Source organism: Pseudoalteromonas sp. K222D (assembly GCF_017653575.1).
In the GTDB taxonomy this organism is placed as follows: Bacteria; Pseudomonadota; Gammaproteobacteria; order Enterobacterales; family Alteromonadaceae; genus Pseudoalteromonas; species Pseudoalteromonas nigrifaciens.
On sequence record NZ_JAGGDL010000015.1, the window covers coordinates 1 to 57,671 of the forward strand.

Annotated in this window: 51 protein-coding genes (1 of these 51 running past the window's edge); 27 read left to right on the forward strand and 24 right to left on the reverse strand. The window is 40.0% G+C overall.

Annotated elements, in window-relative coordinates; all coding sequences use genetic code 11:
- Positions 1–147: 147 nt before the first annotated feature.
- Positions 148–1,641 (reverse strand): guanosine-5'-triphosphate,3'-diphosphate diphosphatase, encoded by a 1,494-nt coding sequence (gene gppA / locus J5X91_RS09175; RefSeq protein WP_011326842.1) that lies wholly within the window; start codon positions 1,639–1,641, stop codon positions 148–150.
- A 45-nt stretch (positions 1,642–1,686) separates the two neighbouring features.
- Positions 1,687–2,964 (reverse strand): ATP-dependent RNA helicase RhlB, encoded by a 1,278-nt coding sequence (gene rhlB, locus J5X91_RS09180; RefSeq protein WP_041454311.1) that lies wholly within the window; start codon positions 2,962–2,964, stop codon positions 1,687–1,689.
- A 91-nt stretch (positions 2,965–3,055) separates the two neighbouring features.
- On the opposite strand from rhlB, the gene trxA reads away from it, so the two are divergent.
- Positions 3,056–3,382, forward strand: coding sequence for a thioredoxin TrxA (trxA, locus tag J5X91_RS09185; protein ID WP_011326840.1), 327 nt, complete (start codon positions 3,056–3,058; stop codon positions 3,380–3,382).
- A 184-nt stretch (positions 3,383–3,566) separates the two neighbouring features.
- Entirely contained in the window at positions 3,567–4,826 is a 1,260-nt protein-coding gene (gene rho / locus J5X91_RS09190; protein ID WP_011326839.1) for a transcription termination factor Rho, read from the forward strand.
- A 99-nt stretch (positions 4,827–4,925) separates the two neighbouring features.
- On the opposite strand, the gene J5X91_RS09195 is transcribed toward rho, so the two are convergent.
- The gene (locus J5X91_RS09195; RefSeq protein ID WP_208834486.1) at positions 4,926–7,754 is read right to left on the reverse strand and encodes a tetratricopeptide repeat protein; all 2,829 of its coding nucleotides are present in this window, start codon (positions 7,752–7,754) and stop codon (positions 4,926–4,928) included.
- A 73-nt stretch (positions 7,755–7,827) separates the two neighbouring features.
- On the opposite strand from J5X91_RS09195, the gene J5X91_RS09200 reads away from it, so the two are divergent.
- On the forward strand, positions 7,828–8,412 hold the full coding sequence (locus J5X91_RS09200; protein WP_208834487.1) for a DNA-J related domain-containing protein: 585 nt from the start codon (positions 7,828–7,830) through the stop codon (positions 8,410–8,412).
- Between the two features lie 30 nt (positions 8,413–8,442).
- On the opposite strand, the gene dbpA is transcribed toward J5X91_RS09200, so the two are convergent.
- Positions 8,443–9,831 carry an ATP-dependent RNA helicase DbpA gene (dbpA, locus tag J5X91_RS09205; protein ID WP_011326836.1) on the reverse strand — a complete coding sequence of 463 codons (1,389 nt, stop codon included), beginning with the start codon at positions 9,829–9,831 and terminating at the stop codon, positions 8,443–8,445.
- Positions 9,832–10,015: 184 nt separating this feature from the next.
- Here dbpA and J5X91_RS09210 point away from each other — a divergent pair, with 184 nt between their 5' ends.
- Positions 10,016–12,091: a TonB-dependent receptor gene (locus J5X91_RS09210; protein ID WP_011326835.1), complete on the forward strand. Its 2,076-nt coding sequence runs from the start codon at positions 10,016–10,018 to the stop codon at positions 12,089–12,091.
- An 88-nt stretch (positions 12,092–12,179) separates the two neighbouring features.
- Here the strand turns inward: J5X91_RS09210 and J5X91_RS09215 are convergent, their stop codons facing one another.
- The gene (locus J5X91_RS09215; RefSeq protein WP_086997087.1) at positions 12,180–13,085 is read right to left on the reverse strand and encodes a DUF808 domain-containing protein; all 906 of its coding nucleotides are present in this window, start codon (positions 13,083–13,085) and stop codon (positions 12,180–12,182) included.
- A gap of 140 nt (positions 13,086–13,225) precedes the next feature.
- Here J5X91_RS09215 and J5X91_RS09220 point away from each other — a divergent pair, with 140 nt between their 5' ends.
- The 4 genes from J5X91_RS09220 to J5X91_RS09235 all read left to right on the forward strand — a co-directional run bounded on the left by J5X91_RS09220 (position 13,226) and on the right by J5X91_RS09235 (position 16,534).
- On the forward strand, positions 13,226–13,507 hold the full coding sequence (locus J5X91_RS09220) for an MliC family protein (protein ID WP_179807249.1): 282 nt from the start codon (positions 13,226–13,228) through the stop codon (positions 13,505–13,507).
- A gap of 160 nt (positions 13,508–13,667) precedes the next feature.
- Positions 13,668–15,134 carry a 4-hydroxy-3-polyprenylbenzoate decarboxylase gene (gene ubiD, locus J5X91_RS09225; protein ID WP_011326832.1) on the forward strand — a complete coding sequence of 489 codons (1,467 nt, stop codon included), beginning with the start codon at positions 13,668–13,670 and terminating at the stop codon, positions 15,132–15,134.
- A 100-nt stretch (positions 15,135–15,234) separates the two neighbouring features.
- The gene (gene fre / locus J5X91_RS09230) at positions 15,235–15,948 is read left to right on the forward strand and encodes an NAD(P)H-flavin reductase (protein ID WP_179807250.1); all 714 of its coding nucleotides are present in this window, start codon (positions 15,235–15,237) and stop codon (positions 15,946–15,948) included.
- Between the two features lie 175 nt (positions 15,949–16,123).
- Positions 16,124–16,534, forward strand: coding sequence for a CBS domain-containing protein (locus J5X91_RS09235; RefSeq protein ID WP_011326830.1), 411 nt, complete (start codon positions 16,124–16,126; stop codon positions 16,532–16,534).
- 96 nt (positions 16,535–16,630) lie between these two features.
- On the opposite strand, the gene add is transcribed toward J5X91_RS09235, so the two are convergent.
- From add to cyaY, 8 genes are all read right to left on the reverse strand, one after another.
- A complete protein-coding gene (add, locus tag J5X91_RS09240; protein WP_011326829.1) occupies positions 16,631–17,632 on the reverse strand; it encodes an adenosine deaminase in 1,002 nt (333 codons plus the stop codon).
- A 127-nt stretch (positions 17,633–17,759) separates the two neighbouring features.
- Entirely contained in the window at positions 17,760–20,450 is a 2,691-nt protein-coding gene (locus J5X91_RS09245) for a CHASE domain-containing protein (protein WP_208834488.1), read from the reverse strand.
- 49 nt (positions 20,451–20,499) lie between these two features.
- The gene (locus tag J5X91_RS09250; protein WP_208834489.1) at positions 20,500–21,606 is read right to left on the reverse strand and encodes a heme biosynthesis HemY N-terminal domain-containing protein; all 1,107 of its coding nucleotides are present in this window, start codon (positions 21,604–21,606) and stop codon (positions 20,500–20,502) included.
- Entirely contained in the window at positions 21,603–23,453 is a 1,851-nt protein-coding gene (locus J5X91_RS09255) for a uroporphyrinogen-III C-methyltransferase (protein ID WP_179807252.1), read from the reverse strand. Before J5X91_RS09255 ends, J5X91_RS09250 begins: the two co-directional genes overlap by 4 nt.
- The gene (hemC, locus tag J5X91_RS09260) at positions 23,453–24,391 is read right to left on the reverse strand and encodes a hydroxymethylbilane synthase (RefSeq protein WP_011326825.1); all 939 of its coding nucleotides are present in this window, start codon (positions 24,389–24,391) and stop codon (positions 23,453–23,455) included. The genes J5X91_RS09255 and hemC overlap by 1 nt, the downstream gene beginning before the upstream one ends.
- 36 nt (positions 24,392–24,427) lie before the next feature.
- Positions 24,428–25,333, reverse strand: a complete 906-nt coding sequence (locus J5X91_RS09265; RefSeq protein ID WP_011326824.1) for a DUF2914 domain-containing protein — start codon at positions 25,331–25,333, stop codon at positions 24,428–24,430.
- A gap of 22 nt (positions 25,334–25,355) precedes the next feature.
- Complete coding sequence (locus tag J5X91_RS09270) at positions 25,356–26,012, reverse strand: alpha/beta fold hydrolase (RefSeq protein WP_041454309.1); 657 nt, start codon at positions 26,010–26,012, stop codon at positions 25,356–25,358.
- Positions 26,009–26,332: an iron donor protein CyaY gene (gene cyaY, locus J5X91_RS09275; protein ID WP_011326822.1), complete on the reverse strand. Its 324-nt coding sequence runs from the start codon at positions 26,330–26,332 to the stop codon at positions 26,009–26,011. The genes J5X91_RS09270 and cyaY overlap by 4 nt, the downstream gene beginning before the upstream one ends.
- 147 nt (positions 26,333–26,479) lie before the next feature.
- On the opposite strand from cyaY, the gene J5X91_RS09280 reads away from it, so the two are divergent.
- The 7 genes from J5X91_RS09280 (at position 26,480) to J5X91_RS09310 (ending at position 31,526) form a co-directional block, all read left to right on the forward strand.
- Entirely contained in the window at positions 26,480–26,674 is a 195-nt protein-coding gene (locus J5X91_RS09280) for a lipoprotein (protein WP_208834490.1), read from the forward strand.
- Positions 26,675–27,928, forward strand: a complete 1,254-nt coding sequence (gene lysA / locus J5X91_RS09285) for a diaminopimelate decarboxylase (protein ID WP_011326820.1) — start codon at positions 26,675–26,677, stop codon at positions 27,926–27,928.
- Positions 27,929–27,991: 63 nt separating this feature from the next.
- The gene (gene dapF / locus J5X91_RS09290; RefSeq protein WP_011326819.1) at positions 27,992–28,822 is read left to right on the forward strand and encodes a diaminopimelate epimerase; all 831 of its coding nucleotides are present in this window, start codon (positions 27,992–27,994) and stop codon (positions 28,820–28,822) included.
- On the forward strand, positions 28,819–29,430 hold the full coding sequence (locus J5X91_RS09295; protein WP_179807254.1) for a DUF484 family protein: 612 nt from the start codon (positions 28,819–28,821) through the stop codon (positions 29,428–29,430). The genes dapF and J5X91_RS09295 overlap by 4 nt, the downstream gene beginning before the upstream one ends.
- Complete coding sequence (locus J5X91_RS09300; protein WP_086997027.1) at positions 29,427–30,374, forward strand: tyrosine recombinase XerC; 948 nt, start codon at positions 29,427–29,429, stop codon at positions 30,372–30,374. Before J5X91_RS09295 ends, J5X91_RS09300 begins: the two co-directional genes overlap by 4 nt.
- Before the next feature lie 11 nt (positions 30,375–30,385).
- A complete protein-coding gene (locus J5X91_RS09305) occupies positions 30,386–31,090 on the forward strand; it encodes an HAD-IA family hydrolase (RefSeq protein WP_208834491.1) in 705 nt (234 codons plus the stop codon).
- A 79-nt stretch (positions 31,091–31,169) separates the two neighbouring features.
- Positions 31,170–31,526 (forward strand): HopJ type III effector protein, encoded by a 357-nt coding sequence (locus J5X91_RS09310; RefSeq protein ID WP_208834492.1) that lies wholly within the window; start codon positions 31,170–31,172, stop codon positions 31,524–31,526.
- Here J5X91_RS09310 and J5X91_RS09315 read toward each other — a convergent pair.
- Positions 31,523–31,951 carry a GNAT family N-acetyltransferase gene (locus J5X91_RS09315; RefSeq protein ID WP_089367548.1) on the reverse strand — a complete coding sequence of 143 codons (429 nt, stop codon included), beginning with the start codon at positions 31,949–31,951 and terminating at the stop codon, positions 31,523–31,525. The genes J5X91_RS09310 and J5X91_RS09315 overlap by 4 nt on opposite strands.
- A gap of 179 nt (positions 31,952–32,130) precedes the next feature.
- Here J5X91_RS09315 and J5X91_RS09320 point away from each other — a divergent pair, with 179 nt between their 5' ends.
- Entirely contained in the window at positions 32,131–32,820 is a 690-nt protein-coding gene (locus tag J5X91_RS09320; protein ID WP_208834493.1) for a pseudouridine synthase, read from the forward strand.
- Positions 32,821–32,856: 36 nt separating this feature from the next.
- On the opposite strand, the gene J5X91_RS09325 is transcribed toward J5X91_RS09320, so the two are convergent.
- Positions 32,857–33,240, reverse strand: coding sequence for an MAPEG family protein (locus tag J5X91_RS09325; RefSeq protein ID WP_208834494.1), 384 nt, complete (start codon positions 33,238–33,240; stop codon positions 32,857–32,859).
- A 222-nt stretch (positions 33,241–33,462) separates the two neighbouring features.
- On the opposite strand from J5X91_RS09325, the gene J5X91_RS09330 reads away from it, so the two are divergent.
- The gene (locus tag J5X91_RS09330) at positions 33,463–34,341 is read left to right on the forward strand and encodes a DMT family transporter (RefSeq protein ID WP_208834495.1); all 879 of its coding nucleotides are present in this window, start codon (positions 33,463–33,465) and stop codon (positions 34,339–34,341) included.
- 68 nt (positions 34,342–34,409) lie between these two features.
- On the opposite strand, the gene J5X91_RS09335 is transcribed toward J5X91_RS09330, so the two are convergent.
- From J5X91_RS09335 to J5X91_RS09350, 4 genes are all read right to left on the reverse strand, one after another.
- Positions 34,410–34,727 (reverse strand): multidrug efflux SMR transporter, encoded by a 318-nt coding sequence (locus J5X91_RS09335; RefSeq protein WP_041454308.1) that lies wholly within the window; start codon positions 34,725–34,727, stop codon positions 34,410–34,412.
- A 126-nt stretch (positions 34,728–34,853) separates the two neighbouring features.
- Positions 34,854–36,425, reverse strand: a complete 1,572-nt coding sequence (locus J5X91_RS09340; protein ID WP_208834496.1) for a bifunctional GNAT family N-acetyltransferase/carbon-nitrogen hydrolase family protein — start codon at positions 36,423–36,425, stop codon at positions 34,854–34,856.
- 88 nt (positions 36,426–36,513) lie between these two features.
- Positions 36,514–37,365 (reverse strand): MBL fold metallo-hydrolase, encoded by an 852-nt coding sequence (locus J5X91_RS09345; protein WP_208834497.1) that lies wholly within the window; start codon positions 37,363–37,365, stop codon positions 36,514–36,516.
- 149 nt (positions 37,366–37,514) lie between these two features.
- Positions 37,515–39,848 carry a penicillin acylase family protein gene (locus tag J5X91_RS09350; RefSeq protein WP_208834498.1) on the reverse strand — a complete coding sequence of 778 codons (2,334 nt, stop codon included), beginning with the start codon at positions 39,846–39,848 and terminating at the stop codon, positions 37,515–37,517.
- Between the two features lie 156 nt (positions 39,849–40,004).
- Here J5X91_RS09350 and ycaO point away from each other — a divergent pair, with 156 nt between their 5' ends.
- The 7 genes from ycaO to folX all read left to right on the forward strand — a co-directional run bounded on the left by ycaO (position 40,005) and on the right by folX (position 48,610).
- Positions 40,005–41,765 (forward strand): 30S ribosomal protein S12 methylthiotransferase accessory factor YcaO, encoded by a 1,761-nt coding sequence (gene ycaO / locus J5X91_RS09355; protein ID WP_086997093.1) that lies wholly within the window; start codon positions 40,005–40,007, stop codon positions 41,763–41,765.
- Positions 41,766–41,882: 117 nt separating this feature from the next.
- Positions 41,883–45,245 carry an ATP-binding protein gene (locus J5X91_RS09360; protein WP_208834499.1) on the forward strand — a complete coding sequence of 1,121 codons (3,363 nt, stop codon included), beginning with the start codon at positions 41,883–41,885 and terminating at the stop codon, positions 45,243–45,245.
- Positions 45,246–45,286: 41 nt separating this feature from the next.
- Positions 45,287–45,916 carry a YceH family protein gene (locus J5X91_RS09365; protein WP_089367542.1) on the forward strand — a complete coding sequence of 210 codons (630 nt, stop codon included), beginning with the start codon at positions 45,287–45,289 and terminating at the stop codon, positions 45,914–45,916.
- Between the two features lie 73 nt (positions 45,917–45,989).
- The gene (gene nadE, locus J5X91_RS09370) at positions 45,990–46,826 is read left to right on the forward strand and encodes an ammonia-dependent NAD(+) synthetase (RefSeq protein WP_011326802.1); all 837 of its coding nucleotides are present in this window, start codon (positions 45,990–45,992) and stop codon (positions 46,824–46,826) included.
- A 123-nt stretch (positions 46,827–46,949) separates the two neighbouring features.
- Positions 46,950–47,669: a dihydromonapterin reductase gene (folM, locus tag J5X91_RS09375; RefSeq protein ID WP_011326801.1), complete on the forward strand. Its 720-nt coding sequence runs from the start codon at positions 46,950–46,952 to the stop codon at positions 47,667–47,669.
- A 26-nt stretch (positions 47,670–47,695) separates the two neighbouring features.
- Positions 47,696–48,250 carry a GTP cyclohydrolase I FolE gene (gene folE / locus J5X91_RS09380; protein WP_058372272.1) on the forward strand — a complete coding sequence of 185 codons (555 nt, stop codon included), beginning with the start codon at positions 47,696–47,698 and terminating at the stop codon, positions 48,248–48,250.
- A gap of 3 nt (positions 48,251–48,253) precedes the next feature.
- Positions 48,254–48,610, forward strand: a complete 357-nt coding sequence (folX, locus tag J5X91_RS09385) for a dihydroneopterin triphosphate 2'-epimerase (RefSeq protein ID WP_011326799.1) — start codon at positions 48,254–48,256, stop codon at positions 48,608–48,610.
- A 38-nt stretch (positions 48,611–48,648) separates the two neighbouring features.
- On the opposite strand, the gene J5X91_RS09390 is transcribed toward folX, so the two are convergent.
- The 4 genes from J5X91_RS09390 to J5X91_RS09405 all read right to left on the reverse strand — a co-directional run bounded on the left by J5X91_RS09390 (position 48,649) and on the right by J5X91_RS09405 (position 55,405).
- Entirely contained in the window at positions 48,649–49,083 is a 435-nt protein-coding gene (locus J5X91_RS09390) for a YqaA family protein (protein ID WP_089367541.1), read from the reverse strand.
- Between the two features lie 83 nt (positions 49,084–49,166).
- The gene (locus J5X91_RS09395) at positions 49,167–49,532 is read right to left on the reverse strand and encodes a DUF4870 domain-containing protein (protein ID WP_011326797.1); all 366 of its coding nucleotides are present in this window, start codon (positions 49,530–49,532) and stop codon (positions 49,167–49,169) included.
- A 155-nt stretch (positions 49,533–49,687) separates the two neighbouring features.
- The gene (locus J5X91_RS09400; RefSeq protein WP_208834500.1) at positions 49,688–51,862 is read right to left on the reverse strand and encodes a S9 family peptidase; all 2,175 of its coding nucleotides are present in this window, start codon (positions 51,860–51,862) and stop codon (positions 49,688–49,690) included.
- A gap of 78 nt (positions 51,863–51,940) precedes the next feature.
- Positions 51,941–55,405, reverse strand: a complete 3,465-nt coding sequence (locus J5X91_RS09405; RefSeq protein WP_208834501.1) for a S8 family serine peptidase — start codon at positions 55,403–55,405, stop codon at positions 51,941–51,943.
- A 224-nt stretch (positions 55,406–55,629) separates the two neighbouring features.
- Between J5X91_RS09405 and J5X91_RS09410 the strand changes: the two genes are divergently transcribed.
- Entirely contained in the window at positions 55,630–56,100 is a 471-nt protein-coding gene (locus J5X91_RS09410) for a DUF2721 domain-containing protein (protein ID WP_011326794.1), read from the forward strand.
- Between the two features lie 94 nt (positions 56,101–56,194).
- On the forward strand, positions 56,195–56,647 hold the full coding sequence (locus J5X91_RS09415; RefSeq protein WP_011326793.1) for a cytochrome c: 453 nt from the start codon (positions 56,195–56,197) through the stop codon (positions 56,645–56,647).
- A gap of 64 nt (positions 56,648–56,711) precedes the next feature.
- On the opposite strand, the gene J5X91_RS09420 is transcribed toward J5X91_RS09415, so the two are convergent.
- On the reverse strand, positions 56,712–57,371 hold the full coding sequence (locus J5X91_RS09420) for a cytochrome b/b6 domain-containing protein (protein ID WP_086997074.1): 660 nt from the start codon (positions 57,369–57,371) through the stop codon (positions 56,712–56,714).
- 130 nt (positions 57,372–57,501) lie between these two features.
- On the opposite strand from J5X91_RS09420, the gene J5X91_RS09425 reads away from it, so the two are divergent.
- Positions 57,502–57,671 carry the start of an AzlC family ABC transporter permease gene (locus J5X91_RS09425; RefSeq protein WP_089367537.1) on the forward strand. 535 nt of this gene lie beyond the right edge of the window, so the window shows 170 of its 705 coding nt (coding positions 1–170); it begins with the start codon at positions 57,502–57,504; its stop codon lies beyond the right edge, outside the window.

Below are 57,671 nucleotides of genomic sequence, written 5' to 3' on the forward strand. Positions count from 1 at the left end.
TGCCGTCTCAGTGGGGTCGCATTATAGGGCGCAGCCAGTTTTACGCAAGCGTTTTTTAAAGAAAACTTAAAATAAAACGCTGTTCGCTTGATATTTAAACCAAGTGGTTATTTTAAACACTAAAAAGGCCCTTATGGGCCTGTTTAGTTAATTTACTATGAGCTTCCAGCCAAGTTTCGCTTGCTGCTTAGATTCTTGTTGCAGCTCGCTTGCCATTAATGGATGGTTTTTCAACCAGTCATTTTCAAACTGCAGATTTAAGACATCGTCTTTAACAGTTATCGCAAACTCAGGGAGTACATCATCTTGGCGACGCATACATAAAATGACAGCTATACGTATTAGTCTTACTAAATACTGCGCAAGTACACTATTTGCACCAAGAGAATCAAAATAGCCTTTTTGAAGATCAGAGCGATGCCCTTTAGCTACCGCAACAATGACTTTATGCTCTGACTGCGAAAAACCTGGCATTTCAGTATTTTTTAAAATATAAGCACTGTGTTTGTGATACTGCTTATACTCTATCAATAAACCAATTTCATGAAGCTGTGCAACTGCCGTTAATAAAGGCAACCCATTAAGTGCTTTTATTGGCCAGCTTTCATTTACTTCTGATGCTAAGTTTAATACGAGACTGGCGACGCGGCTAGCTTGCTTTTGATCAACATGGTAACGATCGATAAAGCCATCGATTGTACGTTTACGAATATCGCTATTATGCAGCTCTGGTAGCATGCTGTATAAAACACCCTCACGCAGTGCTCCACCTGCTAATCCCATTTTTTCGATCTCGAGCGATTCAAATAATGCAATTAAAATGGCAAGCCCTGATACAAATACTAAACGGCGATCTTCACTTAGCCCTGGTAGGTCTAATGCGGCAATCGTTTTATAAGCGATTGATTGCTTTTTGATAGTGTAGAGTTTTTCAAGGGTTAATAGCTCATCTAGGTTTTGCGCTATCATGATTTCTTGAATTGCTTGTACTGTACCCGAAGCACCTGAGGCTATTTGCCAGCCTTTAACTTTATACTCTGATGCAATTTCATCAATGACAGTACGTGCGGCTTTTATTGCGGTGTTAAAGTTTGCATTGCTTAATTTGCAATCTTTAAAATAGCGCTCTAGGTAGGTAACACACCCGATGTTCAGGCTTTTGTAAAGTAATGCATCAAAGTTCTTACCAATAATCACTTCAGTGCTAGCACCACCAATATCGATAACAAGCTGACTACCGGTACAAGATGAGGTATGAGCAACGCCTTTATATATAGTGCGCGCTTCTAGTTCGCCGCTAATGACATTAACTTTATGACCGAGGATTTTTTCTGCTTGCGCTTTAAATACATCAGCATTACTAGCTAAACGTAATGTGGCGGTGGCAACTATAGTGATGTTTTGTTTAGGGATGTCTTGTAAGCGCTCAGCAAATAACGCTAGGCACTCCCATCCTCTATGCATTGCTTCTGAGCTTAATACATTGTCTATATCAAGCCCTGCAGCTAACCTTACTTTGCGTTTAACACGACCTATGGTTTGCAGGCCGCCAGCTATTGATTTAGCAATAAGCATATGAAAGCTATTTGAACCTAAATCAATAACTGCATATACATTTTTTTGCGGTTTAAGTTGCCCCACCGTTCAAAAACCTCTAATTACTATTACAGTTAAACTAACGGTCGTTTATGACCGTCCTTTTTGATAACTATTATTTGGGCGACGTCCGCTGTTGTTACTGCGATTACGTGGGCCTGTAGAAAAGTTACGCTTTCTATGAATAGTAGGTTTAGTTAAATCATCCAGCAATGCTGTTTTATCGTAATGTGATAAAGGAATACTGTGATCTATATACTCTTCAATTTCATGCAAGTTATAAGCATATTGTTCACATGCAAAACTAATAGCGTGACCAGACGCGCCAGCGCGGGCTGTACGGCCAATACGGTGTACGTAATCTTCGCAATCATCTGGTAAATCAAAATTAAATACATGGCTTACTTCAGGAATATGTAGACCACGTGCTGCAACATCTGTTGCCACTAAAAAGTCTAAGTCGCCTTTACTAAACTCAGCTAAAATTGATTGACGTTTTTTCTGATTTACGTCACCGGTAAGCATGCCAACCCGATGTCCATCGGCTTTTAACCAGGCATATACGGTTTCACAACTATGCTTAGTGTTAGCAAAGATAATGGCTTTTTCAGGCCACTCTTCTTCAATTAACGTCAGCAGCAGCTTAATTTTATCTTCTTGTGAAGGATGAAATAGCTCTTCTTGAATGCGTTTACCGGTTTTTACGTCTGGTTCAATTTGTACGTGCTCAGGATTGGTCATATGTTCAAACGCAAGTTCTTGTACACGATACGATAGCGTTGCAGAGAATAATAAATTTAAACGCTTTGATGTATCTGGCATACGGTGGAACATATAACGAATATCTTTGATAAAGCCCAAATCAAACATACGATCTGCTTCGTCAAGCACGACTACCTCAATTTCATTAAGGGTGTAACAGCCTTGCTTATACAGATCAATTAAACGACCTGTAGTACCAATTAAAATATCAACGCCTTTTTCTAGTTGTGCACGTTGTTTTTCGTAATCTTCGCCACCATATACTAAACCTAAGTTAAGATTACAGTGCGGCGCTAAAATTTTTGCATCTTTGTGTATCTGAATCGCCAGCTCCCTTGTAGGGGCCATGATCAGGGCTCTTGGATGTTTACTAGGGGCTTTGCTAGATTGTAATAACCGATGGCACGTGGCAGTTAAAAACGCCAACGTTTTGCCTGTACCTGTTTGTGCTTGGCCTGCGATATCGCGACCCTCACAAATAAAAGGTAGGCATTTAGCTTGAATGGGTGTGCAATATTCAAACCCACTTTCGGTTAAACCGGCAACCACTTCCGGTGCAATAGCAAAGTCTGAAAACTTTTTATCGGTCAAATGTGTCTTAGTCATAGCGTTTAAGCATAACGTTTAAACTTGCAATAAGAAACAAGAGTGTTTAAATACGCACTAAATATTTCGCCTAACTAAACCGGAGAGCGCAATGAGCGAGAAAATAATCCAAATTACTGACGATAGCTTTGAAGCTGACGTATTACAATCAGACAAGCCTGTACTAGTAGACTTTTGGGCTGAGTGGTGCGGACCTTGTAAAATGATCGCCCCTATCCTTAGTGAAGTTGCTGAGGAATTTGATGGTCGCGTTACCATAGCTAAACTTAATATCGATCAAAATGCGGGTACACCGCCTAAATTTGGTATTCGTGGTATCCCTACATTACTTCTTTTTAAAGATGGCCAAGTTGCTGCAACTAAAGTTGGCGCACTTTCAAAAACTCAATTAATCGAGTTTTTAGAAAACAATCTTTAAATTTAAACAATAAAAAGGGCTTAATGCCCTTTTTTTATTATTTTTTTGTATAAACACTGGACGCTGTGTCAATGAGCTGCTAGTTTATAAAGCCAACTAATCCTTAGTTATATTCAACAAACCTCACTCAACGATCAAACAAAGCGATTTTGAGTATGACAACTGTAATAAAGAACCCACCAATATGCATTTACGCGAACTAAAAGACAAATCTATAAAAGAGCTTGTAGACTTAGCTGAGTCCATGGGGCTCGAAAACGTAGCCCGCTTAAGAAAGCAAGATATCATTTTTGCTATTTTAAAATCACATGCCAAAGGCGGAGAGAATATCTTCGGTGGCGGTGTATTAGAGATTTTGCAAGATGGTTTTGGCTTTTTAAGATCATCAGAAGCCTCTTACTTAGCTGGCCCAGATGACATTTATGTTTCACCTAGCCAGATTCGCCGTTTTAGTATGCGTACTGGCGATTCAATCTCAGGCCTTATTCGTCCACCTAAAGACGGTGAGCGTTACTTTGCTTTACTTAAAGTAAATGAAGTTAACTTTGATAAACCTGAAAACTCTCGCACTAAAATTCTTTTTGAAAACCTAACACCACTGCATGCAAACGAACGTTTTCGTATGGAACGCGGTAACGGTAGTAAAGAAGATATTACAGCCCGAGTACTTGATTTAGCCTCTCCTATTGGTCGTGGTCAACGTGGTTTATTAGTAGCACCGCCAAAAGCGGGTAAAACCATGCTACTACAAAATATTGCGCAATCGATTACTCACAATCACCCAGATGCAACATTAATGGTATTACTAATTGATGAGCGTCCGGAAGAAGTAACCGAAATGCAGCGTCTTGTAAAAGGCGAAGTAATTGCATCAACATTTGATGAACCTGCTTCTCGCCACGTACAAGTAGCCGAAATGGTTATCGAAAAAGCAAAACGTTTAGTAGAGCATAAAAAAGATGTTGTTATCTTACTTGACTCAATCACACGTTTAGCCCGTGCTTACAACACCGTTATTCCATCATCTGGTAAAGTACTTACCGGTGGTGTTGATGCAAACGCACTCCATAAACCGAAACGTTTTTTTGGTGCTGCACGTAATGTTGAAGAAGGCGGCAGCTTAACAATTATTGCTACTGCGCTTATTGATACCGGCTCTAAAATGGATGAAGTTATCTACGAAGAGTTTAAAGGTACTGGTAACATGGAACTACATCTTAACCGTAAAATTGCGGAACGACGTGTATTCCCAGCTATCGACTTTAACCGTTCAGGCACTCGTCGTGAAGAGTTACTCACAAAACCAGATGAGCTACAAAAGCTGTGGATTTTGCGTAAAATTGTTCATGACATGTCAGAAATTGACGCAATGGAATTTTTAATTGATAAATTATCGATGAGCAAAACCAACGATGAGTTTTTTGATTCGATGAAACGCCAGTAATTCCATATAAGTTTTAAAGCTTATAAAAAAACGCCTAACAATTGAATATCAATTATTAGGCGTTTTTATTTGCCTGCAAAAAAGTAGCGCTGTACCGCTTTAACCATGCTCTTTGTAGTGCAAAAATAAGGCTTGTAGTTTATCAACTAACACTGCAATATTTTGTACTTCTTCTGGGCTTTTACACGCATCATCTAACGCTTTTGCAGCGTCTGCAATATCGCACAACTTAAACATTTGTGCTGCCCCTAAAATACGATGGCTATCTTTTTGTAACGCAACAAAGTCGCCACTATTAAAGTGCTGGCTAATTAACTCACTTTCTATTGATAAGCTTTGTTTGAAACTAGTCACTAAGTCACTCATATCTATATTTACGCTTGTGCTGTTTTGCTCATTTTTTATTGATGCGAGATGCTCAGCTATAGTGCTATAAAACTTCTCTTTATCAATTGGTTTAGCTAAGTAATCAGTAAAACCAAGTGCTAAATACTGCTCGATCTCATGGCTCATTGCATTGGCCGTTAAGGCAAATATTGGCTGCTCATAACCGCACTGCCTGAGCAACTCAAAAGCAGTAATGCCATCCATAATAGGCATTTGAATGTCCAACAGCACAAAATCAGGATACTCTTTTAAACATTGCTCTACAGCTTGCTCGCCATTTTCAACTGCAATAACGTCAAGCCCCATGGCGCGTAAATAACGGCTTATTAATCTGCGATTATCGTCATGATCCTCAGCAAGTAACACTTTAGCGCTTAGCGCTTTATAGCCACCATTTATATTGTCTTTAGCTGTAACTGCACATTCGCTTTTATCTACTGGTACGCACGGTACAAAGAATGAGAATTGACTGCCTTTTTTAAATTCGCTTTGCACACTAATATATCCCCCCATCATGGCAGCTAGTTGTTGTGACAAACTAAGTCCCAAACCAGTACCACCAAAACGACGGCTAATACTATTATCTGCTTGGCTAAAACATTCAAAAATAAGCTTTAGCTGCGCTGTATTCATACCTATTCCGGTATCTTTTACCGTAAGCACTAGCCCTTGCTCGGTATTATTGGCCACAATCGTAACTTGGCCACTGTGAGTAAACTTAATTGCATTAGCACACAGGTTTATTAATATTTGCTTTACTCGGGTTAAATCAAGCCTGGTATACAGTTCATTACCGAGTTGGTTGTCAAATACCAAGGATAAGTTTTTGGCTTTTGCTTGTACGCTAAACATCCCATGTATGTCATTCAGCACTTGTACAATATCAAAACAAGAAATAGACAGCTCCAATCTGTTTGCTTCTATTTTACTTAAATCGAGCACATCATTAATTAAACTTTTTAAATGCTCGCTTTGACGCTGAATAACTTTGAGCTCATCTTGTAACTGCTCAGGATCATACAAACCATTAATTAAGTCGTCGGTTTGGCTTAAAATAGCGGTGAGTGGGGTGCGAATTTCATGGCTTATATTTGCTAAAAACTGACTTTTAACATCGTTTGCTTCGCGCAGCTCTTGCGCCACACTTTGTAATTCTAACGTGCGTTGCTCTACTTGCTCTGTTAGTTGTAATTTTGCATTACTTTCTATTCTGCGACGGTAAATTGCTATTACTGTAATTAAAATAAGGATTGCTACAATGCCAAGCAGAATAGTTAACTGTGAACGTTTAGATATTTCCAGTTGTTGTAAGTGTTGTTGTTGTTTTAGCTGTTTAATTTCTTGGTTTAGTTTATCTGCTTCAAATTGAGTTTGAAAAATACTAACTGCCTTTGAAGCCTCTTCTGTATTTATACTACGTTGATAGTCAACATACTGCTGATGCAATTGCAGCGCTTGTTTAAAGTCGCCTAAGCTTGAGTAAATCAAAGCCTCAATACCTAAGCCGTCTTTAATGCGCATGCCATTTTTATATTCTTTTGCTAATGCAATTGAGTGCTCTGACGTTGTTTTTGCATTTTCAATATTGCCCTGAGCAAACTGCGCAGTGGCAAGCACATGCAGTGCCGCCGCTAATAACGATTTATTCCCTGCATCAAGTGCAAATTGCTGCGCCGCCTTTGCATGATACAAGGCCACATCAAATTTATTTAAGTGCAGATTAATACTCGCTAAATTAGCGTGCTTAGTAGAGAGTTGGAATGCATTATTTATGCTCTGATAGTAACGCAGTGCCAGCTGATTATAATGCAGTGCCAACTGGTATTGCTTTGACTCAGTATAGGCTACTCCCATATTGCCATAGACTTGAGCTACACCATCTTCATCACCAAGTTGTTGAAATACCTTTAATACCTCACGATACATTTCAAGTGCTGATTCGTAACGAGAAAGGCGAATATATATCCCGGCAATATTGTGCAAAATATCGGCTTTGTCTTGCGCACTGCCCTCTTTTTCGTAGATCAGTTTTGCTTGCTGATAATAATCTAGTGCTAATTCCATGTTATACATATCAAAATAAGCCAAGCCTATATTACTTAATAAATTGGCTTGTTTTAATGAGCCTTTTAAACGTATGGCTAACCCTAAAGCCCGGCTATAATCAACCACAGCTTGTTGTACAAACCCTTGATAATACAACACCACACCTTGCATTTTTATTGCTCTAAAATACAGATCGGGCAACTCATTAAAGGTGATGCTACTCTCTAATAACTTATAATACTCTAAGGCATGGGGAAGGTCGTTGGCATTAAAGGCAAGTTCAGCTAAGTCGCTATATATAGCAATGCGCTGTTGGTGTGGTAAGTTTTTTTTAGTTAACAGTGTAGAGGCAAAGCTTTGTTTATCTGACCAACTTTCAGCAGACTTAAATTGTTCAAATAAGTCGGCTGGTGTAACAGAAAAACTCAATGTAGAAAAAATGCTGCATACAGCCATAAAGCCAACAAAAAAGAAGCGTTGTAACCAACCCTGCATAATTACATCCTTGAAACTTTTGTAGCCACTATGATAATTTACACAAGATACACTAATAACTAGATTGTAAACAATGCTTAACCCACTGATAGATGAGATTTTTGAGTTACTTTTGCAAAAGAAAGTATGGATGGTACATACTTTAGCAGCAGAATTACAACAACGTAAAATGATTAACACGCTTGATGTTGCCCCTGATCGTGATTTATTCAAACGTAACTTTTTAATTATGAACGCGCTTTATCAGCTACAGCAGCAAATTATGCCTAAGCAGCAACTCCTTATTAGTGGTTTACAAATACAATTTATTACCACAGCCAGTAACACTCTCATAAAAAACACCGATCCGCTACGAGACTACTACCTTGATTGGCAAAACTTTGAAACCTCTAGCGCCGAAATCGATACTCTTTTAACCCAGTTTTGGCAGCGTTTTACCAAACACAGTAAATCTGCACAAATAATAGATCTAGACACTCATAAACAGCTATTAATAAAGTGGCAACTATCTCAGCAAAGCACGCTAAAAGAAGTACAAAAGCGTTGGCGGCAACTGGCGTTACAGTGTCACCCTGATAAAGCAGTTGGTAATGCAGAAAAATTTAAACAGTTAAAGGGTGAATATGAGCAGCTTAGGGCAAGCTGCTCAGTAGATTAGTAATTATTGAATTAGTTATTCAATACACTATTAGCACGTAAGGCGACGAGCGCGTATTTTACGGCCTTTAATATTGCCTTCGGTTAATTTACGCAGTGCCGGTTTTGAAGAATTACGCTCTACGGCAACAAACGCAACGTTGTCGAGTACGTTTATTTTACCAACTTGACGCCCCGCAATACCGTCTTTACCGGTAAGTGCACCTAAAATATCACCTGCGCGTACTTTTTGCTTTTTACCAGAATCAAGCATTAAGGTTACCATTTCTGGTTTGTATGGTGGCTTTTCTAATAAGCTAAACGATGGCATTGGCTCTGGGATCACATCGCGCTCATAATGGTCACCAATTTGTGCAATTTTAAATGCTTCTGCCTCACCATAAATAGAGCATGCAATACCCTTTTTACCCGCTCGACCGGTACGACCAATACGATGCACATGTGTTTGTGTGTCGTGAGCTAAGTGATAGTTAATCACCATATCCATATCGTCAATGTCTAAACCACGCGCGGCCACATCGGTTGCCACTAGTATTGATGCACTTTTATTAGAAAAATGAATTAACGTACGCTCACGATCACGCTGCTCTAAATCACCATGTAAAGATACCGCACTAAAGCCTTCATCAACTAAATCATCACACAATTGCTGTGTTTCTACTTTAGTATTACAAAACACGACACAGCTTTGCGGGGTAAATTTAAGCAGCAATAATTTAAGTGTTGGGTAACGTTGTTTATTGTTATCCATTTTATAGAAGTATTGCTTAATAGTGCTTTTAGCTTGCTCTTCTTCTACCTTAACCATTACTGGATTGCTAAGCACACGCTTTGCAACAGCTTCTATTGCACGTGGAAACGTAGCGCTAAATAGTAATGTTTGGCGGTTAGTGGGAATACGCTCAATAATTGCATCTAAGGTATCTTGAAAACCCATATCTAGCATTTGGTCGGCTTCATCTAGTACGAGCGTTTCTACATCATCTAAACGCAAAGTACCTTTACGAATATGATCGTCAACTCGCCCCGGTGTACCAACAATAATATGTGCGCCATGTTCAAGTGAGCCAATTTGTGGACCAATTGATACACCACCACATAAAGTAAGTATTTTAATATTATGGATGCCACGCGCTAATTTGCGCATTTCTACAGCTACTTGCTCTGCCAACTCACGTGTTGGGCACAATACTAAAGATTGAATACGAAAACGTTTTACGTTTAATTTAGCCAATACGCCTAAGCTAAACGCCGCAGTTTTACCTGACCCCGTTTTTGCTTGAGCAATAATGTCTTTTCCAGCCAGTACTGGCGGTAAACTTTGCGCCTGAACAGGTGTCATGTGGGTGTAGCCGAGTGTTGATAAGTTATCAACTAACCCAGAAGGTAAAGCCAAAGATGAAAAAGCAGTTGTGGTCACAGTAAATCCCAATACAAAAAAATAACATGGGGAAAAGCCCCACTCAATATGCTGCTAATAATAGCAGAATTCCTAATTGGCAACCATTAAGCATTATAAAAAAACACACTAAAAGGCATTGCAAATGATACTGGTTTTCATTAAGATTAACTCAGCATTAATACTATCAACCCGGAAACAACTAATGAAACTAAGCCCACTTTTTATCGCACTGCTAGCAAGTACTACTGCGAGTGTTTATGCAAACGCAACAGATATAGAACATATAGAAGTAAAAGGAAGTTATTTTAATGACTATAAAGTAGACAATGCTAATGGCGCAATGAGAACGTCAGCTTCGTTACTTGATACCGCACAGTCGGTTACCGTTATTACCGACACCATAGTAAATGAACAACTCGCAACTACGTTAGGTGAAGTACTTACTAACGATGCCAGCTTAACGCCAGGTTCAAAGCAACGTAACCGTGAAGTATTTAATTTACGTGGGTTTGAACTGAGTTCATCTACAGGTTACTTGCGTGACGGCCATCAGCACTGGTCGCACTACCAACAACCTATCGAAATATTACAACAAGTTGAAGTTATTAAAGGCCCATCAAGTATTTTATATGGCCAATCGGGTCCTGGTGGCTTGGTTAATATGGTCACTAAAAAACCCACGTCACAAACATTATTTAAAGCCAGTGCCGATGTTGATCAACATGGTTCAACTCGCTTTATGCTGGATGCGGGCGGTGCACTTACTGAGTCGGAAGATTTACGTGCTCGCGGTATTTTAGTAAAGCAAGATGTTGATTATTGGCGTGAATACCAAAATGGTGAAAACCGTGAACGCGATCGCTTTTTAGGTGCATTAATTGTTGATTACGATATTAGCGATAACGCCTTAGTACGCGTACATTACGACCGCACAGATGACGAAGCCGGTTTAGATACGGGTGCCTGGATTGATAGTAATGCCAATGTAATTGGCGACGATAAAACAATTCGCGATATGTCTTGGGCGTTTACAGATATAACGGTAGAAAACCTAGGTGTTGACCTAGAAGTGTTTTTAACCGAAAACTGGCAAGTAAAACTTGGTTACAACGAGCAAACATTTGAGCGTCAACGCTTTGAGTCAGCACCTCGTAAACCAAGTAACTTTATCGAAGGTGATAGCTACGCGTCACGCCCTTACGATCGTTTTGATGATTGGCAGTTTAAAACCGCCTTTGTTGACTTTATTGGTGAATTTGAAACCTTTGGTATTCAGCACCAATTTTTAATTGGCGCAAATTCGCTTGATTATTATTATGGCCAATTAAAAACTAATGCCGAATCATTTGACTTTAGCGCCGGGCAAAACGAACCATTTCGCCCAGCTATAAGCTATAAAACAGATGACACTGTTAGCTCATCTGCTTATGACTATTACGGTATTTACATGCAAGATCTCATTTCGTTCTCACCAGAATGGCAGTTATCTTTAGGCGGTCGTTACGACAAGCAAAGTAAAGAAAATAGTAATAATGAATCGTTTGTTCCTAAAGTGGGTGTGCTATATCACCCTAATGCCTCGGCCACTATTTACGCTAGTTACTCTGAAGGTTTTGAGCCGCAAAACGAAACGCTAGTAAATACAAACGATGTTAATAATGGCATGAAGCTCGATGCGATTACCTCTGAGCAAAAAGAAATTGGTATTAAATGGCAGCTGTTTGACGATCGATTAATGCTCAGTGGCGCATTATTTGATATTAGCAAAACAGGCACTTTAGTGAGCGAAGATCTTGTAAACCCTGTTGATAATATAACCAGCATCACTACTCAAGCTGGCGAGCAGCGCCATAAAGGCTTTGAATTAGCGGCGCAAGGTGCAGCAACTGATCGCTTATTTGTAATGGCATCAACTATGTACTTAGATGCCAACTACGAGCGCGACGCAACATTGCAAGGTAAGCGCCCTACCGATGCCCCTAAATGGTCTGCATCACTTTGGACTCGTTACGAATTAAACGACGTAATTGCATTAAACGCAGGTGCATTTTACGAAGGCGAACGCTTTGCCGACAATGCCAATACCGTTACTAAAGATGCCTACACCCGCGTAGATGTGGGTGCAACGTATAAAATAAACTTAAACAATACCGACGTTAACTTACGCCTAAATATTGAAAACTTATTTGATACAAACTACCTAGCAGGCGGTGGTTTAAATAATGTAACCATAGGTGAAGGCGCGAGCGTACGCTTAGCAGCACAATTTAGCTTTTAATTAATACAGCCCATACACATTTAACTGTATGGGCTTATTTAACTATACGGTTGTTAAACAGGCAATAATTGTAAGGTGTGAATTAGCGCTATTTTTTGAATATTTTTAAATAAGCTAAATGTACAAGCACAACAACTAAGCCTGCTATAACACCTAATAAGCCATCAAATATAAGTGGTGCCAGCACTTCACCTGTAGTACCTACAATTGTTTGCCCATAATTGGTTACCGCTATTTGAATATGATGCAAAGCTTTAATGCCATGCACTAAAATGCCGCCGCCCACTAAAAACATTGCAACTGTACCCGCAAATGCTAAAAACTGCATAAGCCGTGGTGCTGCCGCTAACAACCCTTTGCCTAGTATTTCTTTAAATTTATTAGCCGATAGCTTAGATTGATTAAGTAAATATAGACCTGCATCATCAAGCTTCACAATTCCTGCAACTAAGCCATAAACGCCAATAGTCATAATTATGGCAATAACACACAATACCAATGCCTGATTTATTAATGTAGCAGCTGCAACTGTGCCAAGCGTAATTACTATGATCTCAGCAGAAAGTATAAAGTCGGTTCTAATCGCACCTTTAACTTTTTGCTTCTCGTATTCTACTAGGTCTAATTTGTCGCCCTCACTTTCGCTTTTATCATCATGAGGCAAAAACTTGGCAAATACTTTTTCTGCGCCCTCAAAACATAAAAATAATCCACCTAACATTAATAAAGGCGTAATTAACCAAGGTAACCACACACTTATTAATAACGCCGCAGGTACTAATATTGCTTTATTTAAAAACGATCCTTTTGCTACCGCCCACACCACAGGTAGCTCACGCTCTGCAGCTACACCGGTAACTTGTTGAGCATTAAGCGCTAAGTCATCACCTAATACACCCGCTGTTTTTTTTGTAGCAACTTTACTCATAGTTGCAATGTCATCTAGTAGCACAGTAATGTCGTCTAATAAGGTTAAAAGATTAGTACCTGCCATATAAATACCTAGCTTAAAAATAATATTATTAACATAACTTAAAGCCGCATTTTCACCAACGGTTAATTTTGCTTTGCTATGCTGATTAAAATTAATACGCAAATATCGATAATTACTTGCTGTTTGCACTGGAGATATAAATGAAAGCGCTGCTGATAATCGCATTAAGTGTATTAGGCTTATCTGCTTGTAATGAGCCCACAATTAACACTCGTTATCTATGTAATCAAAAAGAAGCCACGCTTAGCGTTATCAATGAGCAAACAGCAGCACTAACACTTAATAATAATACTTATCAACTTAGCCGAGAAAAAAGCGCCTCAGGTAATAAATACATAAATAAAAATGTGTTGTTTTGGAGTAAAGATAGCGAAGCCATGCTTATTATTGAAGGGACAAAATACCACTGCCTACAACAGTAGGTAGTACAATAAAACTAATAAAATTAAACCGTGATAAAGCAAGTTTAGTGATACAAAGTAACTGTATTTTTCCAAGTGCTAATAGCTAAGTAACTGAGCATGCAATTTTACGTTACTTGGGTATAATACTTTTAACTTTATTGCTTAATAGCGGCCCACAATGAAATACAAAGATCTTCGTGATTTTATCGATTTACTTGAAAAAAGAGGTGAGCTTAAACGCATCACTCAAGAAATCGACCCGTATCTTGAAATGACCGAAATAGCCGACCGTACATTACGTGCTAAAGGCCCTGCGTTATTATTTGAAAACCCTAAAGGTTACGATATTCCGGTATTGGCTAACTTATTTGGCACACCCAAGCGTGTTGCCATGGGTATGGGCCAAGAAGATGTAAGCGAATTACGTGAAGTTGGCAAGCTTTTGGCTTTTTTAAAAGAACCAGAGCCACCAAAAGGCATTAAAGAAGCGCTAGGGCAAATACCTGTTTATAAACAAGTGCTTAATATGCCAGCAAAAGAAGTAAAAAAAGCCCCCTGCCAAGAAGTTATTTTACAAGGTGATGAGGTCGATTTAACTAAGCTGCCTATTCAACATTGCTGGCCAGGTGATGCTGCACCGTTAATTACTTGGGGCCTTACCGTTACTAAAGGGCCTTATAAAAAGCGCCAAAATTTAGGAATATACCGCCAACAACTGTTAGGCAAAAATAAAATTATTATGCGCTGGTTGTCTCACCGTGGCGGCGCGCTTGATTTTCAAGAATGGTGTAAAGAAAATCCAGGCCAACCGTACCCGGTATCTGTGGCATTGGGCGCCGATCCGGCGACTATATTAGGTGCAGTAACCCCTGTACCCGACACATTAAGCGAGTACGCTTTTGCAGGCTTACTGCGCGGCAGTAAAACTGAAGTAGTTAAATCAATATCAAACGATTTACAAGTACCCGCAAGCGCCGAAATAGTACTTGAAGGCTACATAATGCCAGGTGAAATGGCACCTGAAGGTCCGTATGGCGATCACACTGGATATTATAACGAAGTTGATGACTTTCCGGTGATGACAGTAACCCATATGACCCACCGTAAAAACCCTATTTACCACAGTACCTTTACCGGCCGCCCGCCTGATGAGCCTGCTATTTTAGGGGTGGCATTAAACGAAGTATTTGTACCTATTTTACAAAAACAATTCCCTGAAATTGTTGATTTTTACTTGCCACCAGAAGGCTGCTCGTACCGCATGGCTATTGTTACCATGAAAAAACAATATCCTGGTCATGCAAAACGCGTAATGATGGGAGTGTGGTCTTACTTACGTCAATTTATGTATACCAAGTTTGTTATTGTGTGCGATGACGATATTAACGCCCGAGATTGGGAAGATGTTATTTGGGCAATTACTACGCGTATGGACCCCGCTCGCGACACCACTTTAATAGAAAATACACCAATTGATTATTTAGATTTTGCGTCACCGGTTTCTGGCCTTGGCTCTAAAATGGGTATGGATGCAACGAACAAATGGCCTGGCGAAACAAACCGTGAATGGGGCGAGCCGATTGAGATGGATAAAGCCACCAAAGATCGCGTAGACGACATTTGGCAGAGCCTCAACATTCTCTAATATCCTAGACCAATAGGCTATAAAACAACCCTGCAGATATGCTAGAATCAACACATTCTATTGCGTATCTGCTATGAAAAGCGCTGCTAAAAGGTAAAAAATGCAAACATTAAAAGCTGAAGTTGTTGCTATCAGCCCACTTACAGAATTTGTTCATAAAGTAATTTTAAAACCACAACAACCGGTTTCGTTTGAAGCAGGCCAATACATGCATCTTGTATTGAGCGAAAATGACAAGCGTGCATTTTCGATTGCCAGCCGCCCTTCACAATGCGATCAAATAGAGTTACATATTGGCGCTTCGGGAACCGATACATATGCAATGCAGTCGCTTGAACATTTACGCAATGCACTTAACGAAAAGCAGCTAATAGAGATAGAAGCAGGCTTAGGTATATCGCAACTTCGTTTACAGTGTGAACGTCCAATTATTTTACTTGCTGGCGGTACTGGGTTTTCATATGCAAAATCAATGGCTGATCACCTAGCTGAAATTAGCTGCGACCGCCCGGTATTATTATACTGGGGCGTAAGAGAAGAATCGGCACTTTATGCACACCGCGAAATGCAAGTGTGGGCCGATAGCCACAAAAACTTTCAGTTTATTCCGGTAGTAGAAAACCCATCGGCTGATTGGCAAGGACATACCGGTTATGTACACAAAGCCGTAATGCAAGATATAGTATCGCTAGCGCCTTACGATATTTACATGGCTGGACGTTTTGACATGATAGGCATAGTTCGTGACGATTTTATTGCTCATGGTGCTATTCGCGAAAACATGTACGCAGATGCGTTTGCATTTATTAAATAATTGCACTTAACGCTCTCATTTCAAATATTAAGGCATCTAAATAGGTGCCTTAATTGTTTTTATAACAATAAATAATTAATAGTTAAAATCTATCAACATCATCAACATAAACAATTTCCTAAAAGTCGATCTATAAACCATACTTTGTATAGAACATTCAGCGGGAGAGACCCATATGCTAAATACAAAAGTAAAAGACTTTATGCAACACAAGTTGCCAAACATTACCCCAGATACCGAAATGACCACTGCCATTGCAGAGCTGCAAAAATTTAAATTACTTGGTGCCCCAGTATTCGATAGCAATAAATTTTTAGTTGGCTTTATCTCTGAGCAAGAGCTGCTTAAACCACTCATGCAAAGCAGTTATTTTTGTGATGGGGTGGTGAAAGTATCGCAACTAATGCAAACAGAAGTCGTGACTGTAAATGGCGACACCAACATTATTGAACTTGCTGAGCAAATGAGACCCGGTAAACCGAAAAATTACCCTGTGGTTGACGGCGAAAAAGTAATAGGAATGATCAGCAGAGCCGATATTCTCAAAGCCCTTTACGATAACTACCTAGCTTGTCAAACACACTAAAAACACTAATTTATAAATACTTCACCTGAACTCTGGTTGCTTAGATACAAAAATGCCGCTATTAATAGCGGCATTTTTTATACTAATAATATTAAATTAGCGCGTACTTGCCATTGTTAGCAGTGCTTTTTTATCGCTGTAACTTAAGTAGGCTATTTCAAGCGCATTAGCTTGCGCTTTTTCTATATCGGCTTGTGATAAACCAGCTTGTGGCGCTGCCACTAAGTATTCGTGTTCAATTTCAATACCTTCAACCGCTGGATCATCGGTATTAATACAAGCCAAAATACCATGATCTAAAAACTGTTTTAGCGGATGCTGAGCTAAATCATTTACGGTACTGGTTTGTATATTACTAGTTAAGCACGACTCAATACCAATACGCTTATCGCGCAGATAGTTCATTAATTCAATATCTTCAATTGCTTTAACGCCATGGCCTATACGGCTCGCACCTAGCTCGTTAATTGCTTGCCAAATACTTGGTGCACCTAGTGCTTCACCGGCATGAATTGTTGCTGCTAAGTATGCGTCGTGTACTTGCTTAAAATGCTCTACAAATAACTCACCCGGAAAACCAATTTCATCACCGGCTAAATCTACAGCCACTAAATCGTCTTTAAAAGCGAGTAAGGCATCAAGCTCTTGTTGGCAAACTTTTACGCCATAAGTGCGTGATAAAATACCAATTAAATTAGCTTTTACATTAGCGCCTTTGGTTGCCGACTTAATGCCATCAATTACCGCCTCAACCACACCTTGAGGGTGTAAACCTTGGCTTTGTGCCATGTAGTAAGGGCTAAAGCGCAGCTCAACATAATCAAGCCCTTGGGCTTGTGCATCTTCAATATTTTCAATCGCTATACGTCTACAAGCATCGTAGTCACCTAATACAGTTACACCCCAATCTAATTTTTGTAAAAATGCCATCAGGTTTGGCTCAGGATCAATGACTTGTACATGAGGGATAAGTGCTGCAACGTTATCAGCAGGCAAAGTTATATTAAACTGACGACCAAGTTCTAATATGGTTTGCGCTCGTACATTACCATCTAAATGGCGATGAATATCTAGCAAAGGTAGTTTTCTATTGATCATAGTAGCAACTCAGTTAGGTTAAAATTGCGCGCATAATACGCAGCTATAGTAATAATTCAAGTCTAGTTTATTTAAAATATACTTTTGAGGCCATATGTCTGCTTTTTATGCAAAAAAGCAGATGATTTTATTTTTCTATCGCCGCTAAATAATGCCAAAGAGCTTTGAACAAAATATTCGCATCTATTGGTTTCGTTATATAGCTATTCATTCCACAGGCAAGCGCTTTTTTAACATCGTCATCATGGGCATTAGCCGATAAACCTATAATAGGCAAATCTAATAAGCCTAGCTCATTACGTATTACCTTGGTTGCTTGTAAGCCGTCCATTTTGGGCATTTGAATGTCCATAAGGACAATGTCGTAACTTTTTTCAGTTAACATTTCAATTGCGGCAAAGCCATCATTAGCAATATCAGCAACACACCCTTTGGTTTTTAAAATGGCAGTGGCTACATGTTGGTTTAACGGGTTATCCTCAACTAAAAGTACTGCGCTGTTCGCAAATGATACGTTTTCTATATCCACGTCACTAAAGCTTTGCTCACTTTTCTCTACTTTAGGTAAAGGGGAGTTAAGCGGTAAACTAAAGGTAAATGTTGAACCTTGCCCTGCAGTGCTTTTTAAATCTATAGCGCCACCCATAAGCTCAACTAGCTTTTTACAAATACTGAGGCCCAATCCTGTACCGCCATATTGGCGTGACGTAGAGTTATCTGCTTGAGCAAAAGGCCTAAATAATTTCTTTTGTGCCTCTTTACTAATACCAATACCTGTATCGCTTACACTTAAATAGATCATGGTTTTCGATTGCCAAATTTTCAGTGTAATACTCCCTTGAGCAGTAAATTTAACCGCATTATTGAGTAAATTTAGTAGCACTTGCTTTAAACGAATAGCATCGGTGTTAATCACCAAGTTTGTATTTTTATCATAATCTAGCTTTATTTCTAACGACTTAACACTTACTTCAAATTGTATTAAGTTAATTATCTCTTCAGCCAAGCGCCCTATATCTACGGGTTCTTGCATTAAATCAAGTTTACCTGCCTCCATTTTAGAAAAATCGAGTAAGTCATTTAATACCCTAAGTAACACCCCTAACGCACCATCAGCTTGCTCTATGTAAGTACGGGCTTGTTGCCAATCATTTTGTTGTAACGCTAAGTAGTGTAAGCCTTTAATACCATTAATTGGCGTGCGCACTTCGTGGCTCATATTCGCTAAAAACTGGCTTTTTATTTGACTCGCTTCATCAGCTTTTTGCTTTTCTTGGCGTAATGTGCGCGTTTGCCTAGCAACTTGCTCGCGTATTTGAACATTTGTGCCTGTAACAGAAATTAAAAATGCTACCAGTAACCAAACAAACAGCATCCCCACTATTTGTGCCAACCAATATATTAACCAGGAGGTTGTAACTAAGGGCTCGTGTAACTCAACCTGCCACATACGGTTACCAATGAGTAGCTGGTAGGACTTTAACAAGTCCATTGACTCGTTGTTGGCAATATAAATAGCGTGGGTATTATTGGTATTGTTAATATCTAAAAAGCTTGCTGTAACTAAGTTTTCATGATCAAAAAGCAACGACTGCGATAGTTTTTTTAAGCTCACTACCGCAACGGCAAAACCTTTAAAGTCATCTTCAGTCTCTATACTTCCAAATACAGGATGCAAAAATAACACCCCTAACTCAGCCTGATTTTGCACCAACTTAACCGGTTGGCTAATGACCATTTCGTTAAGCGTTTTTGACTTATTTAATGCCTCTTGCATAAAGTCGTTTGATGCTAAATCAAAGCCAATAGCATCTTCATTGCCTTTTAATGGGTATGCGTACCTAATTGGATAATATACATCTCGCTCAGCAACGGCTTGCCATTGGTTGGTTGGTGATTTTTCTTTTACAAAAAAATGTTCAACATCGGCTAGTTGCGTCATTTGTTGATATTCTAACAGCGCACTTTTAGGAACATACGGTACCCATTCAAACGCCAATATTTCTTCGCTGTAGCTTAACTGTTTTGCCGTAAATTGCCGAAACTCTTTAAAGCTCACATCTTCACTGCTCGAAAAAAAAGTAGCCAGTAAAGCCAAGTGTGCAGAGATTTCATCTAATTTATGAGTAATTGAGTCTTGTACAGCTAATGTTTTTATCTCTTGTTTTTGAATGTTTTTTTCTTTTTTAACACTGGCAGCACCATAAAAGCTAACACTAATAAGAATGTAAATAAGTAAAGAAGGCAGGATAACTTGTAGCCGGTATCGCATCACTGAGTAATTAAATGCAGCCAGCATCAATGGCGTAAAAATGAGCACCCCAATACTGTCGCCAATCCACCACGCAATAAAACTATCTAGCGCGGCATGTTGAGCAATTATATTATTAAAAACAAGTAAGCTGGTGCCGACACTAGCACCAATAATACAACATACAGGGCCGGCTATAATTAAGCTTTGTACACTATGTTTTAGTGACGATAAATCGAGGGGGGCTTTAATAACTTTAATTATTATTTGCGCGCCAAGCCATGCTTGAAAAACAACAGCGATAGCAATTGCAGCGGCTTGGAAAAAAACTTGCCAGTTTAATATATCAACAACATTATCAAGGTGAATTAAGCTAGTAAGTAATGCACCAACAAAAATACCTAAAAAAGACTTACGGCCCCATAACAAAAAGCTTGCTACAGCTATGCCCGCAGGGGGCCAAGATGCCACAGCGAAACCATCTATAGCAAGCAATAAATTACTAAAATAGCCTGTAATAAAGTAAGCGCAAGCTAAGCTAAAAGACAATTTAAACAAACCTTTCATCGCCTTTTGCTCCTTGCAATATTAAATGGTGTTTATTAAATGTAACTCATTATTTATAAAGTACTAATGCTTTATCTAGTTGTGCACTTTTTTCATAACTTAACTTTGCTTGCTGCATATATTGTTTTTTATTTTCATTATTTAGTGCTTTATCAAACACCCTTGCCGCTAGGTCGTAATCACCTTGCGCATTAGCAAGACAAGCCAAAGCGAGCAGTAATGAGTTATTTTGCTCATCTTTTTTAAGTCGATCTTGAATACTCGTTTGTAATTTACGGGCATTTGCCGTTGTTGCTTTACTTAATATGTTAGCTAATTGTGCATGTTGTTCTTCATGCTTAACCATTTTTATTAAGTCATTTTCAATTACGCTTAACTGCCCTGCAGCAGCCATTTGCGTTAAATAAGCGATGTAGGCGTAGCTATGTAGCTTTTTAGGTAACTGCTTATATTTAGCTGTTACTTCATCAACAGGAAATGAGGCAAAATAGGCATTAAAAACGCGATGCCACTGCTCATTTGTTAGTACTTTTTTGCGTAAAAGACGCGGTAAAAATGCTTCTAAAGCACTAAAATGTTGTTGCTGCACTAGCACTTCGGTGTAAATTTTTAGCTCAAGTGCTGTCGCTTTTTTCGATTCTGCAATAACCCGTAGTTGCGACTCTATAGCGCTACTATTACCACTAGCTAGCCATAGTTTTGCTACTTTTAGTTGCTGCTCTGGGTTTATATCAAATAAGTACTCAAGGGCTTTGTCGGTTTGATTATTAGCTAGTGCCGCCTTAGCAAGCAGTGCTAAACGTATATCTTGATACTGATCAGGTACCTTGCTAGATAGCGCCTGCTCTATTTGTGCATAGTCGTCATTAATTACACTCCATAGCGCCTGCTCAATTGCAGCTTGCTTGCGCCCTTGGCTACGAGCAAAAAAACTATGCTTAGTATTGCGATAAATAGAGAATAAATAACGCACGAGTTTATAGGTTAAATAACTAACGACTAATACTGCGATTGTTAGCACGGCAAACGAAACAATTGTGCCTTCAATTGTGGTGTTGTTAAACGAAATTAGTACATAGCCTTTTTCGTCCAATAAAAAAGGGGCTGCTGCTAACACCACAACAAGTGCAATAATTAAAATGATCAACCCTATCATTTTGCCCACTCCTTAACTTGCTGCGTGCTTTGTAAGTTTACTTTAGGGTTAAAGTTTAGCTGCTCTTTTTCTAGATTAGACAGCGACTTTAAAACCATTTTTGTAACATCATCATCTTGTTTAAAGTATTCAGCCACTAAACGTTTTGCTTCGCTTAGTGCTGCAAAGTAAACACTGGCGTGCTTGCTCAATAATGCATCTTGCGCTTGCGTTATATAAAGCTTAACTCTTTGATTTACCAGGTGTCGCTGTTGTTCACTTAATAATGGCTCTATAGCAACGCCTTCACGATGACGAATAGTAATAAAACCATCTAAAAATTGATCCCAACTATTTTTTAAGTTTTGCTGCCAATCGCTAAGATCTTCACTTAATACCTTGTCATCAATTTTTGCTACTTCTTCAGGCAGGTTCACCGCATTAAATACCAATTCATCAATATTTTTCAGCACACTACTAAGCTGTAAATAAATAGCTTCAACGGCAATTGGTTTTATGGCATCTAAGGTTTGTATATCTTGTGTAATGGCTTGGCGCACTGTAATAGTACCGGGGTGATCGCTAAGTAAAGCATCTAAACGTTTTAATACAGCGCTAGTTCCTTGATAGTCGTTTTCGGCCCACAACTTAAACTCAGCCATGCGCTGCAAGCTGGTAACTTCTTGTGGATTTAAAGACGAGCCTTGCTGCTGCGCTTGTTGTAAGGCAGCCTTTAGTTCTTGCTGGTTTTTTGTAGTACTTTCGCGCATTGCAGCTGTTACTTTTTGCTCAGACGTTAATAGTGTCTGTTGCAAATTAGCTTGAGCTAACTTAAGTGCTTGTAGCTCTTGTTGTAGTAATTTATTTTGCTCATTTAACTGATTAACAGCTAAGCTTTGCGTCTTGCTCGCGTTGAGCTTTTGATAAAACTCAAAGCCAACTCCAGAGGCAACAATTAATGAAATAATAAGAGCTAAGCTCCCAACTTTACTTACTCGTTGCTTAGTGTTGCCAGCCTTATCAGTTGCTTTAAGCGTATCGCTTTTAGCCGTAGCTTTGCCATTGTTGGCTGTTGCATTAGTCGTTTTTTGCGCTGCTTTATCTACCGTTGACGGTACTGACTGTTCGCTCATTTTGCTACCTTGCTGATTAATGCAGGTAAACATAGCGTTATCGCTAGCTCCTGCTGCAATATGTATATTAGCCGAACTTACCTGATGCTGCTGTAAATAAGCGCCTATACGCTCACTAGCTACATAAAATCGGCACTGTTGTAACCATTGTCTTTGGGGTGCAGCAAGGTTTTTAAAAATAGCATCAACCGCCGCATTACTTGTTATGACTATACCGTGTACATTCTGGCTTTGCCAGTGGTCTATCCAGTTGTTAGGCTCAGGGTCTATGGGAGTACGCTGATACACTACGCAGTTATTTAAAAAGGCACCACGCTGCTTTAGTGTTTTAGCTATATCAGGACGCCCCCCTATTCCTTTAACCAATACAATATTACAGCTATCAACATCGGCAAGCGATTTAAGCGCTAATAACCCCTCTGAGTCGTGCTGTTTAGGAACAGCCGCTCGCACGCCAAACACCTCATAAATAGTGTCGGCTGTTTGTTGGCCAACCCCATAAAATTGCGCTTTTATATTAATATCTGGCTTTAATTCACTCAGCGCCAAAACCGCATCTTGCGACACAAAAATAATTTTATCGGCATTAGTTAATGGGCTGAGCTCAATACTATCGGGGGTTAAATACTCTATTTTTAATACGGGAAATAAAGACGCTTGATAACCCGCTTGCTCAAGTTGTTGTGCAAGGGCTGCGCCTTTTCCTTGGGGACGAGTTATCAAGATATTTAACATTACGCGTCTCTATATACTTCAGCTAATATTCTGTCTGCACCTTGAGCCAATAACATTTTAGCCAGCTCAACCCCTAGTTTTTCTGCGTCATTAACGTGGCCGCTAACTTCATCACGTAAAATTTCGCTACCATCTATTGCGCCTACTAAACCACGTAAGTGCACTTGATCGCCGTTAACTAGCGCATAAGCACCAATTGGCACCTGACACCCACCTTCTAAATGGCGGTTCATAGCGCGCTCGGCATTTACCCGAATACGTGTTTCGCTGTGCTCAAGTGGAGCAAGTAATGCTTTTATTGCTTCGTCATCAGTACGACACTCAATACCTACAGCACCTTGTCCATTGGCAGGCAATGAAACTTCTGGCTCAATATAAGCACGAATGCGGTCTTTCATTTCTAAACGGATCAAGCCTGCTGCTGCTAAAATAATTGCGTCGTATTGGCCTGAATCTAATTTTGCTAAGCGTGTATTTACGTTACCGCGAAGGTCATGAATTTTTAGATCTGGACGTGATGCGCGTATTTGACACTGACGACGTAAGCTTGAAGTGCCCACAATTGCACCTTGTGGCAGCTCGTCAATATTGGCAAAGTTATTTGATACAAAAGCATCACGTGGATCTTCGCGCTCACAAATAGTGTGTAGTGTTAACCCTTCTGGAAACTCTACAGGCATATCTTTCATCGAGTGCACGGCCATATCGGCCAACCCTTCTAGCATGGCTTGTTCAAGCTCTTTAACAAATAAACCTTTACCACCAATTTTAGCTAAAGGGGTATCTAAAATAATATCGCCTTGGGTCGACATAGGCACTAATTCTACTAAAATACCTGGGTGATAATGCTCTAATTGCGCCTTTACAAATTCAGCTTGCCAAAGTGCCAATGCACTTTTACGAGTAGCAATACGCACTATATTTGTTGTTTGGGTCATAAAAAATACTCACTTAATAATTGCAATTTAGCTGGCTCAATCAGCTAATATTCTAAATTCTTTTTGAGCAATTAATTGGCCTTGCTCATCAATTACATCAACCCGCCATTGGCCTATTTGCGAGTCCATTATATTCTTGGTCGAATACGTACGATAACGAGAGGATGTTATATCTAACTCAATTTCAGCCACAATATCATCCTCAAAAAACCATACATGCTTTACCTGTTGGCCTTGTAAGTTTTTTAGCTCACTAAAAAACGATAACGTCTCGTCAAATTGACTTAAACGAATATCTGCAGCAAATACATTTACCGGCTCTCGCTTGCTTACTTTACGTGTAAGCACTGCTCGGCTTATTTTATCGGTATCTATTTGCGCGCCAAGTGCCACACTCGCTAGCTGCGCTAAAGGGGCAAAGCCCTGCGTGCTAGAGAGTGCAGTATCACTAATAGCGGCAACATCTGTATCAACTAATAAATCGGTAGTAGGTACTTGCTCAATATTAACCGGCTCTGGTGAGTTGTTTTTAATCTCAGCTTGCGGGATTACGGGTAACTCTGCCGCTGCTACTTTATCAGGCTCTGCTACTTTTTGCTCTGCAACTAAATTAATAGGCGCAACTAACAACTCACTTTCACTGTTTTGTGACGCAACTGTTGCCGAGGTATTTAGCTCTACTTGCGTTGTTTGTAATGAAGTAACAGCACGCTGGCTTATATCGTTACTTTGCGCCAACACTCTATCCTCTGGCTCATTGGGGTGTTCATCCTGCTCGGCACTAACGGCACTGGTTAAGCCATATATAACGGCAGCAGAGGTCATGAGTAGCAGCATAGAAATACTCACAATACGACGCCAATTCCACTCGTAGGTTAGTGTAGTTACACTTTCTTGGGGTTCGCGTTTAACATTTGCTTTAATAACTATTTTTTGACTCATTTTAACCTCAGCGGCTCCATTATTAGCTTAAGCGAGCAATTAACCAATGGCGAATAGCTTGCAGTTCTTCTGCGCAAACCTGGTGAGCCATAGGGTACTCTTGCCAGCTTACATCCATGCTAAGTGCTGTTAATACTTCGAACGCACTTTTACCTGCACTAGGCGGTACTACATTATCTTGACTGCCATGCGCCATAAAAATATTTAAATCTGTGTGTAGTGCTTCATCTGCCAGCTTTTCTGGTACACACATATAGGTTGAAAGCGCCATTACACCCGCCAGCTTTTGCTCAAAACGTGGGGCTAAATGCAAAGCTACAACGCCACCTTGGGAAAAACCCGCTAAAATAATTTTATCAGCAGCAATACCATTGGCTATTTCTTGGTTAATAAGTTGCTCTACTTTAGCGGCAGAATCTCTTACACCTTGCTCATCGGCACGTTTATCTAATTCTATTGATTTAATATCATACCAAGAACGCATTTCCATGCCACCATTTATGGTGACCGGTTGCACAGGCGCGTGCGGAAAAATAAATCGCAGCCCTAGTTCATTTGGTAATTGTAACTGTGGTGCTACGGGTGCAAAACCTTCCCCCGAATCACCTAAACCGTGCAACCAAATAACGGTTGCTTTATGCTCACCTTGAGCCGGATATTCTACAAACTCTAAACTCATAACGATGATTGCCATTTAACGTCTTGGCCAGCTTGGCGAGTTGATGCCTCGTTAATAAACTGCCAAAACTCTGCGCCAGAGCGATTATCTATCCACTTATCACCACGTAATTCAAAATGATGTCCGTTAAACTTAGTCGCAACCCATACTTGGTGTAAAGGTGCTTGCTTGTTAATCACAATTTTACTGTTGTCAGGAAAAATTAGTTCTAAAATACCTTGTGCCGACTCATAATCTAAATCTGCTTCACAATCATCAACTTGTTCTTCAATTGTGAACATAAGTGCTTCGGCTAATTGGTGATATTCATGATCAGTCATGGTTAATTTCCTTTGCAGGCGAGCCGCCTAATAGTGGGTGCGTTTTTGTACAGCTAGTGTAACAGGAATAAAATCATCCGCGAATAGCTGCATTTTTTAGATATTCTGTTACTCTGCGATTATAAAGCCAGCAACACTATTAATCTAATGAAAGCGATACATACTTCACAATTTAAGCAACTATTAATGAGCACTGTACTGCTAAGCGCATTAGCTGGCTGTGGTCAAAGCGGTCCGCTCTATTTGCCAGAGCAAAAAGCAGAACAAAATAAACCTCAAGACGTAGCTAATCCAGCAACTCAAACTGAGCAAACTAATACACCTAAAAAGCAGGAGCAATAAATGGATTTTTTTAATTATAAAAACAATCAATTATTTGCTGAAGACGTAAGCATTGCAAGTATTGCTCAGCAATATGGTACGCCATGCTACGTTTATTCGCGAGCCACCTTTGAGCGCCATTATTTAGCCTTTGCTAATGCTACTAAAAACCATAAATCCCTGGTGTGCTACGCCGTTAAAGCCAACTCTAATATTGCGGTACTCAATATATTAGCGCGTTTAGGGTCGGGCTTCGACATTGTATCTAAGGGTGAACTGGCGCGAGTAATTAAAGCCGGTGGCGACGCCTCCAAAGTGGTGTTTTCGGGTGTGGCTAAAACAGCAGACGAAATAGCCTATGCATTAAAGCTCGGAATTAAATGCTTTAATGTTGAGTCGGTCTCGGAGCTAGAACGTATTTCAGAAGTGGCCTGTGAGCTAAATTTAGCAGCGCCTATTTCTATTCGCGTTAACCCCGATATAGATGCAAAAACGCATCCGTATATTTCTACCGGCTTAAAAGAAAACAAGTTTGGTATAGATATTCAAACAGCTGTGAGCGTGTATCAGCATGCCGCTTCACTGCCTGGATTAAACATTATTGGCGTTGATTGCCATATTGGCTCGCAACTCACCGAAACCAGACCTTTTCTTGAAGCACTTGATAAGCTACTAACGCTAATAGATGAATTAAAAGCGTGTAACATCGAGCTTACCCATTTAGATATAGGCGGTGGTTTAGGGGTAACTTATAATGACGAGCAACCTCCGCACCCTAGCGAATATGCAGCGCAAGTTACTGAGCGCCTAGTTAATTATCGCCACCTTGAGCTTATATTTGAACCCGGTCGCGCCATTGCTGCTAACGCAGGAGTTTTAGTTACTCAAGTTGAATTTATTAAACAAAACCAAGATAAGTACTTTGCTATTGTTGATGCAGGCATGAACGACATGCTGCGCCCAGCGCTTTATCAAGCATGGCAAAAAATCATTCCGGTATCGGTACGCGACGACGAAACCCCTACTCATAACTTTGATATTGTTGGCCCTGTTTGCGAAACTGGTGACTTTTTAGGTAAAGACCGCGAGTTAGCACTTAAACAAGGCGACTTACTGGTACAAAGAAGTGCCGGTGCTTATGGCTTTACTATGAGTTCAAATTATAACTCTCGTCCGCGTGTTGCAGAAATAATGGTAGATGGCAGTCAACACCATCTTATTCGCGAACGCGAAACCATAGAGAGCCTGTATCAAGGTGAGAAAATTTTACCTTAAACGTTTTTGTAAGTCCCTGCTCTGTGGCATGATTAGCGCAGAGCAAAACCGAATTAGAGCGCTATGTTAGTTAATTTTTCCAAAATGCACGGCTTAGGCAACGACTTTGTTGTGATTGATAATATTACACAAAACGTTTTTTTGTCGCGAGATCAAATAATAAAACTGGCCGATCGCCATTTTGGCATTGGCTTTGACCAACTGCTAATGGTTGAAGCACCATACTCCCCTGATCTCGATTTTCATTACCGTATTTTTAATGCCGATGGCACCGAAGTAGAGCAATGCGGCAATGGCGCACGTTGCTTTGCCCGCTTTGTACGTATGAAAGGCCTTACCAATAAACACAAAATTACTGTGTCTACTAAGTCGGGTAATTTAACCCTATACATAGAAAAAGACGGCCAAGTAACTGTAAATATGGGCCATCCTAATTTTGAGCCAAGTAAAATCCCACTCAAAGCAACCAAGCGCGAACTGACCTATATTATTCGTACCGAAGAGCATACTGTTTTTAGTGGCGCGGTTTCTATGGGTAACCCACATTGTGTATTAGAAGTTGACGATATTACTACCGCACAAGTTGATATTTTGGGTCCGTTACTTGAAAACCATGAGCGTTTTCCGCAGCGAGCTAATATTGGTTTTATGCAAGTTATTTCCAAAGAGCATATTAAATTACGAGTGTGGGAGCGCGGTGTAAACGAAACATTAGCATGTGGTACAGGCGCTTGTGCAGCAATGGTTATTGGGTTTATTCAAAATAAGTTAATCAGCACAGTACAAGTAGACTTACCCGGTGGCAGTTTACAAATTCGCTGGAACGGTGAAGGCCACCCAGTACGTATGACCGGCCCAGCAGAGCATGTGTTTGATGGACAAGTGGCACTATGAGTGAGCTAAACGCGCAGCAAGTGGTAGATTATTTACAACTCCACCCTGATTTTTTAATTCAGCACCCTGAGCTACTTGCTCAGCTTGAGCTGCAACAACAAGCCCAAGGTGCAACATCTTTGGTGCATATTCAGCAGCGGCAATTGCGCGAGCACAATACGTTGTTAAAAAATCAAATTGCCAGCATGAGCAAATACGCTGCACAAAATGAGCAAGTGTATCGCTTATTTAGCCTATGCCATCAACAGCTTTGCAGTAATAACGACTTCGATGCGCTTGCCAGTAACTTACAAGATATTATTTGTAGCAATCCAGATATTAGCGACTGTCGGTTAGTAAAGTACGACACTAAATATGCTCAACTTGTTGAGCATCGCCTGAGCAATTCAGGGCACTATTTAGGGCGTATTAATCAGCAAGAACGAGATTTGTTATTTAGCGATACGGCGCAATCAACGGCTATTTATTTAATTGGTGATATTAACAAGCCAATTGCTATTTTGGCTTTTGCCAGCAACAACGCCAACCACTTTGAGCCCGCACAAGACACCCTTTTTGTACTAGACTTTGTAGTCGCTCTGCAGTCAAGGTTGCTGGAACTAGCATGAGTGACAACCCTGCGCCAAATATCAGCGACTTAAGCGATAACTGGCGCACGCCTATTACTTTATTTAGCGACTATTTAAAGTTTGAAAGGCAATACTCAGCGCACACTGTTAACCAATATGTCAGCCAACTTGGCTTTGCAGCGCTTTACTTTAGTAAGCTCTGCGACGACTGGTTTAGTGTACAGGGTGAGCATATTCGCCGTTACAGCATGGCACTGCGCTCAAAACAATTAAGTGGCCGCACTATTAGTTTAAAGCTCAGTTGTATTCGCAGTTTATATAAATTCTTAAAAGCTAAAAATATTGCTAAACAAGCGCATTACCATAACCCGGCGGTAGGCATAAAAGGGCCTAAGTTTGCTAAGCCTTTGCCTAAAAATCTCGATGTAGATCAAATGGCACGCTTGCTCGAAATACCCGACGACGAACCTCTGGCCATTAGAGACAAAGCCATGATGGAGCTTATGTACTCATCAGGTTTACGTATTAGCGAGTTAGTTGGTGCCAACCTACAAGATATAAGCGCCGCAAATGGTGAAATATTAGTACGCGGTAAAGGCAATAAAGAACGCTTAATTCCGGTAGGCAGTAAAGCGCTAAACGCGCTAAAAAAATGGCTCATAATACGCCCTCAATTTGCAACCCCTGACGAAGTGGCAGTATTTTTAAGTAGCAAAAAAAATCGCATTTCGGTACGCCAAGTACGTTTAAGAATGCAAGAATGGGGCATCAAGCAAGGCATTAGCTCGCAAGTGCATCCGCACAAATTGCGCCACTCGTTTGCTTCGCATATTTTAGAGTCATCTGGCGATTTACGCGCGGTACAAGAACTGCTCGGGCACAGTAGTTTGTCGGCCACTCAAGTGTATACTCATTTAGATTTTCAGCATTTAGCCAAGGTGTACGACAACACGCACCCAAGGGCAAAAAAGCGAACTGATTAGGAAACCATAATATGATCCGCTTTAATCGTGCCATTGCACCTGTGTCGGTATTAAGCTTCGACCTAGACGATACCCTTTACGACAATCGCCCAATTATAAAAGCCGCCGTACAAGCGCAAACTGATTATTTAAATACCCTGCCGGGTTATCAACATCAGGGCTTGCAGCAATGGCTGCATTGTCGTGATTGTGCACTGCAACAGCAGCCAAAATTAATTGAAGATGTAACGCAGTGGCGATTGCAAACACTGGGCTTACTTCTTGCTAAGCAAGGCTTTAATGCCGACGACGCAAAACACTTTGCAAGTGCTGCGTACAAGGTATTTGCTCAAGCTCGCAGTAATATAACCGTGACCGATGACGTACTTAACTTACTCGATAAGCTCGCTACTCGCTTTACCCTTATAGCCATAACCAACGGCAATGCCGATGTGAGCCTTTTTAATTTAAATAATAAATTTAACTTGGTACTGCAAGCGGGTTTACACGGTAAAGCTAAACCGCACAATAACTTGTTTGATCAAGCAGCTACACATTTACAGGTGCCACACAAAGCTATTTTACACATTGGTGACAGCCTAGATAGCGACGTGCAAGGCGCTAATAATGCCGGCTGCCAATCTGTATGGTTAAATAACCAAGCTGCCAACTATACTTACAAAGGCCTTGCCGATATTGAAATAACTAACATTAATGCCTTATCACACTTAATTTAAGTGCACGTGTACTAGTTTAATATAAATCAGTAAACAGATAGGTTAGAGTTAAGTATAAAAATAATCCTAAGGACAGAAAGTGACTCTAAGTGACTACCTAGAAAAATTGGCAAATGAGCCAAAAAGCATCGAATTTACCGACACTATGGCAGTTATCGATACACATTACCGCTTCACCCCTTGCGCATTTAATAATCATGGTTTACTTAGTGCTGCGAGCGAGAACAATGGTTCTTGCAAAATTTTCGCTTTTGCAAAACTAAACCAACTTAGTAAACAAAATACGCTCGATTGCTTTGGTCAGTTTTATCATCAAGATGTGCTTAACAACCCCAAAGGTAGCGATCATATGAATATTCGCACCTTTATGCTTGCTCCTGAAGTGACCCCGTTTTTAGGCGTAACCTTTACAGGCGAGCCACTTAAAGCTATTTAATCACCCTGCAAGGGTTTAATAAGCGATTTTTCCATAAAATAGCGAGTACCCGTGCGCGGATAATTATTAAGTTGATACTTAACTTGGTAACCGTGCTTTTCATAAAAAGGCTTGGCTTGAAAATCAAGCGTATCGAGCTGCCCCCTCGTTGCCCCAAGCTCAACTGCAGCCGCTTCAAGTGCGACTAATAACTTAGTCGCCAAGCCATTGCCACGTACTAACTCGCTGCACCAAAGCCAATTTATCTGCAACCAATTGCCAAATACACAGCCACTAATCCCAGCGACCAATTCCTCTTGTGCGTCTAAAAACTGATAACCAATAGACATACGCTCAGCATCAAAATGCGCGCTATTAAACGCCACTATTTTTTGACGAAGCGCCTGATTTAAGCAATCGTCATTATTTGCATATAATTGATACATTAACGCCTCTAATATTTATAAAATTAAAAATTATTAAACCAACAGCTGCTTATAAAAATGCATATTCTGTAGCGCCTAACACTAAATTTATAGCTATTTACCCACCTTCAGTAATGTTTACTTGGCAGCTTTGCTATAATCTGCTGCACACTTTTGCCAATGACTAACAGCAACCATTTATGAGCACCAAAATTCGACTCGCTAAATACATTGCCCATGCTGGTGTTTGCTCGCGTAAACAAGCCTCACGCTTAATTGACGAAGGTGCAGTGATAGTAAATAACCGCCCGGCTAATCATATTGACCATGTTGATGAGCAAGACCAAATAACAGTTAACGGGCAAATTATTAAAGGCACTGCTGAGTTAATTTATTTTGCTTATCATAAGCCTGTAGGTATTGACTGCAAGCTTGATCAGAATGACCCTGCTAGCCTTTATCACCACCTGCCTACTATTACGCGGGTTTACCCTATTGGCCGTCTTGATAAAGACTCCCGTGGCTTGCTTATATTAACCAACGATGGTGAGTTGTGTAACCAACTAATTCATCCCGACTTCCACCAGCCAAAACGTTACTTAGTTAGCGTTAATAAAAGCATTGATGCCGAGTTTTGTAAAAAAATGGCCGCAGGTGTACCGGTAGATAAGCAAATAACCTTGCCCTGTAGCGTTGAAAAAATAGCAGACAAACAATTTAGTATTATTTTAAAGCAAGGGCTTAATAGGCAAATTAGAAAAATGGCACACTATTGTGGTTACAAGGTAATTGACTTGTATCGCGAGCAAATTAGCGAGCTAACCCTACAAACGCTAAACCTTGCCCAAGGGCAATATATTGCAATTAATAAAAGCGATATTATAAAGTAAGCGCCTTTTAAAACGCTTTGGGGTTTTAAAATAAATTTAAAAGCTCACTGCAATCATTGCAATAGCTGTACTTATACCAACAAACCACATAATTGAGCGCATAATATCTAGGTTAAGGTAGTAAAAAGCACAAAATAAAACACGCGCTACAATGTGGCTCATCGCCAAGGTTTCGGTTACCGCATTAACATTATTAGTGCCTAATACCACCGCAAGTGCAACGGCAAATACTGCTAACGACTCAAAACTGTTTTGGTGTGCAGCTAAAGCGCGCGCTCCTAAACCGGTTAATTGAGTTTGTTGTTGGCGCGGATGCTTGTTGTCGTAGCCGCCCAATTTATTAAGTTCGATTACTGCGGGTATTCTTGCTAAATAAGGCATTACAACGGCCAATAAAGCACAAGCGATTAAAATAGTCATAGTACGGTTCTTTGTTATTGTTAATTATTTAAAATAACACACCCACTATAAAAAAGCCGCCAGATAAGCACCTGACGGCTAAACAGTAACATCAAGCCAACTATAAACTAATTTTACGGCAGTTAAACTGCGGCATATTGTCGCAGCTGAGCCTAAAGCACTATCGCTTTACTTTGTATACCTTGTTAACTTATCGCCCTCTATTATTTTTGTATTGTTATTATGACTTGGGTATTTTTCACTTTTTTAGCCGCTTTTATGCAGGCGTGGCGCAATGCACTACAAAGTAAGTTAAGTAGTAATGTGAGCGTAGCTGGCGTTACTCTATCGCGTTTTATTGTTGCAGGCCCTATTGCTGCTGTGTATTTGTATGGTTTATATCAATACCAAGATACCGCTATGCCTAGTTTTAATAATGCTTTTTGGGGCTTTATTATTGGCGCAAGTATTATGCAAATTCTTGCTACTGGCTTAATGGTTAAATTATTTAAAATGAATAATTACGCTGTGGGCGCTGGGCTTGCAAAAAGTGAGGCTTTGGTTGCCGCTATTTTAGGAGTATTATTTTTTGGCTCGGCGTTAACCTTATTGGGTTGGTTGGGGGTATTTTTAGGGGCTATTGCCGTACTGCTAATGAGCGGTATAACCAGCATTAAACGCTTCGATGCCAAAACAGCTTTATTAGGGCTTGCGTGCGGTACTTGCTTTGCGCTTACTTCATTATGGGTACGTGAGGGCAGTTTAAATTCAGGGCTATTATTTCCTCACTCTGCTGCTTGGGTACTGCTTTTTGTTATTAGCTTACAAACTCTAATATTGCTGGGTTATTTATTATTAAAAGAGCCACACACCCTCAGTAAACTTTGGCAATATAAAAGCACAACTGTTGCGATTAGTATTTTTAGCTGTGTGGGCTCTATTGGCTGGTTTAGCGCCATGAGCTTGCAGCATGTTGCCTATGTAAAAACGCTTGGCCAAATAGAGGTGTTTTTTACCATACTCATTGCCGTACTGTGGCTAAAACAACCGCTTAAAAAACAAGACAGCGCCGGGTTATTACTCATTGCTGTTGCCGCTATTTTAGTCATGCTGCCCAATTAATTACTGGCAAAAAAAGCGCAGGCTTTTAATCCTGCGCTTTTTTGATTAAACCGCGTTGAGTTTACTTTTTAATGACTTATTTTAAGTGTGATCACACCGCAAATAATCATTAATACACCGGCAATACGGCCAAAAGTGGCGGCATCACCATAAAACAAAATGCCCACAATAAATGTGCCAGCAGCGCCAATGCCTGTCCATACCGCATAAGATGTACCCATAGGAATATCACGTTGAGCTAGCCACAACATAAAACCACTAACCACCATAAATGCAACCGCAATGCCAATACCTAACCAGCGGCTGTCACTTTGTTGCGAAATCTTTAAGCCTATTGGCCAGCCAATTTCAAGCAAGCCCGCAATTATTAAATACATCCAAGCCACTTAAAGCACTCACTCTATTAAAAATTTGCGGTATTTTAGCGAGCTAATTTATTCATTAACAGCAATAAACAAGATTAATGATAATTAACCAGCTCACACTTTAATAAGCTACCTATTTTGTAGTGATTAAAGGCTACTTTTTTGCTTATCCGCACTAACCTTTTTATCGTCGCTCACTTTTTTTAGCATTATGTCGTATAAATCTTCACGTCGATCTTTTAAGTTACGTACTGTCCCTTCGCTGTGAAGAATTTTTAATTTATCCATATCAAGGTCACTAAATAACAACATTTCGGTATTAGTGGTTGCCTCATTGAGTGTTGCATCATGTGGGAATGAAAAGTCAGACGGTGTAAGTACTGCCGATTGTGCAAACTGTACATCTAGGCTTTCTACTTCTGGTAAGTTACCAACAGAGCCTGCTATAACCACATAACATTCGTTTTCAATAGCGCGTGCTTGAGCACAATGACGTACCCGTAAATAGCTATTTTTAGTATCAGTCCAAAAAGGTACAAATAAAATTTCTAAGCCTTCTTTGGCCATAATTCTAGATAGTTCTGGAAACTCAACATCGTAACAAATTTGAATACCAACACGCCCTGCATCAGTTTCAAATACCGCTATTTTGTCGCCGCCTTGAATAACCCAGTCATTTTGCTCATGCGGGGTAATATGAATTTTACGTTGCTCATCTATTTTACCGCTGCGGTGACATAAATAACTGACGTTATAAATTTTATCCCCGTCGGCTACTGGCATTGAGCCGGTAATAATATTGGCATTGTATTCAATTGCCATACGCGACATAGCATTTTTAAAGGTTTCTGTGTACTCGGCTAAATTGCGGATCGCTTCGGTTTGATTAACTTGCTCAGTTAAGCCCATTAGCGGGGCATTAAAAAACTCAGGGAATAAAATAAAGTCACTTTGATAATCAGAAACCGTATCAACAAAATACTCGACCTGCTTGAGCATTTCCTCTACCGACTCCACCTTACGCATTTGCCACTGCACCGCACCTACACGCACAATCGACTTTACTATATTAATAACGGTGTCGGTTGGTTCGTACAATATGTTATTCCACTCCAGTAATGTGGCATAACCTACTGATTCTTGATCTTCGGGTAAATACTTTTTAAGTAAGCGTTTAACTTGAAAATCGTTTGCTAGCTGAAAACTTAAGATAGGATCGTACAGCTCTTTTTGATCTACTTTAGCTATATATTCCATTGGGGTCATTTCATTACTGTGATTGTAATAACGCGGAATACGACCACCCGCTAAAATAGCGCGTAAGTTGTATTGGCGGCACAATTCTTTTCGGGCATCGTACAGCCTACGCCCAAGGCGCATACCTCTGTGCGTTTCGCTAATCGCAACATCTAAGCCATACAGTGCATCGCCAGCGGTATCACTAAATACGCGGTCATGACCATCGGCTATGTCTTCATAGGTATGGGGGTTAGAAAAGCGGGCATAGTCTACTTGCACGCTTAATGCTAAGCCTACCAGCACACCATCATCCACAATGCCTATTTGCCCTTCTGGAAACTGGTCTATTAATCTAAAAATTGTATGGCTAGGCCATGCACCACCTAAATCTGGGTATGCTTGATCCATCAAGGTTTTAATTTGTGGGTATTGCTCTTTAGTTAAATTACAAATTTCGAGATGGGTTTTTTCTACCGTCATACACAACTCCTTGAGGAATGGGGAATAAAAAAGCCGAACATGCGCCCAGCTTAATAAAATAGTTGATGTGCTATTACTTAATTCATTTTTATTGTTTTAAACTACGATAAAAAAGTGTAGTTACACGCTCTTTAGGTAACCAGCTAGCGTATTCAAGGCCAAGCTCTGCCAATGGGTCGGCGTTAAGTACTTGCTCTAAGCTTGCCTTGTTTTGCATTGCTTTAAGCATAACATCTTTGGCTTTTTGCACCAGCTTACGATACACCACCAGCCCTGAACGATCGCTTAGCGGACCATGTCCTGGGATCACTTTTGTATTATCGTCAATTTGTTTCACTACGTCATCTACAGCCGCTAAAATACCATCAACACTGCCACCACTGTCTACGTCTACAAACGGTAAGCTGCCAAAGTTAAAGAAAATGTCGCCCATGTGTACAATGTTAGCCTTGTTAAAAAATATGACTGCGTCACCGTCAGTATGTGCATGCTGATAATGCATTACATGAGCATGCTCGTTGTTAAAGTGCAGCTTTAAATCGTGGCTAAAACTAATCCGTGGTAAAAAATCTGCCCCTTCACCATGCTCCGCTACTAAGCGCTTATGCACATTATCGTGAGCAATAACGTGGGCACCTGCTTTAGCAAAATTTTCGTTGCCTCCGGTGTGGTCGCCATGATGATGGGTGTTAATTACAAACTCAGTACTGCCGGGCTGTAAATCGCTAATCGTTTTTTTAATATCGCTTGAAAGCTTGGCAAATTGATCATCAATAATATAAATACCATCGTCGCCGACACTTACAGCAATATTGCCTCCTTGACCAAGTAACATATAAATATGCTCGCTCAGTTTTTGCGTTTTAACTACACTTTCATCGGCATAAGCCGCACTACTTAACAACAAACCAGTGATTAATGCGGGAAGTAATTTTTTCATTTTAGTGCTCACTTATATTTATAATTAATTATCGTCTATTTATGAAGAATAACTACACGACATAGACTCTGCCTTACCTAAAAACCAAACATACGGCTGTAAATTTAATCTCGAAAGATAAACAAGCTCTAGCTTAGTTCACTAAACAGCTACTTGCCTTTTGGCGATATTATTATTTGATGTACTAGCGCTTGTGGTAATAATGGCGTGTTTTCTGCATTAATATATTGACTAAAACCGGCACGATAAAAGTTTGATAACGGGTGCCCCGACTGCCCGCCAGGTACGGTTAAAATGGCGTTTTCTAAATGTCCGGGCTGTACAATAAAGCGCTGTGAAGCACCAAAGCTACGCCCCTGCACTGCTGGCATGTAACTATCACCAAACCCTGGCGTTTTTGGCATATTTAAAAAGCGGGCAAGTATTGGTATTTGTTTAGCAAACGGATGCTCTATAACCAGCTCGTTTACTTTGCCCCACTGCCAGCCTTGAATGTTATTACCGTATTGCGTACTGAGTTTAGCAATAGTTTGACTAAATGCCCCCTGCAGCTGCTGCTCCCAAGTTGAAAATTGTGGATTGAGCCAACTGCTTGGTTGCGCGTTAATAAGCTGCCAAACTGCCGGTTCTAAGTCACGCCTTACGTAGCTCAACGTGCCATTTTTCTCACTTAAGCTTTGCTGCAACGTACTAAAGGTAATATTAATCACTTCATCGCGATAATGCTTTACCAAGGTATAACCTACTGAGCTTGCACACGCGCACTGCTGCCAGTTTTCAACAGCGCTAATATACGCGGCGTTATTACCTTCATCGGCTTTGAGTTGCTTGAGCAATAAAGCGTGCCAAGGAATTAAAAATCGTGCTTGGTTATCAAGCTGTAATTGATAAAAATCATCTTCAACAAATTTTTGTTTTTCAAACAAGCGGTCGCGCACTTGTGTTGCACGCGCGCCAAGTGAATATCCGCCGTTACCAAAACGCTCGTTATCCTGAGCACTTACCACCCGTGAGTTTGCAGTCCATATTCGTCCACTTACTGGGTTTTTAACCACGGGGCGCTGCGCTTCATTTTGCAACCAAAGCGGCGAGTAATCAGTACTTTTCACACTAAGCTCACTGGGTGCTTTACGCCCAGGAATCCCCCCCATTAACTTCCATGCGGCACTGCCTTGGCTATCAACTACAATTAAATTTTGTACCGGAATACCTACATCGCTGGCTATAGCAAGGGCATCATCAACTTCGGTAGCCTGTTCGAGCTGTAATAATTGCATATTAACCGCATAACTTTGATGCGCCGCCCAGCTCAGTGCATAAGCTTGCCCGTTAATATATTTTACCGGGCCATATTCGCTCAGGGTAAGTGTGTAAGTTTCGGCTTCATTATTAGGTAATGCAATTTGCTCATCTACTTGCCACGTTTTATTGTTACTTGTAAGCGCAACCCAATCCGCGGTATCAATATAACCATTGGTAAACCCCCATGCGATATGATTATTAGTGCCCACTACAATAGCTGGCGCCCCCGGTAACGATACGCCCGTAACTTGGGTTTTTACATTGTTATGTACATAATTTAGTTGCGCTTTGTACCAAATAACAGGCACTGCCATTGCTAAGTGCATGTCATCGGAGAGCATAGCAGATCCGGTTGTAGTTAATGCGCCGGTAACTGCCCAGTTATTACTGCCGCGCTCTTGGCTTGCTGCAAAAGAATTAAATGCATACATTGCTGGTGTTGATGATTGCACAGTGGATGATTGCTGCGTTTGTTGCTTGAGTATTGGTAGTTTAGGTATGCCTGCGCTGTAAGGTGCTAGTTGGCTGCCATCAAGCGCAGCTTGGTATTGACTAGGTTGCGTTAAAAACTTGAGCATATGTTTGCCGTATTGCTGCTCAATTTGAATTAATGCTTGGTCGCGCTCAAAGGTGGCACTTTGTAAATCAAGATACATACTAAAAATTATTAATAGGCTATCTTCGCTTTGCCATGGCCTTTGCTGTGCACCAGTGAGCAAATATTCAAAGCTTGAGTAACCTATTTGCGCTAACCCTTCGTTAACCCCTTGAGCGTAGCTTTTAAGTAATTGCTTATCCGACTCAGGAAGATTTTTTAAAATAACTTGGCTGCGTTTACGCAATTGATGAAAACGCATTTTTTTATCTAGTGCTAGCGCCGCCTTACCAAAAATTTCGCTCAACTCACCAGCGGCATTACGCCTCAGTAAGTCCATTTGAAAAAATCGGTCTTGCCCATGCGCATACCCCAAACCATAAGCGGCATCGTTGTGGCTTTGTGCTTTGATAACAGCTTGACCAAGTACGTCGCGCGAAATAATGACCGACTCATTAATCGCTTCGCTATGACCTTTGCCGTCAAGCGCTGGTAAACTCAAACTAAGTACACCATAAACAACCGCAGTACCGGCCAGCCCTAAAACCACTACTAACAGCAGCAAGCGCTTGATTACTTTAAACATCCAGCTATCCTTTAAGAATTCTAATAAAGTATTATTAACATATATTTACTATCCTTCTATTAAAAAGTCATATTCTGCGGCGCAAAGGATGAAATAAACCTCAAAATCCACGATAATAGCTAATCCACATATTGTGCAGCCCTAGTTGAGATGAGTATGACTGATAAAACATTTATAAAAGGTAAAGACCGCGATTTAGAATCGTCGATCTCTACTATGCAAAATAAGCTAAAAGCCCTTAATATTAATATTGAGGAAGCGTTATGGCTTAACCCTGTAGCTAACTGTTATTCGGTACATATTCGTGACCAAGACTGTGGCGTAATGTTTACCAATGGTAAAGGCGCAAACGACAAAGCATCGTTAGCTTCGGCATTAGGCGAATACTTTGAACGCTTAAGCTGTAACTACTTTTTTGCTGACTTTTATTTAGGTGAAGAATTTGCCCATGCAGAGTTTACCCATTACCCAACCGAAAAGTGGTTTACAGTAACAAACGATGAAGTGCCTGAGGGCATTATGGATGAAAGCTTATGGGACTACTTTGACCCAGAGCGCGAACTTAATGCATCGCACCTTTTCGATTTTAACTCTGGTAATGTTAAGCGTGGTATTTGTACTGTGCCATACACCCGCCAAAGCGATAACCAAGATGTGTATATTCCGGTTAACGTTATTGGTAATATTTTTGTATCTAACGGTATGAGTGCCGGCAATACTAAATTTGAAGCACGGGTACAAGGCTTATCCGAAGTATTTGAACGCGCTATAAAAAGCCGCATTATTACTGAGGGCTTGTGTCTGCCTATCGTGCCTGAAGAAGTAGTTAAGCTGTACCCTAAAATTCATGAAGCGTGTGAAGAGTTACGCAGCCATGGTTTTCATTTACGTATTGCCGATGCCTCTCTAGGCGGTAAATACCCAGTAATGAGCGTTACCCTTATTCACCCAGCTGATGGCTCTGTATTTGCTTCTTTTGGTGCTCACCCATCATTTGAAGTGGCACTTGAGCGTACCGTAACAGAACTATTACAAGGTCGTCGTTTAGATCAACTTGATGTGTTTCAACCTGCTACTTTTGATAATGATGAAGTTGCCTCTCCAGAAAACACTGAACTGCACTTTATTGATTCTAGCGGCTTAATTTCTCATGACTTTTTCCGCGCAAAAGCCGACTTTGACTTTGTGCATTGGGACTTTAGCGGCACAACTGAGCAAGAATATAACTTTTGTACCGACTTAATCCATAGCATGGGGCATGATATTTACATCATGGATTACACTCACTTAAACGTATATGCATGTCGTATTTTAGTCCCTGGTATGTCAGACATTTACCCAGTTGATGAACTAATTTGGCGTAACAACAACGAAGGCGCTAAGTTCCGCGAAACATTTTTATCACTTGATCAGTACGACGTTGAGCAATGGATGGAAATTTATGACTCACTAGAGGAAGCGGGCCATAGCGATATCATTCGCGCTGCCGAGTTTATTGGTTTAGTAACCGACCCTGATACATCTTGGGATACGCTGCGTATTGGTGAACTAAAAGCGCACCTTTGCCTAGCCGCAGGTAACGAAGAAGCCATTGATTGGGTTGACTGGATATTACATACCGGGCAAGTAAACGAAGATGCAATGCGTCACTTTCGCTGTTTAAAAGCTATTTTAGAAATAAAATACGATGACGAACGCGAATATGCAGACTATCAAGATGCATTAGGCTTAATGTTTGGTACTGCCAATGTAACGCTCGCAATTGAAATAGCCGAAGGCCGTAAATTATTTAACGGTTTAACCTTCCCAGGCTTATCGCTTACTGGCTTTACAAAGCATGCTGCATTACTCGATGGTTATCGCAAGCTCCATGTAGCTAAACAGCAGCATTGGGCACGCGAGGTTAGCGACTCGTAATTTAGTTAAACTATTAATTATAAAAATAAAATGGCGCATAATCTGATGCGCCATTTTTATTTGTACAATAAATTAGCTATAGTGGATACTGTCTAATATAAAAGCAAAATGTAGCTAATGTCGCCAATGAATAATAGTAAAAATAATAAAGTTCATAATTTTAAGCTGACCTTCTGGCTATCACTTACTCTTATTGTATTAGTAAGTGTTGTACTTGATCGGATTAACTATAACCGAGCAAAAGATGCACACCGATTACAAATACTCTCTGAAGTAAGCACTTACCGAGCACAACTTGAAGCTATTTTAGTGTCTAATATTCAGCTAATTCGTGGTTTAGGTGTTGCTGTTGCCGCAGAACCAAATTTACAGCAAGCACGCTTTGCGCAAATTGCTGCCCCCTTATTTGAGACCTCAAACGAACTACGAAATATTGGTGGCGCACCCGACATGGTAATTAACATGATCTATCCGCTTGCCGGTAACGAACAAGCCCTAGGCCTTAACTTTTTAGACAATGAAGCTCAACGTATCGATGCAATTAGAGCCAGAGACACAAATAAAATTGTAATGGCTGGCCCATTAACGTTAATACAAGGGGGTTCTGCACTCATTGCTCGCGTTCCTGTTTATAAAGCGGATAAATCCTTTTGGGGGCTGCTTTCTGTGGTATTAGATCTTGAAAAAGTATATGCAAACGCAGGTATTAATGAACTCGAAAAACAATACAACGTTGCTATTCAAGGACGCCATGGCTTAGGCACAAAAGGCGATTTTTTTTACGGTGAGCCCGCCATAATAGAGCAAGATCCTCTTGAGTTTTCTTTAAGTTTTCAAGGCGGTAATTGGCAACTTTATGTTGCTCCTAAAAAGGGCTGGAGCCCTGTAAATTCTTCTATTTGGCCTTTGCGTGTAGCTATAATAATTATATGCGGCCTATTAATTTGGGCGTTTTTATTCTTTTTAAAAATGTTTAACCGCCAACAACAAAATGAAAAAATGCTAGAGGTTATGAGCGATCTGGCTCTAGTAGGCGCTTGGTCGTTTAATTTAGAAAACAAACAAACGTATTGGTCTGATATGACCAAAAAAATATTTAAATATTCACCTGACGAACAACCACAATGGCCAAAGGATCTTGGCTACTTTAAGCCCGGAAAAAGCCGAGAAAAAGCAGCTAAATTAATTGAACGAGCAATTAAATTTGGTGAGAGCTACGAAGCTGAACTTGAAGTTATTGATGCTAAAGGCAATATTATTTGGGTATTGGTGCACGGTGAAGCTGAGCATAAAAATGAACGCTGTATAAGAATATTTGGCTCATTACAAAATATTGATACCCGTAAAAAAATAGAATTAGAAAATAATAAAATATCGCTATTTAACGAAGCCTTAGCGTCTTTAACAGTTAACGATCAAATTTTAAACGGGCAATTAAGCCAATCTAAAGATGTGATTACTCAAGCAATTTGTCAGGCGCTCAACATCGATCAAGCCAGCATTTGGCTATTTAGCGACAATAAAACCCAGCTCAAGCCTATTGCCTTTCATAATATAAACACCACAACAAATAACAACAATGAACCATGGTTACAAAAAGATATTCCTGATTTTTTTGAAGCCATAGAGCGCAAAGCCATATTTAGTGCAGCAGATGCACAGCAATGCCCTATTTTAATGCCAATTAAAGAGCACTACCTAAAGCCACTAAAAATAAATGCCATGTTGTGTGCAGTTATTCCTGCCGGAAGTGGGATCATAGGTATGGTTTGCGCCGAGCAATGCAACAAAACCCGCGCTTGGGCGCACAACGAAGAAAACTTTTTAATTGCTGTAGCAGCACTTATTGGCAGCCTTTACTCTAGCCAAAAGCGTATAGAAACAGAGCAACAACTAGTAACAGCCAAAGAAACCGCAGAGCAAGCCGTAGCTGCTAAAAGTGAGTTTTTAGCGAGCATGAGTCATGAAATTCGCACCCCTATGAATGGCGTGCTAGGGATGCTCAATATCGTAAAAAACACCCAATTAGATCAACAACAGTTGCATCATATAGAACTTGCTCAGTCGTCGGCGCAATCATTACTGAATATTATTAACGATATTTTAGATTTTTCTAAAATAGAGGCTGGTAAATTAGATATTGAAAAGATTCAATTTAATTTACCACGTTTGTTAGGTGAGGTTGTTGAATCATTTGCGCTTAAAGCGGAGCAAAATAATACCATCTTAATTTTAGATGCAACCCTCATCACCGTCAGCGAAATAGTTAGCGACCCTAATAGGTTACGACAAATATTAAGTAACTTAATTAGTAACGCGGTTAAGTTTACATTTGACGGAAAAATAGTAGTCACCGCAAAAATTGATGAAACAACCGATGGTACATCTTTAGTTTGTTCCATTATTGATACCGGTATTGGCATAAAACCAGAAAAACACTCCACATTATTTGACTCATTTACCCAAGCAGATACCTCAACAACACGCCAATATGGCGGCACAGGCTTAGGGCTCGCTATTGTAAAACAGTTATGTGAGCTGATGGGAGGTGAAGTAAGCGTAACCAGTATGCTAAACGAAGGCAGTACTTTTTCGTTTTCAATAAAAATAAAACCTAAATTAAGTAAGCAGCAAGACCTACCTAGCCATTTAATTAAAAACAAACATATTTTAATTATTGATAGTTGCTTATTAAACTCAACCATAGCTAAAAAGCAGCTGATAATATGGCAAGCAAATGCCAATACCTTAACCGACTACACTGCTGTAAGTACATATTTTAAAGATCAGGCAACCACAACCCTCGATGCTATTTTAATCGACTATTATTTTTTTGAACAAGCGCCGCAATCGCAAATTACTGAGGTTAAAAATTACCTAGCTAAGCACAGTTGTAAGCTAATAATAATGGCACCTATGAGCTATTCCAAAGATGACTCTACGCTAAGTTTAAAAGTAGACTCAATGATTTTTAAGCCATTAACGCCCTCAGACTTATTTGACTCTCTTGCTAATGATAAATACATAGAACAACAGCAACAACAGGCACAACTACAAAATAAACTCACTGAAACGCCATTAGTTAATACAAATGAGCCACAAGTTTTATTAGTAGAAGACAATAAAATTAACCAAGTTGTTGCTGGGGCTTTATTAAAACAAGCCGGTATTTCATTTGATATTGCTGAGAATGGACGTGAGGCGATAAAGCAACTAAATGAGCAACCCGCTAATACTTACCAGTTAATTTTAATGGACTGCCAAATGCCTGAAATGGACGGCTACCAAGCAACTAAAGCGATTAGAAATGGCGACTCGGGTAAGCATTATCAAAACATAACTATTATTGCTTTAACAGCCAATGCAATGCAGGGAGATAAAGAAAAGTGCTTAGCAGCGGGTATGAATGATTACTTAAGTAAGCCACTCGATTTTAGTGCACTGCACCCTAAACTTCAGCAATGGCTTGGCACTCAATAAAAGTGTAAGCTAATCATATAGTTTATTAGTTGAGATGAATTATGCAATTATCAGCAAATCAACAGCGTATTATTGGCTGTTTACTAGAAAAGCAAAGTACAACTCCCGAACACTACCCTTTGTCGTTAAATGCGCTAACTAATGCGTGTAATCAAAAATCAAATCGTGCACCGGTTTTAAACTTAACCGACAGCGAAGTGCAAATTGCACTCGATGAATTAATAAATGCTCGACTGGTTACCATTGATGAAGGGCTTTCTGGGCGAGTAAATAAATACGACCACCGTTTTTGTAACACCGAGTTTAGTAGCTTAAAATTTAGTGCGCAGCAGCGCGCAATTATTTGCTTGTTACTGTTACGGGGTGCACAAACTCCCGGAGAATTAAAAACGCGATGCGCACGATTAGCAAATTTTAATAGTGTAGATGACGTTGAGCTTGCACTTAATAAATTAATTGAAAATGACATAATAACCAAACTCGCGCGCGAATCGGGTAAACGTGACTGTCGTTATATGCATTTGCTTGGCGAGCAGCCAATAAGTGAAATAACACGCCCTGCAGAGCAAACGACTGATGAGTTAAAAAGTGAAGAACTCAATGAGTTACTCGCCGAAGTAGACGAGTTAAAAACCGAGTTACAAAAAATTAAAGCTCACTTAGGGCTTTAATTTGTTAGCCCTAAATCACATAATACAAGTGCTCTGCTGAGCGAAATAATTATTTAACCCTAAGGAGTTGGCCATGCGCGCCGAGATTATGGCTGCAATGAAAGTGCAGCCAGTTATTGATGTAAATGCTGAAATTAGCCGTCGTGTTAACTTTATTAAAGCCCGCTTAATAGCAGCCCATGCAACGTCTTTGGTATTAGGTATTAGTGGTGGAGTCGACTCTTCAGTGTGCGGTCGTTTATGCCAACTTGCTGTTAATGAACTTAACCAAGAGCAAAGCACTACTGATTATAAATTTGTTGCGGTACGCTTACCTTACGGTGTGCAAGCCGACGAAAATGAAGCGCAACTAGCGGTTGATTTTATTCAACCTAGCAGCCGCATGACAGTAAATATTAAGCCTGCAACCGATGCGCTACACGAACAAACAATGGCGGCTATTGTTGGTAACGGTGAGTCACTCCCTGAGCAAGAAAAAATTGATTTTATTAAGGGTAATGTTAAAGCCCGTCAACGCATGATTGCACAATACGAAATTGCTGCATTTTGCCAAGGTTTAGTAGTTGGCACCGATCACAGTGCCGAGAATATTACCGGCTTTTATACCAAGTTTGGTGATGGCGCTTGTGACCTTGCACCGCTTTTTGGCTTATCTAAACGCCAAGTGCGCGCTTTAGGTAGTACATTAGGTGCTTCGTCTGTATTAGTTAATAAAGCACCTACCGCAGATTTAGAAAGTGATCGCCCAGGACTTACCGACGAAGAAGCGTTAGGTTTAAGTTATGAGCAAATTGATGACTTTTTAGAAGGTAAACCGGTTACGCAACAGGTTGAACAAACACTTAGCGCTATTTATCAGCGTACGCAACATAAGCGTCAACCAGTGCCAACTATATACGATGAGCTTTAATACAGTAATTATCGTACGATACCTTAGTAATTTGACTGTTCGACCGCTTAAAGTATTACGTAAGATTTTAATTAAATTGGTATTAACGCTGATCCCCTGCCAAAAGAGAGCTTTGTAGTATATATGACACCACCGATTTTAATTACAGGTGCTGGGCAACGCATTGGCCTTGCTTTAGCTAAACATTTTATTGCACAAGGGCAGCCGATAATTATTACCTATCGTACTCGCCACGCTGCAGTTGATTTACTGGAGCAGCAGGGCGCTGTATGCATTTATGCAGACTTTAGTACTGATGATGGTATTAGCACTTTTATTAAAGCACTTAAAGAGCATACCAACTCACTACGCGCTATTTTGCATAATGCTTCCAGTTGGGACTGCGAAGCTAATAACGCCAACTTTGCGCAACTGTTTGACAATATGATGCGAATTCATGCAAAAACACCTTATTTAATTAATTTACTGTGTGCAGAGTTATTACTAAATTATCAAACTGAGATGAATACTCCCGCAGATATTATTCATCTTACCGATTACGTAGTAGAAACAGGTAGCCCAAAACATGTCGCTTATGCAGCAAGTAAAGCAGCGCTTGATAACTTAACAAAGTCGTTCAGTGCTAAGTACGCACCTAATATTAAAGTAAATTCGGTTGCACCATCGTTAATTATTTTTAATGAGCATGATGATGAACAATATCGTGCTAAAACGCTGAAAAAGTCATTAATGGGTATCGAACCAGGATGCCAAGAAATAATCAATAGTATTGATTTACTATTACATAGCCACTACATCACAGGCCGCGCTATACCTGTAGATGGTGGTCGGCATTTAAAGTAAACCAAACTAAATTAACTGAGAAATTTATGCATAACGAACTAAAACAAAGCTATGAAAATATTATTACCGCTGTAGGGGAAGATCCTAACAGAGAAGGCTTACTCGACACGCCAAAACGTGCTGCTAAAGCAATGGAATACTTAACTCAAGGGTATCGTCAAACATTAGAAGAAATTACTAATAACGCAGTATTTACCTCAGATGCAGACGACATGGTATTAGTACAAGACATAGAGCTTTATTCTATGTGTGAGCATCACTTGTTACCTTTTACTGGCCGTTGTCATATTGCTTATATTCCTAATGGCAAAGTATTGGGACTGTCTAAATTTGCCCGTATTGTTGACATGTTTGCCCGTCGTTTTCAAATTCAAGAGCAACTAACTCATCAAATTGCTAAAGCCGTTGAAGAAGTAACGGGTGCAACCGGGGTTGGCGTAATTGTTGAAGCTAAACATATGTGTATGATGATGCGCGGCGTAGAAAAGCAAAACTCAAGTATGCGTACCTCTGTAATGCTGGGTAACTTTAGAGCCGATCCAAAAACACGTAATGAGTTTTTGCAGCTAATAAAAGGCTAACTTATGGCTAATGCAATTATTAACGTAACCAATTTACGACTGCGTACTTTTATTGGCTTTAACCAAGAAGAGCGCGAGAAAAAGCAGGATGTAGTGATTAACTTAGAAATTCATTACCCTGCACACGACGCCTGTAAAACCGATGAAGTAGATCAAGCACTAAACTACAAAGTAATTACCAAAGAAGTAATCACTTTAGTAGAACAAGGCGACTTTTTATTACTCGAAAAACTGGTTGCTGAAATTCTTGCTGTTTGTCATTCACACCCAAGTGTTCATTATGCTAAGGCTCGCGTAGATAAACCGCATGCATTACGCTTTGCCGATTCTGTGTCTTTGACCTTAGATTGGGCTAAATAATACGTGTGGATCAATTGATTTAGAATAAATAAGAAAGCTTAAATAAGCTTTTCGACACCTAAGGTAAGGGCGATAACGGCTAAGTAGCGTGCCCCCTTACCTAGTGTTACCAACAATAAAAACGTACTAAAACGCACTTTAAATATTCCCCCTATTACGGTAAGCGGATCGCCAACTATAGGTAGCCAGGCAAATAATAAACTATATACACCGTATTTATTAAACTGCTTTTGTGCTTTTTCAAGCCCCTGCTCTGACACTGGAAACCAGCTTTTATCTTTAAAGCGCAGTACTTGTGTACCCAACCAGTAATTAACGCAGCTCCCTAATACATTGCCCAAAGTGGCAGCTAGCCATAACAACAATAAATTTACTTTACCTTGGGTCATCATAGCTACCATTACCACCTCTGACGAGCTGGGCAATAAAGTAGCCGATATAAAAGCGCTAAAAAATAGCGTGAGATAAAGCATAGTATCCTTAACAATAGGAAGTAAATAAAAAATAAACCCAGCAAAAGCTGGGTTTAAAATACGCTATTAACAAACCGACATTGCTATTTTATCAAATTTAAACTCAACGGGTAGTCAAACTCTTTACCATCATTGGCTTTAACCGCGGCAATAATCACCATTACAAACGAAAATATAGCGACTATTGGCAGTAAAATTACACCAATAACAACAAACATTAAAAGAAAACACACAAAGTAAGCAATCATCATAGTGATTTGAAAGTTGAGTGCTTTTTTGCCATGAACATCAACAATCGGCATGTCATCTTTTTTTATTAACCACACAATTAACGGCCCAATTACAGAGCCTAATGGCACAATAAATCCAGACAAGGCACTTAAATGACAAAGCATTGCCCATGTGCGGTCATCTTTTTTGACGGGTTCCAGCTGTTGCTCATCATGCATAACGCTATCCTTATATTTACTATTTTTGCGTGAGTGTAAGTGTGTATTTCATAACTATAACTCAGTTTATAAACTTATTTAGCTAACTTAGTAATAAATTAAGGCATCACTTTTAAATGATGCCTTTAGCTTATTACTCAATGGTTGTACTTTGCTTACTCTTTAATACCCATTAAATCGAGCATAAATGCATAGTTTAGCGCGGTATCTTCTAAGCGCTTAAAGCGCCCTGATGCACCGCCATGCCCTGCTTCCATATCAATTCTAAACAGTAACTTATTGTCATCTGTTTTATAGTCACGCAGCTTAGCAACCCACTTTGCTGGCTCAAAATACTGTACTTGCGAGTCGTGCAGACCCGTAGTTACTAGCATATTAGGGTACGCTTGCTTAGACACTTGATCGTACGGCGAGTAAGATAGCATGTACTCATAGTATTCTTTTTCATTTGGGTTTCCCCATTCACCATATTCGTTAGTTGTTAGTGGAATACTTTCATCAAGCATGGTTGTAACCACATCCACAAAAGGTACTGCGGCAACCATACCTTTGTAAAGTTCAGGAGCTTGGTTTGCTACAGCGCCCATTAATAAGCCACCAGCGCTACCGCCTTGGGCAAATATTTTGTCTTTAGCGCCATACTTTTGCTCTACCAGTGCTTTAGTCACATCTATAAAGTCATTAAACGTATTCTTTTTAGTAAGTAATTTACCATCGTCATACCAAGGACGACCTAACATTTGCGAGCCTCGAACATGGGCAATAGCAAACACAAAACCACGATCAAGCAAACTTAAACGCGCGCTTGAAAAAGTTGGATCCATAGTGGCGCCATACGAGCCATAACCATATTGTAGCAATGGGTTCGTCGCATCTTTTTTAAATTTATCTTTACGGTAAACTAAGCTTACGGGTACTTTTACACCATCGCGGGCGTTAATAAATATACGTTCAGATGCGTAATTATCAACATTAAAGTTGCCTAGCACAGCTTGTTGTTTTAAAAGCGTTTTATCCGTTGTTTTTAGGTTTATATCGTAAGATGAACCCGGCGTGGTCATGCTCGTATAGTAAACACGTAACTTATTGCTGTTTATATCGTTATTACCATAAGCACTAATAGTGTAGGCACTGTCGTTAAAAGATAATAACTGCTCTTGATTAGTGCTTAAATTGCGTATTATTTGTCGCGATTGCCCCATTTCACGCTGTTGGTAAACCAAATAGTCATTAAATAACTCTATCCCTTCTAGCTTTATATCATCACGTGCTGGGATCAGCGTTTGCCAGTTTGCTTGATCATGTGCTTTATTAATAGCGACTTTCATTAGCTGAAAATTAACCGCATTTAAATTAGTGACAATATAATAACTCTCACCTAATTTAGAAATACTATACTCAAGATTCGCTTGGCGTTTAATTAAGCGTTGAGGCATTGCTTTAACGTTATTTGCGCTAAGCACCGACATACCTGATGCAGTGCTACTACTGTGCCAAATATAAATTTCAGTACCGTCTTTGCTTTTACTTAACCCGGTGTAATAGCTTGAGTCTGTTTCTTCGTAAACTAGTTCGTCATTGGCCTGCGGCGTACCTAAAGTATGGCGATAAACCTGGTAGCCTAACAAAGTCTGTAAGTCTTTTTTAATGTAATACAGTGTTTTGTTATCGTTTGCCCAAACAAGGTTACCACTTGTGCCTTCAAGCGTATCTTGGAGTAGCCTCCCGGTGCTTAAATCTTTAATTTTAACGGTATAAATACGTCTACTGAGAGTATCTTCACCGTAAGCCATTAAGTTACCGTTTGGACTCACATCTAAACCACTTACAGCATAATAGTCATGAGCCTTAGCAAGTTCATTTACATCTAAAATAACCTGTTGGTTAGTTCCTGAAAAGTCACTGCTACGCACATAAGTAGTGTACTCGTTATTGCCACGAGTTTGCGACGAGTAATAATAATCACCTTTTTTTACCGGTACTGAATCGTCATCTTTTTGAATACGCCCTTTAAGCTCGGCAAAAAGTTTAGCTTGCTGCGCTTGAGTATGAGCAAGCATGGTATTTGTATAGCTATTTTCAGCCTCAAGGTAACTAATAACATCGGCTGCTTTGCGTTCATCGTCACGCAGCCAATAGTAATTATCAATGCGGGTATCGCCATGAATAGTCATGGCGTGCGGTACTTTTTTAGCTATAGGTGCAACAACTTGAGGTAACTGCTCTGCTGTAGTACTTATAACGTTTGTTTGGACTGCTTCGGGCGCCTGATTGCAGCCACTTAAAATAGCTAAAGATGATATAGCTAGAACACAAGGGATATGTTTCATAAGATAAAGCCTTTACTTTAGTGAAGCTAAATAAAAAGGGAGCCGAAGCTCCCTCTAAGTAACAATTAAGTTATAAGCTTACTTTTGCTTACGACGACGCATAAATGCAAGCGGCGCAGTAAGTAATAACCAAGCTAATGAACCCGAAGATTTTTTCTCTGGCTCTGGTGTTACAACAACCGGTGGTGGTACTACTTTAGTAATACTAACCGTAACCATTGCAGGCTCTGATACATTACCACGCGTATCAATTGCCACTACTTGTATCTCAGCTGAAGAATCACCTGTCAGTAAAGCTGTGTTAGTAACAACAACTTGACCATCGGCATCAACACCCAAACCTTGGTGAGTATTTGACTGAACAAAGTACTCTGAAATAGCTAAATCAAACTCAGACTCTGTTACTGTTAAAGCACCTACAACGGTACCGTTTGCTGCATCTTCAGAAACAGTAAATTCACCACCAACAAGCGCTGGCGCTGAAACATCTGGAACCTCTAAATCAGCAGCTGCCATCACTTTAACAACATCTAAGCCTGAAGCCTGTGTTAGCGCAAATGGACCACTTGCTGTAACAACTGCTTTTTCACCTGGTTTAAGTGTTGTAACTGCTTCACCTGTTTCAAGCGAGGTAAATGCTACTTGAGGTTGCATACCAAATACAGTTGAACCTGTAACACTATCAGTTTCTGTAAATACACCACTTTGATATGCAGCATAACCCACAGATGCTTTAAAGTTCATCTGCTCGCCTAGTAGTGTCCCATCTATATTAAGTAGTTCAGAACAACCAGAGAAGGTAATGGTGTCCTCTCCCGCAGAGTGATAAAGCGGAGTACCCCACGCCCATGAATCATTACCCGCGCCATCTGTCTCACCAATTAGCGTACGGCTACGCCCAGGGAACGCTGTATCGCGGCCACGGTCGTTTAAGTTTGTCATAAACTGATCTGCTACACCGTCATTATCGGTATCAATTTCTAATCTGTAACCCGCTTGGAAGGTATGCGTTAGTGGGTCACGTAGTTGAATCGATGAGGTAACAAATATGCCTGAGTCACAAAACTCTGCATTAAACGCCGAGAAAGTAGTTGCTAGAATATTAAATTCAGCTTCTGCAAATGTTTTCTCAACACCCACTGCAACAATGCTTTCTGCTTGTGGCATAATTTCAGTTTGACCACTATTTGTAACAACAAGAGCCATTTCACTATCGACGATTTGCGATGAAACGCTTAGCTCAGTAGCAGCTTTAGGCATTGCATGATAAACAAGGTGTAAATCATGGTCAGTATCTGTGCTGGCATCATCAAACACCAAAGCACCATCAAACTCTACTGAGGTTAATGCTGCACTTCTTGCTGCAACTTCCTCTGCGCTAAATGGGTTATTTAGATTCCACTCTGGTAACTTAGCTGGATCAACGGTTAATACTACGTCAAAATTAATAGCTTGGCCTGCAGGAACAGTAATTGATGCAGGGAAATCCCAACTAATAGCCGCAGTATCTATATCGCTCTGGTAACGCGCTTCTGTACGTAAGTTATAAGTTTTAGCGTCAGCTGAGAAGTTCTTAACTGTTACCGTTTTAGTTAACGATGCAGTTTCTGTCATGCTTTCTAAGCCAAATGAAAGCGCTGCTTGCTTGGTATTAAACTTAGCGTTATTTACCCATGCAGCAACCGGTAAATTAACCGCTTTAGCTACATCAACTAAACCTGCGCCAATCATACTAATAGGTGCTAATTCTGAAGCAGGATTAATTGCTAACGGCTCGTTTGTTACATTTAAATTAGCCGCATTCATTATTGTTGCTTTAATTTCAAAGGCATTACGATCTGGATGTGCTTCACGAATCATCGCAACAGCACCAGCAGTAATTGGACCTGAAAAAGATGTACCTGAAACTGGGTTAGTACCAGTTTGAGTACCTGCTGCTGCAACATCAATACTAGTACCTGGTGCGGTAATTTCTGGTTTTAATAAACCATCCATTGAAGGACCACGAGATGAGAACGTAGCTACAGCGCCAGATGTAGTTTTAATGTCAATGCTAATATCAAATGTTGCCGGACCACCTGCTGCTAACTGTGCTTTTAAAGCCGCACCTGCAGCAAAATTAATGCCTACGTTTTTAATTGTTACAGCAGCATCAAAACCACCCATAGGAGCTGGTGTACCATCATCAGTATTGTTTGCAATCATCACAAACTCTGCACCATTTATTTGTGCGTTTAATACTTTGTCGGTAAATGCACAAGCACCACGGTCTATTAATACAGCTTTACCGGTAAAATCAACATCGGCGGCAAACGCAACACAACCATTTTGGTTAGCGTCTGGATAAACTAACTCAATGTCTGCACCTGTAATTGTATAAGCTTCTTGTGGACCAAAGCTTGATGGCTGAATATCACCTTCAACACCAGCAATAGTGCCTGTAGCAACACCTATTTCAGTTGTAGGGTGTGTCATTGCACCTACAGATAAGGCATTAGGTGTGGTACTTGGGCCGCCTATACGGAATGGGTTATCACCATCGTTACCCGCAGAAATAACCATATTAACGCCTAATTCAACAGCACGCTGAATTAAGTATTGTGTACCGCCGCCAGTATATGTGTCGCCAAACTCGCCACCAAGAGACATATTCATTACATCTACACGGTCAGAAATATCACCATCGCCATTAGGATCCATTGCGGCTTCTAGTGCTGCAGCCTGTGCGGCACTTGGACAACCGCCACCACATACAGAGTAAACATAAAGTTCAACGTCTGGCGCAATACCATTTACTGAGTTTGAAGATGAAGTACCATGGTTTGTTGGAGCCCCTGTTGCTGGAGAATTAGCAGGATCGTTCTCTATCGGATCAGCGTCTTCATTAATAAAGTCGTAACCACCTTTAACAACACCTTGAGGCCAAGCCACTGTAGTAGGATCTGCTTGCGCCGCTAAATATGCTTCAACTGTACCTGCCCCACCAAATGCTTGGTGAGTGTAATCAATACCTGTATCTAATACCGCAACACGCTGACCTTTACCGCTTGCAATACCGTCTACAATAAGTGGTTTTGCATTAATATAGTCAGAGCTTGCTGCAACATGCAGTTCGCTATCGAACATAGGTAATACTTTTGCTACTCGTGAATCTTTAGCAATTTTAGCAAGTGCTTCAGCCGAAGCTTGAACGATTAACGTAGGTGCTAATATTTTGGTTTTACCAATTATTTTCGCATCAAAATCTAAGCTATTTAACTCAAGAGTCATAGTGTCTTGAAGTTGCTCTATATTAGCTGTAATTTCACGATTATTTGATTGCTGGTAAGTACCTGCAACATAGGCGTCTACTGATGTTGTAGCGCGTAATACAATCATATGTGCCGATGGTTCTTTTTTATCTGCAACTTGTTCTTTTACTGCTTCAGCTTTTTGATAAGTAATATTAGCCGTAGGTAAGTTACTTGCACTTGCAAGTGTTGCAATAAATGCGCTTGAGACAGCAGTGGCAATTGCTGTTTTCTTTATTATATTTTTAGACATCATTTCCCCTAGGATAGGTTATGTATTATTGTATTTACTATATTCAACCATGGGCTTAAATATAAAACTTAAACCCATACGTGAGCAACACCTTAGTTACATTTAAGTTACAAGCAACACATAAAAACAGAGAAAACACTAGCAACAAACTGATTCCAAAGGGAAAAGAAAGAAATTAAGTTTGTGAATGATTGTAAACAACCAACACTTATTTTGAGATGTAAATGGATAACGAAGTAATTAATATTTTAAGCATGGCCAAAGTGATTCAAACTGCGGTTGCTCCCGTCTTTTTAATTACAGGTATTGCTGCCACTTTAGGGGTTTTATCAAACCGTTTAGCGCGTATAACAGATAGAGCTCGTTTGCTTGAACGTAGACTAAAAGTAAGCACTGATGATGACTTTAATCTGTCGTTAACCACCGAGCTAAGAGCGCTGCTAAAGCGCTCTCGTTGTATACACCTTGCATTTAGCTTGAGTGTGTTAAGTGCATTGTTGGTTTGTGCGGTTGTTATGTTATTATTTTTATCGCATATTCAATCAGTTAACTTAGGCGTAACGATAGGTAGCTGTTTTGTAGCTGCTATGGCTTTGCTTATATTTGCTTTTATGTCGCTACTTTGCGAAGTGTTTTTAGCCACTCGCAGTATGCGCCGTGGCATGATATTCGCCGACGTCGATATTAACGATTAAGCCTCAAGCAAACCAAACTATCGCTTTCACTTGAATAAAAGTGGCAGCTAAGATACAAAGATAGAATTAGAAACTTTTACTAGGGATAAGTTTAATGAAATTGAAGCAAGTATTTATCGGGGCATTATTATCAACATGCGCACTTAGCGTATCAGCAAATTCTGCATTTAAAGAGCCAAGCGACGCTATTGAATATCGTCAAGCTGCATTTTCTATGCTCTCAGTACAAATTAGTGACATGGGCGCTATGCTTAAAGGCAAAATTCCTTTTGATGCAGATAAATTTAAAGCACGTGCAAATAACGCAGCTGCACTGGCAAAAATGCCATGGGAAGCGTTTTACGAAGGTACTGATAAGGGTGATACTGCTGCACTTGCCGCTGTTTGGGCTGAAAACGACACTTTTATGAAAAAAGCAACTGCATTTCAGCAATACGCAGATGAACTTGCTGTAGCTGCACAGTCTGGCGATAAAGCTGTTATTGGTAAAGCGTTTGGCGCATGGGCCAAAGGCTGTAAAGATTGCCACACGCAATTTAAAGACTAAGTTTTTAAATAATAAAGGCGCCTATTTAATTCATAATCGGATTTAAATAGGCGCCTTTTTATTTTTAACCCAAGTTAAGTAAATAACTAAGTGGCTCACTGCCCCAAGTTGTCATAAGCACTACAAGCAATATTAAAAATACGACCCAAGCTAACCAAGGTGCTTTTGTAAGTATTGCTGGCTTTTCATTTGGCTGTTGTTTCGTTCCGGTGATCATCGCTTTCACTAAAGGCTTGCCTTTAATCTTATAAATTACAATTGCTAAAACATGCAAACCTATCGCATAAAGTAAAATATCAAAGTTTAAACTATGTAACCAATTAGCAAAATCAACTGTACTGCTCGACACGTACTGCGCTAAAGGCCCATCAGTTAAAATACCATCACTACTCATTAAGCCACTAACAAGCTGAGTAATAATAAGTATAAAAAACAACAACACCATATAACTACCTGGCGCAGAATGCCCAAGCGGAGTTTTATTAGTTTTAAGTGAGGTTATTACCGCTTGCGGGGAGTGTATTAACGCGCTTAACTTAGCTGTTTTACTGCCTATAATCCCCCATATTAATCGCGTTAAAATAAGTGCTAAGGTAAAAAAGCCAGCAATAAAGTGCAGTTCAATCATACCTTCTTCAATACTAAAATAGAGCACAGCAATACTAAACACTAATAACCAGTGAAAGCTTCTGACAAAGCCATCCCATACTTTTACTTTAAACATTAGTTATCTCGCTAATTAAGTTATTGTTTCATTATTTCAAACTTTGTTTAGATTTGCATTAAACCTATTATTTAAAGCATGCTTTATGGCACACTTAAGCAATTAATTTTACTGGCTAATATTTCTGCAAATGAACAGACCATCGCGTGCAATTTTAAAAGGTTTTGTTGACATGTTACCGCTTTGCTTGGCGGTGATCCCTTGGGGAATACTCTGTGGCTCACTGGCTATTCAAAATGGTTTTACTGCCCTTGAAACTCAAGCGATGTCTTTATTAGTGTTTGCGGGCTCTGCACAGCT

Bases quoted from the DNA above. Each gene is read 5' to 3' on its own strand.
- rhlB (WP_041454311.1), bottom strand. From the start codon at position 2,964: ATGACTAAGACACATTTGACCGATAAAAAGTTTTCAGACTTTGCTATT.
- trxA (WP_011326840.1), top strand. From the start codon at position 3,056: ATGAGCGAGAAAATAATCCAAATTACTGACGATAGCTTTGAAGCTGAC.
- rho (WP_011326839.1), top strand. From the start codon at position 3,567: ATGCATTTACGCGAACTAAAAGACAAATCTATAAAAGAGCTTGTAGAC.
- J5X91_RS09195 (WP_208834486.1), bottom strand. From the start codon at position 7,754: ATGCAGGGTTGGTTACAACGCTTCTTTTTTGTTGGCTTTATGGCTGTA.
- J5X91_RS09200 (WP_208834487.1), top strand. From the start codon at position 7,828: ATGCTTAACCCACTGATAGATGAGATTTTTGAGTTACTTTTGCAAAAG.
- J5X91_RS09210 (WP_011326835.1), top strand. From the start codon at position 10,016: ATGAAACTAAGCCCACTTTTTATCGCACTGCTAGCAAGTACTACTGCG.
- J5X91_RS09215 (WP_086997087.1), bottom strand. From the start codon at position 13,085: ATGGCAGGTACTAATCTTTTAACCTTATTAGACGACATTACTGTGCTA.
- J5X91_RS09220 (WP_179807249.1), top strand. From the start codon at position 13,226: ATGAAAGCGCTGCTGATAATCGCATTAAGTGTATTAGGCTTATCTGCT.
- ubiD (WP_011326832.1), top strand. From the start codon at position 13,668: ATGAAATACAAAGATCTTCGTGATTTTATCGATTTACTTGAAAAAAGA.
- fre (WP_179807250.1), top strand. From the start codon at position 15,235: ATGCAAACATTAAAAGCTGAAGTTGTTGCTATCAGCCCACTTACAGAA.
- J5X91_RS09235 (WP_011326830.1), top strand. From the start codon at position 16,124: ATGCTAAATACAAAAGTAAAAGACTTTATGCAACACAAGTTGCCAAAC.
- add (WP_011326829.1), bottom strand. From the start codon at position 17,632: ATGATCAATAGAAAACTACCTTTGCTAGATATTCATCGCCATTTAGAT.
- J5X91_RS09245 (WP_208834488.1), bottom strand. From the start codon at position 20,450: ATGAAAGGTTTGTTTAAATTGTCTTTTAGCTTAGCTTGCGCTTACTTT.
- J5X91_RS09250 (WP_208834489.1), bottom strand. From the start codon at position 21,606: ATGATAGGGTTGATCATTTTAATTATTGCACTTGTTGTGGTGTTAGCA.
- J5X91_RS09255 (WP_179807252.1), bottom strand. From the start codon at position 23,453: ATGTTAAATATCTTGATAACTCGTCCCCAAGGAAAAGGCGCAGCCCTT.
- hemC (WP_011326825.1), bottom strand. From the start codon at position 24,391: ATGACCCAAACAACAAATATAGTGCGTATTGCTACTCGTAAAAGTGCA.
- J5X91_RS09265 (WP_011326824.1), bottom strand. From the start codon at position 25,333: ATGAGTCAAAAAATAGTTATTAAAGCAAATGTTAAACGCGAACCCCAA.
- J5X91_RS09270 (WP_041454309.1), bottom strand. From the start codon at position 26,012: ATGAGTTTAGAGTTTGTAGAATATCCGGCTCAAGGTGAGCATAAAGCA.
- cyaY (WP_011326822.1), bottom strand. From the start codon at position 26,332: ATGACTGATCATGAATATCACCAATTAGCCGAAGCACTTATGTTCACA.
- J5X91_RS09280 (WP_208834490.1), top strand. From the start codon at position 26,480: ATGAAAGCGATACATACTTCACAATTTAAGCAACTATTAATGAGCACT.
- lysA (WP_011326820.1), top strand. From the start codon at position 26,675: ATGGATTTTTTTAATTATAAAAACAATCAATTATTTGCTGAAGACGTA.
- dapF (WP_011326819.1), top strand. From the start codon at position 27,992: ATGTTAGTTAATTTTTCCAAAATGCACGGCTTAGGCAACGACTTTGTT.
- J5X91_RS09295 (WP_179807254.1), top strand. From the start codon at position 28,819: ATGAGTGAGCTAAACGCGCAGCAAGTGGTAGATTATTTACAACTCCAC.
- J5X91_RS09300 (WP_086997027.1), top strand. From the start codon at position 29,427: ATGAGTGACAACCCTGCGCCAAATATCAGCGACTTAAGCGATAACTGG.
- J5X91_RS09305 (WP_208834491.1), top strand. From the start codon at position 30,386: ATGATCCGCTTTAATCGTGCCATTGCACCTGTGTCGGTATTAAGCTTC.
- J5X91_RS09315 (WP_089367548.1), bottom strand. From the start codon at position 31,951: ATGTATCAATTATATGCAAATAATGACGATTGCTTAAATCAGGCGCTT.
- J5X91_RS09320 (WP_208834493.1), top strand. From the start codon at position 32,131: ATGAGCACCAAAATTCGACTCGCTAAATACATTGCCCATGCTGGTGTT.
- J5X91_RS09325 (WP_208834494.1), bottom strand. From the start codon at position 33,240: ATGACTATTTTAATCGCTTGTGCTTTATTGGCCGTTGTAATGCCTTAT.
- J5X91_RS09330 (WP_208834495.1), top strand. From the start codon at position 33,463: ATGACTTGGGTATTTTTCACTTTTTTAGCCGCTTTTATGCAGGCGTGG.
- J5X91_RS09340 (WP_208834496.1), bottom strand. From the start codon at position 36,425: ATGACGGTAGAAAAAACCCATCTCGAAATTTGTAATTTAACTAAAGAG.
- J5X91_RS09345 (WP_208834497.1), bottom strand. From the start codon at position 37,365: ATGAAAAAATTACTTCCCGCATTAATCACTGGTTTGTTGTTAAGTAGT.
- J5X91_RS09350 (WP_208834498.1), bottom strand. From the start codon at position 39,848: ATGTTTAAAGTAATCAAGCGCTTGCTGCTGTTAGTAGTGGTTTTAGGG.
- ycaO (WP_086997093.1), top strand. From the start codon at position 40,005: ATGACTGATAAAACATTTATAAAAGGTAAAGACCGCGATTTAGAATCG.
- J5X91_RS09360 (WP_208834499.1), top strand. From the start codon at position 41,883: ATGTCGCCAATGAATAATAGTAAAAATAATAAAGTTCATAATTTTAAG.
- J5X91_RS09365 (WP_089367542.1), top strand. From the start codon at position 45,287: ATGCAATTATCAGCAAATCAACAGCGTATTATTGGCTGTTTACTAGAA.
- nadE (WP_011326802.1), top strand. From the start codon at position 45,990: ATGCGCGCCGAGATTATGGCTGCAATGAAAGTGCAGCCAGTTATTGAT.
- folM (WP_011326801.1), top strand. From the start codon at position 46,950: ATGACACCACCGATTTTAATTACAGGTGCTGGGCAACGCATTGGCCTT.
- folE (WP_058372272.1), top strand. From the start codon at position 47,696: ATGCATAACGAACTAAAACAAAGCTATGAAAATATTATTACCGCTGTA.
- folX (WP_011326799.1), top strand. From the start codon at position 48,254: ATGGCTAATGCAATTATTAACGTAACCAATTTACGACTGCGTACTTTT.
- J5X91_RS09390 (WP_089367541.1), bottom strand. From the start codon at position 49,083: ATGCTTTATCTCACGCTATTTTTTAGCGCTTTTATATCGGCTACTTTA.
- J5X91_RS09395 (WP_011326797.1), bottom strand. From the start codon at position 49,532: ATGCATGATGAGCAACAGCTGGAACCCGTCAAAAAAGATGACCGCACA.
- J5X91_RS09400 (WP_208834500.1), bottom strand. From the start codon at position 51,862: ATGAAACATATCCCTTGTGTTCTAGCTATATCATCTTTAGCTATTTTA.
- J5X91_RS09405 (WP_208834501.1), bottom strand. From the start codon at position 55,405: ATGTCTAAAAATATAATAAAGAAAACAGCAATTGCCACTGCTGTCTCA.
- J5X91_RS09410 (WP_011326794.1), top strand. From the start codon at position 55,630: ATGGATAACGAAGTAATTAATATTTTAAGCATGGCCAAAGTGATTCAA.
- J5X91_RS09415 (WP_011326793.1), top strand. From the start codon at position 56,195: ATGAAATTGAAGCAAGTATTTATCGGGGCATTATTATCAACATGCGCA.
- J5X91_RS09420 (WP_086997074.1), bottom strand. From the start codon at position 57,371: ATGTTTAAAGTAAAAGTATGGGATGGCTTTGTCAGAAGCTTTCACTGG.